The 57,671-nt window shown below is 51.0% G+C and carries 50 protein-coding genes and 2 pseudogenes (2 of these 52 only partly in view); 29 read left to right on the forward strand and 23 right to left on the reverse strand.

Annotated features, from left to right (window positions below; genetic code table 11):
• Nucleotides 1-433 carry the 5' end (the start) of a bifunctional uridylyltransferase/uridylyl-removing protein GlnD gene (gene glnD, locus AACH44_RS04695; RefSeq protein ID WP_425606631.1) on the reverse strand. It extends 2,279 nt beyond the left edge of the window, so 433 of the gene's 2,712 nt are visible here — the first part of the coding sequence; the start codon lies at nucleotides 431-433; the stop codon falls past the left edge of the window.
• Between the two features lie 112 nt (nucleotides 434-545).
• A complete protein-coding gene (gene map, locus AACH44_RS04700) occupies nucleotides 546-1,340 on the reverse strand; it encodes a type I methionyl aminopeptidase (RefSeq protein ID WP_107168763.1) in 795 nt (264 codons plus the stop codon).
• Nucleotides 1,341-1,686: 346 nt separating this feature from the next.
• On the opposite strand from map, the gene rpsB reads away from it, so the two are divergent.
• The 19 genes from rpsB (at nucleotide 1,687) to tilS (ending at nucleotide 23,165) form a co-directional block, all read left to right on the forward strand.
• The gene (gene rpsB / locus AACH44_RS04705; protein WP_261848272.1) at nucleotides 1,687-2,412 is read left to right on the forward strand and encodes a 30S ribosomal protein S2; all 726 of its coding nucleotides are present in this window, start codon (nucleotides 1,687-1,689) and stop codon (nucleotides 2,410-2,412) included.
• A gap of 134 nt (nucleotides 2,413-2,546) precedes the next feature.
• A complete protein-coding gene (gene tsf, locus AACH44_RS04710; RefSeq protein WP_261848273.1) occupies nucleotides 2,547-3,398 on the forward strand; it encodes a translation elongation factor Ts in 852 nt (283 codons plus the stop codon).
• Nucleotides 3,399-3,552: 154 nt separating this feature from the next.
• Nucleotides 3,553-4,278, forward strand: coding sequence for a UMP kinase (gene pyrH / locus AACH44_RS04715; protein WP_005975910.1), 726 nt, complete (start codon nucleotides 3,553-3,555; stop codon nucleotides 4,276-4,278).
• A 135-nt stretch (nucleotides 4,279-4,413) separates the two neighbouring features.
• The gene (gene frr, locus AACH44_RS04720) at nucleotides 4,414-4,971 is read left to right on the forward strand and encodes a ribosome recycling factor (RefSeq protein ID WP_261848274.1); all 558 of its coding nucleotides are present in this window, start codon (nucleotides 4,414-4,416) and stop codon (nucleotides 4,969-4,971) included.
• A 139-nt stretch (nucleotides 4,972-5,110) separates the two neighbouring features.
• Nucleotides 5,111-6,307, forward strand: coding sequence for a 1-deoxy-D-xylulose-5-phosphate reductoisomerase (ispC, locus tag AACH44_RS04725; protein WP_261848275.1), 1,197 nt, complete (start codon nucleotides 5,111-5,113; stop codon nucleotides 6,305-6,307).
• Between the two features lie 199 nt (nucleotides 6,308-6,506).
• Nucleotides 6,507-7,268: a (2E,6E)-farnesyl-diphosphate-specific ditrans,polycis-undecaprenyl-diphosphate synthase gene (gene ispU / locus AACH44_RS04730; protein ID WP_261848276.1), complete on the forward strand. Its 762-nt coding sequence runs from the start codon at nucleotides 6,507-6,509 to the stop codon at nucleotides 7,266-7,268.
• Nucleotides 7,269-7,277: 9 nt separating this feature from the next.
• Entirely contained in the window at nucleotides 7,278-8,114 is an 837-nt protein-coding gene (gene cdsA / locus AACH44_RS04735) for a phosphatidate cytidylyltransferase (RefSeq protein WP_261848277.1), read from the forward strand.
• Between the two features lie 21 nt (nucleotides 8,115-8,135).
• Nucleotides 8,136-9,491 carry a sigma E protease regulator RseP gene (gene rseP, locus AACH44_RS04740; protein WP_261848278.1) on the forward strand — a complete coding sequence of 452 codons (1,356 nt, stop codon included), beginning with the start codon at nucleotides 8,136-8,138 and terminating at the stop codon, nucleotides 9,489-9,491.
• A gap of 35 nt (nucleotides 9,492-9,526) precedes the next feature.
• The gene (bamA, locus tag AACH44_RS04745; RefSeq protein WP_261848279.1) at nucleotides 9,527-11,959 is read left to right on the forward strand and encodes an outer membrane protein assembly factor BamA; all 2,433 of its coding nucleotides are present in this window, start codon (nucleotides 9,527-9,529) and stop codon (nucleotides 11,957-11,959) included.
• A 143-nt stretch (nucleotides 11,960-12,102) separates the two neighbouring features.
• The gene (gene skp, locus AACH44_RS04750; RefSeq protein WP_010296419.1) at nucleotides 12,103-12,600 is read left to right on the forward strand and encodes a molecular chaperone Skp; all 498 of its coding nucleotides are present in this window, start codon (nucleotides 12,103-12,105) and stop codon (nucleotides 12,598-12,600) included.
• A gap of 3 nt (nucleotides 12,601-12,603) precedes the next feature.
• On the forward strand, nucleotides 12,604-13,626 hold the full coding sequence (gene lpxD / locus AACH44_RS04755) for a UDP-3-O-(3-hydroxymyristoyl)glucosamine N-acyltransferase (RefSeq protein ID WP_261848280.1): 1,023 nt from the start codon (nucleotides 12,604-12,606) through the stop codon (nucleotides 13,624-13,626).
• Nucleotides 13,627-13,709: 83 nt separating this feature from the next.
• On the forward strand, nucleotides 13,710-14,183 hold the full coding sequence (gene fabZ, locus AACH44_RS04760) for a 3-hydroxyacyl-ACP dehydratase FabZ (RefSeq protein ID WP_170309992.1): 474 nt from the start codon (nucleotides 13,710-13,712) through the stop codon (nucleotides 14,181-14,183).
• 4 nt (nucleotides 14,184-14,187) lie between these two features.
• Nucleotides 14,188-14,976 carry an acyl-ACP--UDP-N-acetylglucosamine O-acyltransferase gene (lpxA, locus tag AACH44_RS04765; RefSeq protein ID WP_261848281.1) on the forward strand — a complete coding sequence of 263 codons (789 nt, stop codon included), beginning with the start codon at nucleotides 14,188-14,190 and terminating at the stop codon, nucleotides 14,974-14,976.
• 3 nt (nucleotides 14,977-14,979) lie between these two features.
• Complete coding sequence (gene lpxB, locus AACH44_RS04770; protein ID WP_261848282.1) at nucleotides 14,980-16,131, forward strand: lipid-A-disaccharide synthase; 1,152 nt, start codon at nucleotides 14,980-14,982, stop codon at nucleotides 16,129-16,131.
• Between the two features lie 20 nt (nucleotides 16,132-16,151).
• On the forward strand, nucleotides 16,152-16,748 hold the full coding sequence (gene rnhB / locus AACH44_RS04775; RefSeq protein WP_261848337.1) for a ribonuclease HII: 597 nt from the start codon (nucleotides 16,152-16,154) through the stop codon (nucleotides 16,746-16,748).
• A gap of 76 nt (nucleotides 16,749-16,824) precedes the next feature.
• The gene (gene dnaE, locus AACH44_RS04780) at nucleotides 16,825-20,307 is read left to right on the forward strand and encodes a DNA polymerase III subunit alpha (protein ID WP_261848283.1); all 3,483 of its coding nucleotides are present in this window, start codon (nucleotides 16,825-16,827) and stop codon (nucleotides 20,305-20,307) included.
• A 12-nt stretch (nucleotides 20,308-20,319) separates the two neighbouring features.
• Nucleotides 20,320-21,279, forward strand: coding sequence for an acetyl-CoA carboxylase carboxyl transferase subunit alpha (gene accA, locus AACH44_RS04785; RefSeq protein ID WP_010296434.1), 960 nt, complete (start codon nucleotides 20,320-20,322; stop codon nucleotides 21,277-21,279).
• 106 nt (nucleotides 21,280-21,385) lie between these two features.
• Nucleotides 21,386-21,775: a VOC family protein gene (locus tag AACH44_RS04790; protein WP_261848284.1), complete on the forward strand. Its 390-nt coding sequence runs from the start codon at nucleotides 21,386-21,388 to the stop codon at nucleotides 21,773-21,775.
• Nucleotides 21,765-23,165 (forward strand): tRNA lysidine(34) synthetase TilS, encoded by a 1,401-nt coding sequence (gene tilS, locus AACH44_RS04795; RefSeq protein WP_261848285.1) that lies wholly within the window; start codon nucleotides 21,765-21,767, stop codon nucleotides 23,163-23,165. Before AACH44_RS04790 ends, tilS begins: the two co-directional genes overlap by 11 nt.
• 73 nt (nucleotides 23,166-23,238) lie before the next feature.
• Here tilS and rof read toward each other — a convergent pair whose 3' ends face one another.
• Complete coding sequence (rof, locus tag AACH44_RS04800; RefSeq protein ID WP_261848286.1) at nucleotides 23,239-23,499, reverse strand: Rho-binding antiterminator; 261 nt, start codon at nucleotides 23,497-23,499, stop codon at nucleotides 23,239-23,241.
• Nucleotides 23,486-23,686, reverse strand: coding sequence for a YaeP family protein (locus AACH44_RS04805; protein WP_261848287.1), 201 nt, complete (start codon nucleotides 23,684-23,686; stop codon nucleotides 23,486-23,488). The genes rof and AACH44_RS04805 overlap by 14 nt, the downstream gene beginning before the upstream one ends.
• A gap of 240 nt (nucleotides 23,687-23,926) precedes the next feature.
• On the opposite strand from AACH44_RS04805, the gene AACH44_RS04810 reads away from it, so the two are divergent.
• Nucleotides 23,927-24,481: a YaeQ family protein gene (locus tag AACH44_RS04810; RefSeq protein ID WP_261848288.1), complete on the forward strand. Its 555-nt coding sequence runs from the start codon at nucleotides 23,927-23,929 to the stop codon at nucleotides 24,479-24,481.
• Between the two features lie 68 nt (nucleotides 24,482-24,549).
• Nucleotides 24,550-25,239, forward strand: coding sequence for an envelope stress response activation lipoprotein NlpE (gene nlpE, locus AACH44_RS04815; RefSeq protein WP_261848289.1), 690 nt, complete (start codon nucleotides 24,550-24,552; stop codon nucleotides 25,237-25,239).
• A 76-nt stretch (nucleotides 25,240-25,315) separates the two neighbouring features.
• Here nlpE and mutS read toward each other — a convergent pair whose 3' ends face one another.
• Nucleotides 25,316-27,880, reverse strand: a complete 2,565-nt coding sequence (mutS, locus tag AACH44_RS04820; RefSeq protein ID WP_261848290.1) for a DNA mismatch repair protein MutS — start codon at nucleotides 27,878-27,880, stop codon at nucleotides 25,316-25,318.
• 1,127 nt (nucleotides 27,881-29,007) lie between these two features.
• Between mutS and AACH44_RS04825 the strand changes: the two genes are divergently transcribed.
• Entirely contained in the window at nucleotides 29,008-29,295 is a 288-nt protein-coding gene (locus tag AACH44_RS04825; RefSeq protein WP_261848291.1) for a hypothetical protein, read from the forward strand.
• 223 nt (nucleotides 29,296-29,518) lie between these two features.
• Nucleotides 29,519-29,701: a hypothetical protein gene (locus tag AACH44_RS04830; RefSeq protein WP_338659512.1), complete on the forward strand. Its 183-nt coding sequence runs from the start codon at nucleotides 29,519-29,521 to the stop codon at nucleotides 29,699-29,701.
• A 202-nt stretch (nucleotides 29,702-29,903) separates the two neighbouring features.
• On the opposite strand, the pseudogene AACH44_RS04835 reads toward AACH44_RS04830, so the two are convergent.
• The 4 genes and pseudogenes from AACH44_RS04835 to AACH44_RS04850 form a co-directional block, all read right to left on the reverse strand.
• Nucleotides 29,904-30,381, reverse strand: a pseudogene (locus AACH44_RS04835) (Hcp family type VI secretion system effector).
• Between the two features lie 755 nt (nucleotides 30,382-31,136).
• The gene (locus AACH44_RS04840) at nucleotides 31,137-31,724 is read right to left on the reverse strand and encodes a LysE family translocator (protein WP_261848292.1); all 588 of its coding nucleotides are present in this window, start codon (nucleotides 31,722-31,724) and stop codon (nucleotides 31,137-31,139) included.
• A complete protein-coding gene (locus AACH44_RS04845; protein ID WP_261848293.1) occupies nucleotides 31,724-32,428 on the reverse strand; it encodes an SDR family NAD(P)-dependent oxidoreductase in 705 nt (234 codons plus the stop codon). The genes AACH44_RS04840 and AACH44_RS04845 overlap by 1 nt, the downstream gene beginning before the upstream one ends.
• Complete coding sequence (locus tag AACH44_RS04850; RefSeq protein WP_261848294.1) at nucleotides 32,425-33,093, reverse strand: 2OG-Fe dioxygenase family protein; 669 nt, start codon at nucleotides 33,091-33,093, stop codon at nucleotides 32,425-32,427. Before AACH44_RS04850 ends, AACH44_RS04845 begins: the two co-directional genes overlap by 4 nt.
• Nucleotides 33,094-33,691: 598 nt before the next feature.
• Here AACH44_RS04850 and AACH44_RS21180 point away from each other — a divergent pair.
• Nucleotides 33,692-33,895 (forward strand): annotated as a pseudogene (locus tag AACH44_RS21180) (hypothetical protein); the annotation flags it as partial.
• 239 nt (nucleotides 33,896-34,134) lie between these two features.
• On the opposite strand, the gene fecE reads toward AACH44_RS21180, so the two are convergent.
• From fecE to fecI, 7 genes are all read right to left on the reverse strand, one after another.
• Entirely contained in the window at nucleotides 34,135-34,902 is a 768-nt protein-coding gene (gene fecE / locus AACH44_RS04860) for a Fe(3+) dicitrate ABC transporter ATP-binding protein FecE (protein ID WP_261848296.1), read from the reverse strand.
• Nucleotides 34,903-35,859, reverse strand: coding sequence for a Fe(3+) dicitrate ABC transporter permease subunit FecD (gene fecD / locus AACH44_RS04865; protein WP_261848297.1), 957 nt, complete (start codon nucleotides 35,857-35,859; stop codon nucleotides 34,903-34,905). It abuts the gene before it with no gap.
• Nucleotides 35,859-36,854 (reverse strand): iron-dicitrate ABC transporter permease FecC, encoded by a 996-nt coding sequence (gene fecC, locus AACH44_RS04870; RefSeq protein WP_261848298.1) that lies wholly within the window; start codon nucleotides 36,852-36,854, stop codon nucleotides 35,859-35,861. The genes fecD and fecC overlap by 1 nt, the downstream gene beginning before the upstream one ends.
• Nucleotides 36,851-37,765, reverse strand: coding sequence for a Fe(3+) dicitrate ABC transporter substrate-binding protein FecB (locus AACH44_RS04875; RefSeq protein ID WP_261848299.1), 915 nt, complete (start codon nucleotides 37,763-37,765; stop codon nucleotides 36,851-36,853). The genes fecC and AACH44_RS04875 overlap by 4 nt, the downstream gene beginning before the upstream one ends.
• 75 nt (nucleotides 37,766-37,840) lie before the next feature.
• Nucleotides 37,841-40,189, reverse strand: a complete 2,349-nt coding sequence (gene fecA, locus AACH44_RS04880; protein WP_261848300.1) for a TonB-dependent Fe(3+) dicitrate receptor FecA — start codon at nucleotides 40,187-40,189, stop codon at nucleotides 37,841-37,843.
• 90 nt (nucleotides 40,190-40,279) lie between these two features.
• The gene (gene fecR, locus AACH44_RS04885; protein ID WP_261848301.1) at nucleotides 40,280-41,236 is read right to left on the reverse strand and encodes a ferric citrate uptake sigma factor regulator FecR; all 957 of its coding nucleotides are present in this window, start codon (nucleotides 41,234-41,236) and stop codon (nucleotides 40,280-40,282) included.
• Nucleotides 41,233-41,754, reverse strand: coding sequence for a ferric citrate uptake sigma factor FecI (fecI, locus tag AACH44_RS04890; protein WP_261848338.1), 522 nt, complete (start codon nucleotides 41,752-41,754; stop codon nucleotides 41,233-41,235). Before fecI ends, fecR begins: the two co-directional genes overlap by 4 nt.
• 304 nt (nucleotides 41,755-42,058) lie before the next feature.
• On the opposite strand from fecI, the gene AACH44_RS04895 reads away from it, so the two are divergent.
• The 5 genes from AACH44_RS04895 to AACH44_RS04915 all read left to right on the forward strand — a co-directional run bounded on the left by AACH44_RS04895 (nucleotide 42,059) and on the right by AACH44_RS04915 (nucleotide 45,753).
• On the forward strand, nucleotides 42,059-42,712 hold the full coding sequence (locus AACH44_RS04895) for a CSS-motif domain-containing protein (RefSeq protein WP_261848302.1): 654 nt from the start codon (nucleotides 42,059-42,061) through the stop codon (nucleotides 42,710-42,712).
• 49 nt (nucleotides 42,713-42,761) lie between these two features.
• Nucleotides 42,762-42,992, forward strand: a complete 231-nt coding sequence (locus AACH44_RS04900; protein ID WP_261848339.1) for an EAL domain-containing protein — start codon at nucleotides 42,762-42,764, stop codon at nucleotides 42,990-42,992.
• A 120-nt stretch (nucleotides 42,993-43,112) separates the two neighbouring features.
• Nucleotides 43,113-43,454 (forward strand): zinc ribbon domain-containing protein YjdM, encoded by a 342-nt coding sequence (locus AACH44_RS04905; protein WP_261848303.1) that lies wholly within the window; start codon nucleotides 43,113-43,115, stop codon nucleotides 43,452-43,454.
• A gap of 138 nt (nucleotides 43,455-43,592) precedes the next feature.
• Nucleotides 43,593-44,678 (forward strand): lytic murein transglycosylase B, encoded by a 1,086-nt coding sequence (gene mltB, locus AACH44_RS04910; protein ID WP_338659513.1) that lies wholly within the window; start codon nucleotides 43,593-43,595, stop codon nucleotides 44,676-44,678.
• A gap of 349 nt (nucleotides 44,679-45,027) precedes the next feature.
• Complete coding sequence (locus AACH44_RS04915) at nucleotides 45,028-45,753, forward strand: sulfite exporter TauE/SafE family protein (RefSeq protein WP_261848305.1); 726 nt, start codon at nucleotides 45,028-45,030, stop codon at nucleotides 45,751-45,753.
• On the opposite strand, the gene AACH44_RS04920 is transcribed toward AACH44_RS04915, so the two are convergent.
• The 7 genes from AACH44_RS04920 to AACH44_RS04950 all read right to left on the reverse strand — a co-directional run.
• Nucleotides 45,750-46,643, reverse strand: a complete 894-nt coding sequence (locus tag AACH44_RS04920) for a LysR family transcriptional regulator (RefSeq protein ID WP_261848306.1) — start codon at nucleotides 46,641-46,643, stop codon at nucleotides 45,750-45,752. The two genes, AACH44_RS04915 and AACH44_RS04920, sit on opposite strands and share 4 nt — an antisense overlap.
• A 122-nt stretch (nucleotides 46,644-46,765) precedes the next feature.
• Complete coding sequence (locus tag AACH44_RS04925) at nucleotides 46,766-47,959, reverse strand: alpha/beta hydrolase (protein ID WP_261848307.1); 1,194 nt, start codon at nucleotides 47,957-47,959, stop codon at nucleotides 46,766-46,768.
• 236 nt (nucleotides 47,960-48,195) lie between these two features.
• Nucleotides 48,196-49,239, reverse strand: a complete 1,044-nt coding sequence (gene pelI, locus AACH44_RS04930; RefSeq protein WP_261848308.1) for a pectate lyase PelI — start codon at nucleotides 49,237-49,239, stop codon at nucleotides 48,196-48,198.
• Nucleotides 49,240-49,778: 539 nt separating this feature from the next.
• Nucleotides 49,779-50,948 (reverse strand): HlyD family type I secretion periplasmic adaptor subunit, encoded by a 1,170-nt coding sequence (locus AACH44_RS04935; RefSeq protein WP_261848309.1) that lies wholly within the window; start codon nucleotides 50,946-50,948, stop codon nucleotides 49,779-49,781.
• 11 nt (nucleotides 50,949-50,959) lie between these two features.
• Nucleotides 50,960-53,098, reverse strand: coding sequence for a type I secretion system permease/ATPase (locus tag AACH44_RS04940; protein WP_261848310.1), 2,139 nt, complete (start codon nucleotides 53,096-53,098; stop codon nucleotides 50,960-50,962).
• 39 nt (nucleotides 53,099-53,137) lie between these two features.
• Complete coding sequence (locus tag AACH44_RS04945) at nucleotides 53,138-54,565, reverse strand: TolC family outer membrane protein (protein WP_261848311.1); 1,428 nt, start codon at nucleotides 54,563-54,565, stop codon at nucleotides 53,138-53,140.
• Between the two features lie 134 nt (nucleotides 54,566-54,699).
• Nucleotides 54,700-57,671 carry the final stretch of an Ig-like domain-containing protein gene (locus tag AACH44_RS04950; protein ID WP_338659514.1) on the reverse strand. Its footprint extends 11,638 nt past the window's final position, so the window shows 2,972 of its 14,610 coding nt (coding positions 11,639-14,610); its start codon lies beyond the right edge, outside the window — the gene reads right to left on this strand; its stop codon occupies nucleotides 54,700-54,702.

The raw sequence follows: 57,671 nt of genomic DNA on the forward strand, positions 1-57,671 counted from the left end.
TTAAATCCCACAGCAGGGTAATGAATTGGCCGACGCGTTGGGCGTGTTCCTCACTCAGTTCTGTCTGGCTCAATACCAGCACGTCGATATCGGAAAGCGGATGCAGTTCACCGCGGCCATATCCTCCGACGGCGACGAGTGCGGTTTGAGCAATATTTTCAAAACCGTGGAAGTACCATAGCCGCTGCAACAGGCGATCGATGAATAACGTTCTGGCATCAATCAGCTTTTCTGCGCTGACGCCGGAACGGAATTCTGAACCGAGCCAAAACTGGAATAGCTCCAACTGCTGTTTCAACGCCTGGCGGTTCAACATGTCATCTGCGTAGGTCAGCGGTGAAGCGGGGGGCTGTGTCGCAATGGCGTTTACAGGGCTGTCTGGTGAGGAAGCGTCAGGTGGCGTATTGTCTGGCGAAAAGCGGTTATCTGTCATAGCGCAGCCCATAAAAAACGCAGAGCGCGTTTTTCAACGTCGCTTGCGACGGCCCGTAGGGGGGCGTGCTTTCTGCACACCATAAAAAAGCCGGCGACTGCCGGCTTCGTGTTTACTGTTCATGCGTGATGATGTTGGGGATGGTGTCATCCTTGCGCAACGTCATTATTTCGCAGCCGTTATCGGTTACCACAATAGTATGCTCGTACTGTGCCGACAAGCTACGATCTTTGGTTTTTACCGTCCAACCGTCTTTCATCGTACGAATGCGGTAATCACCTGCGTTAAGCATCGGTTCGATCGTAAATGCCATACCCGCCTGCAACACCACGCCGCCGTCATCTGCATCATAGTGCAGAACCTGTGGTTCTTCATGGAAGCCTTTGCCGATGCCGTGACCGCAGTACTCACGTACGACGGAGAAGTTGTTTCCTTCGGCAAACTGCTGGATCGCTTTGCCCAGGGTGCGCAGGCGAATACCAGGCTTAACCATCTTCAGCGCTAGATAGAGGCTTTCCTGTGTGATGCGGCAGAGACGTTCACCCAGAATGGTCGGTTTACCCGCGATAAACATTTTTGACGTATCGCCGTGAAAGCCGTCTTTGATCACGGTGACGTCGATGTTGACGATATCGCCGTCTTTCAGGATGCGCTCTTCGCTAGGGATGCCGTGGCATACCACTTCATTGATGGAAATGCAGACGGATTTCGGGAAACCGTGGTAGCCCAGGCAAGCGGAAATAGCCTGCTGCTTGTTGGTGATATGATCGTGACAGATTCTGTCTAATTCGGCGGTACTCACGCCAGGTACGACGTGGGGTTCGATAATTTCCAGCACTTCGGCAGCTAGACGACCAGCTACGCGCATTTTTTCGATGTCTTCAGGGGTTTTGATTGAAATTGCCATTGATAATTGTCCGCAGGTGCCTGTTAAGCACGAAAATTAAGAGCGATAACTAATAACTTATGTTACCAGCCATGCCGCTGGCTTGCCAAATTATCATTCTGATTTGTAGACCGTTGAATAACAAATGTTGGTGTCACGGGGGGATTTATGGTATAAAGCGCGCCGATGATCCGGCTGGATAGCGGTTATACGGTATTCAACCACATCGGCTAAACTCACTTTGTGTAAATAACACACACACATGTCGGCACGTTCGCCGGGGTGCTCCTGAGGTGTTTCACCGGATGGGGTCGGCGCAATGGGACATGTGGAGGCATAACCCCATACTTAATTAATAGAGGTAATCATGGCAACTGTTTCCATGCGCGATATGCTCAAGGCTGGCGTACACTTTGGTCACCAGACCCGTTACTGGAACCCGAAAATGAAGCCATTCATCTTCGGTGCACGTAACAAAGTTCACATCATCAACCTTGAAAAAACGGTACCAATGTTCAACGACGCTCTGGCTGAGCTGAGCAAAATTGCTTCTCGCAAAGGCAAAATTCTGTTCGTTGGTACGAAGCGCGCAGCAAGCGAAGCGGTAAAAGATGCAGCCAACAACTGCGATCAGTTCTTCGTGAACCATCGTTGGTTGGGCGGTATGCTGACTAACTGGAAAACCGTTCGTCAGTCTATCAAGCGTTTGAAAGATCTGGAAATCCAATCTCAAGACGGCACGTTTGACAAGCTGACCAAAAAAGAGGCGCTGATGCGCACTCGTGAACTGGACAAGCTGGAAAACAGCCTGGGCGGTATCAAAGATATGGGCGGTCTGCCAGACGCGCTGTTCGTTATCGACGCCGATCACGAGCACATCGCAATCAAAGAAGCTAACAACCTGGGTATTCCAGTATTCTCAGTGGTTGATACCAACTCCGATCCAGATGGCGTTGACTACATCATCCCTGGTAACGATGACGCAATCCGTGCAGTTAACCTGTACCTGAGCGCTGTTGCTACTGCTGTCCGCGAAGGCCGTTCTCAAGATCTGGCTGTGCAGGCAGAAGAAGGCTTAGTAGAAGCTGAATAATAAGTCTGGCTCGTTGAGCCCTTATTAACCAGGTAGTACTAGTTTGGTTAGGGGCCTTTTTATGGCCCCTTTTTCACTTTTAAAGCTGTTTGGTTGTGACGACCGGGCAGGACAAATCTTCCGAGGATTTTAGAATGGCTGAAATTACCGCATCCCTGGTAAAAGAGCTGCGTGAGCGTACCGCTGCAGGCATGATGGAATGTAAGAAAGCGCTGGTTGAAGCTAACGGCGACATCGAGCTGGCAATCGAAAACATGCGTAAATCTGGCGCGATCAAAGCAGCGAAGAAAGCAGGCAACGTTGCTGCTGATGGCGTGATTAAAACTAAGATCGACGGTCACTACGCTGTGATTCTGGAAGTTAACTGCCAGACTGATTTCGTTGCTAAAGATGGTGGTTTCCTGGCATTTGCTGACAAAGTACTGGATGCTGCGGTTGCAGGCAAAATCACTGATGTTGAGGTGCTGAAAGCGCAGTTCGAAGAAGAACGTGTTGCACTGGTTGCCAAAATCGGTGAGAACATCAACATTCGCCGTGTTTCTGCACTGGAAGGCGACGTTCTGGGTAACTACCAACACGGTGCACGCATCGGTGTTCTGGTTGCCGCTAAAGGCGCTGACGAAGAGCTGGTTAAACACTTGGCTATGCACATTGCTGCAAGCAAACCTGAATTCGTTAAGCCAGAAGATGTCTCTGCTGAAGTGGTAGATAAAGAATACCAGGTTCAGTTGGAAATCGCGATGCAGTCCGGCAAACCGAAAGAAATCGCAGAGAAAATGGTTGAAGGCCGTATGAAGAAATTCACCGGCGAAGTTTCTCTGACGGGTCAGCCTTTCGTTATGGATCCAGCCAAGTCTGTTGGTCAACTGCTGAAAGAGCATAACGCTGACGTGACTAACTTCATCCGTTTCGAAGTGGGTGAAGGTATTGAGAAAGTTGAGACTGATTTTGCTGCTGAAGTTGCAGCAATGAGTAAGCAGTCTTAATAGTAAAATAAAGAGCCGCCAGTTGGCGGTTCCTTTTTATCCAGCCCCAATAGTTTTAGTTCGCTTGGTTTCCTGTATTCAGAGAGGAGCCAAGTGGAACAGTGTTGATTTTACAACCCCCCAATACGACGACAGCCTGTAGGATAAGAACACCATGGCAACCAACGCAAAACCCGTCTATCAACGAATCCTGCTGAAACTCAGTGGCGAAGCTTTACAGGGAACTGAAGGTTTTGGTATCGATGCGAGCATTCTGGATCGCATGGCTCAGGAAGTGAAAGAACTGGTTGAGTTAGGCATTCAAGTCGGTGTGGTTATCGGTGGTGGTAACCTGTTTCGTGGCGCGGGTCTGGCTAAAGCGGGTATGAACCGCGTTGTGGGCGACCACATGGGAATGCTGGCGACCGTCATGAATGGTCTGGCAATGCGTGATGCGTTGCACCGTGCCTATGTGAACGCTCGCCTGATGTCTGCGATTCCCCTGAATGGCGTCTGTGACAACTACAGCTGGGCGGAAGCGATCAGCTTGCTGCGTAATAATCGCGTGGTGATTTTCTCTGCGGGAACCGGTAACCCATTCTTTACCACAGATTCCGCAGCTTGCCTGCGCGGTATTGAGATTGAAGCGGATGTCGTATTGAAGGCGACAAAAGTCGATGGCGTCTATTCTGCCGATCCGGTGCAAGATCCCTCTGCGACAATGTATGAAACGCTAACCTATCAAGATGTGCTAGAACGTGAACTGAAAGTGATGGATCTTGCTGCGTTCACGCTGGCTCGCGATCATAATTTGCCGATCCGCGTTTTCAACATGAACAAACCCGGCGCATTGCGTCGCGTTGTCATGGGTGAAAAAGAAGGGACGCTGATTAGTCAGTAATAACGGCTAATCCCGATTATAGGGTAATATATTCTCAGTATTGCTCTATACGCCAGCCGCGCGCTGGTATTAATTATTCACCGGGTCATGTACCGACATGGCCTGCCAGGCAACCAGTTTTCAAGGGTTCACAACGTGACTAATGAAATCAGAAAAGATGCTGAAACGCGCATGGACAAATGTGTTGAAGCGTTCAAAAATCAGATCAGCAAAATCCGTACCGGCCGTGCATCGCCTAGCATTCTCGATGGCATCCAGGTTGAATATTATGGCAGCGCAACGCCACTGCGTCAGCTTGCTAACGTTGTCGTAGAAGATTCCCGCACGCTGGCGATTTCAGTATTCGATCGTTCACTGAGCCCCGCGGTCGAGAAAGCGATCATGGCCTCCGATCTCGGCCTGAATCCGTCTTCTGCGGGGACTGTAATTCGCGTTCCGTTACCACCATTGACAGAAGAACGTCGTAAAGATCTGATCAAAGTGGTGCGTGGTGAGGCGGAGCAAGGGCGCATTTCTGTACGCAACGTGCGCCGTGATGCTAACGACAAGCTGAAAGCGCAACTGAAAGACAAAGCGATCAGTGAAGATGAAGAACGTCGTGCTCAGGACGATGTGCAGAAATTGACTGACAACTTCATCAAGAAAGTGGACGTCGCACTGGCAGAAAAAGAAGCAGAGCTGATGGAGTTCTAATCAGCCCGTTGAATATTGCGTCGCAGGAAATTTGTGGGCTTGTCCCCTTTTTCGGCGGCGCTTTATTTTTATATCATGGTAATCGTCTCAGACTCGTGTACCTTCCTGTCATCAAATCCGGTTATTCAGAGCATTTTTAATGAAGCAACTGACAATTCTTGGTTCGACTGGCTCTATTGGCGTCAGTTCTCTGGCGGTGATTAAAGCCAATCCCGATAAATTTGCCGTACGCGCGCTATCTGCGGGATACAACGTCAAGCTGATGGTAGAACAATGTCTCACTTTCCAACCTGCTTATGCCTCAATGGCTGATGAAGCCTCTGCAACGGCTCTGCGCCAACAGTTGGCGGAATACGGTTGCAAAACAGAGGTACTTGCTGGAGAGCAGGCTGCGTGTGACCTCGCTGCATTAGAGGGGGTCGATCAGGTCATGGCCGCGATTGTGGGTGCTGCTGGGCTATTGCCGACATTGGCTGCAATCCATGCGGGGAAACAGGTTTTATTGGCGAATAAAGAATCACTCGTCACCTGCGGACGCCTCTTTATGGACGCGGTGGCACAAAGTGGCGCGCAGCTTTTACCGATTGATAGTGAACATAATGCGATTTTTCAGAGTTTGCCTGAGCAAATTCAACGCCAATTAGGTTACGCTTCATTATCGCAGCATGGGGTCGAACGTATTATTTTGACCGGTTCCGGCGGTCCATTTCGTGAAACACCCGTGTCGGCGTTGGCGGATATGACGCCGGATCAGGCGTGTGCGCACCCAAACTGGTCAATGGGGCGCAAAATTTCGGTTGATTCTGCCACGATGATGAACAAGGGGCTGGAGTATATCGAAGCGCGCTGGTTGTTTAATGCTTCTGCCGAACAGATGGAAGTGATTATTCATCCACAATCGGTCATTCATTCTATGGTGCGTTACCGTGATGGCAGCGTTCTGGCGCAACTGGGTTCGCCTGATATGCGTACGCCGATTGCCCATGCAATGGCGTATCCTGAACGTGTGACGTCGGGCGTAAAATCGTTAGATTTTTGCCAAATTGGTGCGCTGACATTTTTAGCGCCGGACTATGCGCGCTATCCTTGTTTACAGCTGGCGATTGATGCCTGTCATCATGGTCAGTCGGCTACCACGACATTGAATGCTGCCAATGAAATTGCGGTAGCGGCATTTTTGCAGTCGCAGATACGCTTTACGGATATCGCGGTGGTAAATCGGCATGTTATTGAACAACTTACATTGCCAGAGCCCGAAAGTGTTGATGATGTTCTGTTCATCGACAACTGGGCGAGACAGGTTGCAACACAGACTCTGACACAGTACGCGCGATAGCCCAGATAGACCTGTGGCACGATTTGTTCATGTGCGGTTGAGGTGGTATAGTCTGCGCCACTCAATGGTTGGTTATGCGAAATGCGTTTAATCGACTGTGACGCTAAGCCGTGATCGTTCACGGCTTTTTTTGCGCTAACGGGGTCTGATGTTACGGAAGGACTGTTGTATTTCTTGCTTGAGGAAATAAGTACGCGTTATGCCGTCCGATAATCAAAAAAATACTCACGATCTACCCCCCGCCGGACCACGGCATGTTGCCATTATCATGGATGGCAATGGTCGCTGGGCGAAAAGCCGGGGAAAAATGCGAATTTTTGGCCACCAGGCTGGTGTCAAGGCTGTACGGCGTTCCGTCAGTTTCGCTGTGAGCCAAGGGCTTGACGCACTGACACTTTATGCATTTAGCAGTGAAAACTGGAACCGCCCCGCGCAGGAAGTTTCCGCACTCATGGAGTTGTTTGTTCGGGCGCTGGACAGCGAAGTGAAAAGCCTGCACAAACACAATGTTCGCCTGCGGGTGATTGGCGATATCGGCCGCTTCAGCCCGCGTTTACAAGAGCGAATCCGTCGTTCAGAGACGATGACAGAAAAGAATCAGGGGCTCACACTCAATATTGCCGCGAATTATGGCGGCCGTTGGGATATTATTCAGGGAGTACGGCAACTTGCAGAGCAGGTGCAGGAAGGTAGTCTTCGCCCTGATAGCATTAATGAAGCGTCATTATGTCAGTACATCTGTCTGAATGATCTGGCTCCGGTTGATTTGGTGATCAGAACCGGTGGAGAACACCGCATCAGTAATTTTCTTCTGTGGCAAATTGCTTATGCTGAACTTTACTTTACTGATGTCCTCTGGCCTGATTTCGATGAACAAGTCTTTGAAGGTGCGCTGAATGCTTTTGCACAACGCGAGCGCCGCTTCGGGGGAACAACACCTATCGATGCTGATGCATCCTAGGGGGAACTTTTGCTGAAGTATCGCCTGATTACTGCTTTTATTTTGATCCCGATTGTTATTGCTGCACTGTTCTTGCTGCCGCCTCTGGGGTTCACACTTGTTACGCTGGCCGTTTGTATGCTGGCGGCATGGGAATGGGGTCAGTTGGCGGGTTTTGTCTCTTATGGCCAACGCCTGTGGCTCGCGATCCTGTGTGGTTTCTTGCTGGCGCTGATGCTGTTATCGCTTCCGGCCTACCATTATTCCGTCCATATTCCGCAAATCAGTATCGCGCTCTGGTCATCATTGGTGTGGTGGGGCGTTGCGCTGTTTTTGGTTCTGTTCTATCCAGCTTCTGCCTCATTCTGGCGTCATTCGCGCACATTGCGGATCGTGTTTGGCATCATGACGATCGTGCCGTTTTTCTGGGGCATGATCGCGATCCATAAGTATATTGGTCCTTGGTGGCTGCTGTACGTCATGCTGCTGGTGTGGGGAGCAGACAGCGGTGCTTACATGTTCGGCAAACTGTTTGGTAAGCGTAAGCTCGCGCCAAAAGTCTCGCCGGGCAAAACCTGGGAAGGCTTTCTCGGTGGTTTGGCAACCTCTGCGCTAATCTCTATGCTGTTTAGCCTGTATGCGCCATTAACGGTAGCACCAGCGACGTTGTTGATTTGTTCTATCGCCGCTGCGCTGGCTTCGGTGTTGGGTGATTTGACGGAAAGTATGTTCAAACGCGAGGCGGGCATCAAAGACAGTAGCCATTTGATTCCGGGGCACGGTGGCGTGCTCGATCGTATCGACAGCCTGACAGCTGCGGTTCCTGTGTTCTCTTGCCTGATGCTGCTGCTGTTTAAAGTAGCTTAGAATAAAGCGGTAGAGCTATTTATGTTGAGTTTTTTCTGGAATCTTGCCGCGTTTATCATTGCACTGGGTGTGCTGGTCACCGTCCATGAATTTGGGCATTTCTGGGTGGCGCGCCGCTGTGGTGTGAAGGTAGAGCGCTTCTCCGTCGGTTTCGGTCGCGCACTATGGCGTCGTCGCGATCGCACGGGTACAGAATTCGTGATTGCGCTGATCCCGCTTGGTGGCTACGTCAAGATGCTGGATGAGCGTGTCGACACGGTTGCGCCAGAATTCCGTCACCAATCTTTTAACAGTAAAACGGTCTGGCAGCGTGCGGCTATCGTCAGTGCGGGTCCGATTGCCAATTTCCTGTTTGCCATTGTGGCGTACTGGCTGGTGTTCATTCTCGGTGTGCCGGGTGTGCGTCCGGTAGTCGGTGAAATACAGCCCAATTCCATCGCCGCGCAAGCGGAAATGTCGGCAGGAATGGAACTAAAGTCCGTTGATGGTATCGAAACGCCTGATTGGGATACTGCGCGTTTAGCGATGATCGGTAAAATCGGTGACAGCAATGTCGTGATTGGAACCGCACCTTTAGGTTCTGACCGTGTCGTCCAGAAAACCCTGGATTTACGTGAGTGGCAGTTTGAGCCTGATAAGCAAGACCCAGCGGCCTCGCTCGGGATTATCCCGCGCGGTCCGCAAATCGAACCGGTACTGAATCAGGTGCAGGCTGGGTCTGCGGCGGAAAAAGCAGGTTTGCAAGTCAGAGATAGGATCGTTAAAGTCGACGGGCAAGTTTTAGCGCATTGGCGTGATTTCGTCATCGCCGTGCGTGATAACCCCGGACAATCTATCTCACTGGAGGTGGAACGAAATGGCGCAATAGTGCCGTTAACGTTAACGCCAGACAGCAAATCTGTGGGAAATGGCAAAGTTGAAGGGTTGGCCGGTGTTATGCCAAGCGTGACGCCGCTGCCCGAAGAATACAGGACTGTGCGCCAGTATGGGCCGTTTAGCGCTGTCTATCAGGCAACAGATAAAACCTGGCAACTGATGAAGTTGACCGTCAGTATGTTAGGCAAACTGGTTATGGGTGATGTTAAGCTGAACAACCTGAGTGGTCCCATTTCGATTGCTCAGGGTGCAGGAATGTCAGCAGATTATGGATTGATTTATTACCTGATGTTTTTGGCCTTAATTAGCGTCAATTTAGGGATCATCAATCTGTTTCCTCTGCCGGTATTGGATGGTGGACACCTGCTCTTTCTTGCGGTTGAAAAGCTGAAGGGTAGGCCGGTTTCTGAGCGTGTGCAGGACATTAGCTATCGTATTGGCACAGTATTGCTGATGTTGTTAATGGGACTCGCACTTTTCAATGATTTCTCTCGTCTCTAGGCGCGGGATTAGGTTAGGAAAAACGCATAACAACGATGGCGATCAAAAAGTTGCTCATAGCGTCGCTGCTGTTTAGCAGCGCAACCGTATACGGTGCAGACGGGTTCGTAGTGAAGGACATTCATTTCGAGGGCCTGCAAAGGGTTGCCGTCGGGGCGGCACTACTTAGTATGCCAGTCCGCGTTGGTGATACCATCGGTGACGATGATATCGGTAACACCATCCGTGCCTTGTTTGCGACCGGAAATTTTGAAGATGTTCGCGTCCTGCGCGATGGCGAAACGCTGATTGTGCAGGTGAAAGAGCGTCCGACAATCGCTAGCGTCACGTTTTCCGGCAATAAGTCAGTCAAAGACGACATGCTGAAAGAAAACCTGGAAGCTTCGGGCGTTCGCGTTGGTGAAGCGTTAGACCGCACCGCGCTCACCAGCATCGAAAAAGGACTGGAAGATTTCTACTACAGCGTGGGTAAGTACAGTGCGTCGGTGAAAGCCGTTGTCACGCCACTGCCGCGTAACCGCGTAGACCTGAAGCTGGTCTTCACTGAAGGTGTGTCTGCCCAAATCCAACAGATTAATATTGTCGGTAACAAAGCGTTCAGTTCTGACGAATTGATCTCTCGTTTCCAACTGCGTGATGAAGTGCCGTGGTGGAACGTGGTCGGTGACCGTAAATACCAGAAACAAAAACTGTCTGGCGATCTCGAAACCCTACGGAGTTTCTATCTGGATCGCGGCTATGCACGTTTCAACATCGATTCCACTCAGGTGAGTTTGACGCCAGATAAAAAAGGTATCTATATCACCGTTAATATGACGGAAGGCGATCAGTACAAACTGTCTGGTGTCGCGGTGAAAGGTAATCTGGCTGGTCACTCTGCGGAAATCGAAGGGCTGACGAAAATCGAACCAGGTGAACTCTACAACGGGACGAAAGTAACCCGCATGGAAGAGGACATCAAGAAGCTGCTGGGTCGTTATGGTTATGCCTATCCGCGTGTGGTAACGCAGCCTGAAATTAATGACGCAGACAAGACGGTGAGATTAAACATCAACGTTGATGCGGGTAACCGTTTCTATGTGCGTCATGTGCGCTTTGACGGTAACGACACGTCTAAAGATTCTGTTCTGCGCCGTGAAATGCGCCAGATGGAAGGTGCCTGGTTAGGTAACGATCTGGTTGAGCAGGGCAAAGAGCGTCTAAACCGACTGGGATATTTTGAAAGCGTTGATGTAGAAACACAGCGCGTTCCTGGCGTGGCCGATCAGGTTGATGTGACGTATAAAGTCAAAGAGCGTAATACGGGTACATTTAACTTTGGTGTCGGTTTCGGTACGGAAAGCGGCGTGAGCTTCCAGGCGGGGGTTCAGCAGGACAACTGGCTGGGAACGGGTAACTCTGTGGGGATCAGCGGGACTAAAAACGACTACCAGACATATGTCGAGCTGTCGCTGACTGACCCATATTTTACCGTCGATGGTGTGAGTCTCGGCGGGCGTATCTTCTATAACAAATTTGAAGCGTCTGACGCCGATCTGTCTGACTACACCAACGTGAGTTATGGCCTTGGTAGCACCTTGGGCTTCCCGATTAACGAGAATAACTCACTGCGCGTCGGTTTGGATTATGTGCATAACGATCTGTCGGATATGAGACCGCAGGTAGCGATGTGGCGTTATCTGGATTCCGTGGGGGTTAATCCAGAGGTTGTTGCTGGTACTAACAACAAATCTAGTGCTGATTTCAAAGCGAACGATTTCTTCCTGAATACTGGATGGTCGTATAACAATCTGGATCGTGGTTACTTCCCAACCAAAGGAACGCGTGCGTCTGCGAATGCCAAGATTGCTGTGCCAGGTTCGGACAACGAATACTACAAACTGACGTTTGACTCCACCAGTTATTATCCGCTGACCGACAGCGGTAAATGGGTGGTAATGGGCCGTACGCGTGCAGGTTTTGCTGATGGCATCGGGAGCAAAGAAGTGCCGTTTTACGACAACTTCTACGCCGGTGGGTCGAGCACGGTGCGTGGCTTCCAGTCGAATACGATTGGGCCTAAAGCGGCGTATTACAACTGTGCTGTGGGGGCAGCGTCGTATTCCGGTTGTCCGATTGATAAAACCAATCTGGATGATGCAGTGGGCGGTAACGCGATGGCGGTGCTGAGTGCAGAGCTGATCGTGCCGACGCCGTTTATCAGCGATAAATACGCAAGCTCCGTCCGGACTTCTTTCTTTGTGGACGGCGGTACGGTATGGGATACCAACTGGAAAAATACACAGGAAACGATTGACGCAGGCGTGCCGGATTACAGCAAGGCGAGCAACTTCCGTGTTTCCAGCGGTATCGCGTTGCAATGGATGTCTCCGCTTGGGCCATTGGTCTTCTCCTATGCCCAGCCGGTTAAAAAGTACGATGGAGACAAGTCGGAACAATTCCAGTTTAACATTGGCAAAACCTGGTAGTGTGACGTCAATAGGTCGTATGCAGGGAATGTCGCATCGTTGTTCATGAGTATGAATGGTTGAACATAAACCGTTCACGCCATGGCGCGATGCCCATCATTAAAGTGTCAAGACACAAATTAGGTTAGGTTGAGGAGTTTATAGTGAAAAAGTGGTTATGTGCCGCAGGCCTCGGTTTAGCATTGGCTGCTTCAGCCAGCGTTCAGGCTGCTGATAAGATTGCCGTTGTTAACGTTTCCAGCATCTTCCAACAATTGCCGCAGCGTGAAACCGTTGGCAAACAGCTGGAAAACGAGTTCAAAGGCCGTGCTTCTGAACTGCAATCGATGGAAAACGACTTACAGACCAAGATGCAGAAGTTGCAGCGTGATGGCTCTACCATGAAAGCGAGCGATCGCAGCAAAATGGAAAAAGACGTCATGGCACAGCGCGAGCAGTTCTCTACCAAAGCGCAGGCTTTTGAGCAGGACAACCGTCGTCGTCAGACTGAGGAACGCAACAAAATCCTGAGCCGTATTCAGGATGCGGTGAAAGCCGTTGCAACCAAAGAAGGTTATGATGTTGTGATTGACGCTAACGCGGTTGCGTATGTCGCCAATGCGAAAGACATTACTGCTGACGTGCTGAAACAGGTTAAATAAACCATGTATTCAATTCGACTGGATGCGTTAGCTCAACAGTTGGATGCACAATTACACGGTGATGGCGATATCGTCATCACCGGTGTTGCTTCTATGCATTCAGCAAAAACAGGGCAAATTACGTTTCTTTCCGACAGTCGTTACCGTGAGCAACTGGCCGAGACGCAAGCGTCTGTGGTCGTGCTGACGGAAGCGGATTTACCTTACTGTCAGGTCGCGGCGCTGGTAGTGAAGAATCCCTATCTGACGTACGCTCACATGGCTCAATTGTTGGACACGACACCGCAACCAGCAACCGATATTGCGCCGAGTGCCGTCATTGCCCCCGACGCGACGTTGGGTCGGCAGGTGTCCGTTGGCGCCAATGCCGTCATCGAATCTGGTGCACAGTTGGGTGATGGCGTTGTCATCGGTCCCGGCTGTTTTATTGGTAAAGATGCCCGTATTGGTGCCGGTACGCGTTTGTGGGCAAATGTCACGATTTATCACCGCGTTGAGCTGGGTGAACAGTGCCTGATCCAGTCGGGGACGGTGATCGGTTCTGACGGCTTTGGCTATGCCAACGATCGCGGCAACTGGGTGAAGATCCCGCAGTTGGGAACGGTCAGAATTGGCGATCGAGTTGAGATTGGCGCGAGCACAACCATCGATCGTGGTGCGTTGGATGATACCGTCATTGGCAATGGTGTGATCATTGATAACCAATGTCAGATTGCGCACAACGTCGTGATTGGCGACAATACCGCGGTAGCGGGTGGCGTCATTATGGCGGGGAGCTTGAAAATTGGTCGTTATTGCATGATCGGCGGTGCTAGCGTAATTAACGGGCACATGGAGATCTGCGATAAAGTGACGGTAACAGGAATGGGGATGGTCATGCGACCAATCACTGAACCTGGGGTATACTCTTCGGGTATTCCTTTGCAACCCAATAAAGTATGGCGCAAAACCGCAGCGCTGGTGATGAATATTGATGAGATAAGCAAACGGTTAAAAGCCGTTGAACGAAAAGTCGATAACGTTTAATCACTCGCGTTTTATTTGCGGCCTGCCTGAAGACACCTAATTTAGGGTCTGCGCAGGCCGTGTTGTTGATGGCATCAGTTTTTATGGACAGGAAGAGTATTTTGACTACTGACACTCATACTCTGAATATTGAAGAGATTTTAGAATTATTACCGCACCGTTTCCCGTTTTTGCTGGTTGATCGGGTACTGGATTTTGAAGAAGGGAAGTTTCTGCGGGCGGTGAAAAACGTCTCTTTCAACGAACCCTTCTTTCAGGGGCATTTCCCGGGCAAACCGATTTTTCCCGGCGTGTTGATTCTGGAAGCCATGGCTCAGGCTACCGGTATTCTGGCGTTTAAAAGCGTAGGCAAACTGGAGCCGGGTGAGCTGTATTACTTCGCCGCTGTTGACGAAGCGCGCTTTAAGCGCCCGGTACAGCCAGGCGATCAAATGATCCTTGAAGTTGAATTCATTAAAGAGCGTCGCGGCGTTGCGCGCTTTAAAGGTGTTGCCAAAGTTGATGGCGAAGTGGCCTGTGAAGCGTCAATGATGTGTGCTCGTCGTCGGGAGTCCTGATAACGTGATTGATCAAACCGCCTTTATTCACCCTAGTTCGATTGTTGAAGACGGTGCCATTATTGGTGCTGGCGTTCATATTGGCCCGTTCTGCTACATCGGTTCTCAGGTTGAGATCGGTGAAGGGACGGTGCTGAAATCGCATGTCGTCGTCAATGGTGTCACTAAAATTGGTCGCGACAACGAAATCTATCAGTTCACGTCAATTGGTGAAGTGAATCAGGATCTCAAATATGTCGGGGAGCCGACCCGCGTTGAGATTGGCGATCGTAACCGTATCCGTGAAAGCGTCACGATTCATCGTGGCACGACGCAGGGCGGTGGGTTGACTAAAGTCGGTAGCGATAATCTGTTGATGATCAACACACATATCGCACACGACTGTGTTGTGGGCAATCGCTGTATTCTGGCGAATAACGCGACGCTGGGTGGCCATGTTTCCGTCGATGATTTTGCAATTATTGGTGGAATGACGGCGGTACACCAGTTCTGTATTATCGGTGCTCACGTTATGGTTGGTGGGTGTTCTGGTGTGGCGCAAGACGTGCCGCCGTATGTGATTGCACAGGGTAACCACGCGACGCCGTTTGGCCTGAACATTGAAGGCCTGAAACGTCGTGGATTCGAAAAAGAAACGCTGCATGCGATCCGTAACGCATACAAACTCCTCTACCGTAGCGGTAAAACGCTGGATGAGGTGAAACCGGAAATCGAAGCGCTGGCGGCTGAATATCCAGCGGTGCAGGCATTTACCGATTTCTTTGCCCGTTCTACTCGCGGCATCATTCGTTAATCCATGACATCACGTCCTTTGACTATTGGGCTAGTCGCCGGAGAAACTTCCGGCGACATCCTTGGCGCGGGCTTGATCCGGGCGCTAAAAGAACAGGTGCCTAATGCGCAGTTTGTCGGTGTAGCTGGGCCACGTATGCAGGCTGAAGGTTGTGAAGCCTGGTACGAAATGGAAGAGCTGGCCGTCATGGGGATTGTTGAAGTACTCGGACGCCTTCCTCGCCTGCTGAAGATTCGGCGGGATTTAACCCAGCGCTTTAGCGATCTCCAGCCCGATGTCTTCGTGGGCATTGATGCACCTGATTTCAATATCACGCTGGAGGGCAATCTCAAACAGCGCGGTATCAATACCATTCACTACGTCAGCCCATCCGTGTGGGCGTGGCGGCAAAAACGTGTTTTCAAAATAGGTAAAGCGACCAATCTGGTGCTGGCTTTCTTGCCTTTTGAAAAAGCGTTTTACGATCGTTTCAATGTACCTTGTCGCTTTATCGGCCATACGATGGCTGATGCGATGCCATTGCATCCTGATAAGCTGGCAGCACGCGCGACGTTGGGTATTGCGCCTGATGTGCATTGTCTGGCGCTGTTGCCGGGCAGTCGCGGTGCAGAAGTTGAAATGTTGAGCGCCGATTTTCTCAATACAGCCGTGCTGTTGCGTCAGTATTTTCCCGATCTGGAAATCGTGGTTCCGCTGGTCAACAGCAAACGGCGTGAACAGTTTGAGCGGATAAAAAGTAGTGTGGCGCCCGATCTGCGCGTGCATCTGCTGGATGGGCAAGCGCGTGAAGCTATGATTGCCAGTGATGCGGCACTATTGGCATCCGGTACGGCTGCATTGGAGTGCATGCTGGCGAAATGCCCGATGGTTGTCGGTTATCGTATGAAGCCCTTTACCTTCTGGCTGGCGCAGCGCTTGGTCAAAACGTCGTGGGTGTCGCTGCCGAATTTGTTGGCTGGGCGTGAGCTGGTGGCAGAATTGCTACAGACCGACTGTACGCCGGATAAGCTCGCTGCTGCACTGTTGCCGCTGTTTGCCGATACGGACAAAATGACTGAGCTACGCACAACATTTGTGGATTTGCATCAGCAAATCCGCTGTAACGCCGATGAGCAAGCGGCTCAGGCGGTACTGGAATTAGTAAAGCCATGTTAGTAAAACCATCTAATAAAACCATGAGTGAAATTTTTATCTATCCGCAGGCGACCTGTATCGCTGGCGTTGATGAAGTGGGCCGTGGCCCTTTGGTTGGCGCGGTCGTCACGGCGGCGGTGATTCTTGACCCGACCCGACCGATTGTCGGGCTGGCGGATTCCAAACAGCTGAGTGAAAAACGTCGACTGGCGCTCTATGATGAAATCAAAGAGAAAGCGTTGGCGTGGAGCCTCGGTCGTGCGGAACCGGAAGAGATTGATCAACTGAATATCCTGCATGCTACCATGCTGGCAATGCAGCGTGCGGTGGCTGGGTTGTCTATCGTGCCTGACTTTGTTCTCATTGACGGTAACCGCTGCCCTGCATTGCCGATGTCCGCTCAGGCGGTGGTTAAAGGGGACAGCCGCGTGGCAGAAATCAGCGCGGCTTCGATCATGGCGAAGGTCACCCGCGATCATGAGATGGTTGAATTGGATCAACGTTTCCCTGCTTATGGCTTTGCTCAACACAAAGGCTATCCAACGGCTTTTCATCTGGAGAAACTGGCTGCACTGGGTGCCACAGAGTTTCACCGTCGGAGCTTCGCGCCAGTCAAACGTGCATTAGGGCTGGCGTAAAACATCATCATTCACTCTCTGTGTTGTGATATGACTATTGCAATGCTGACTAATCGATAAATTCTGGGATCTGGGTATGGCCGAACCACGTTTTGTTCACCTGCGTGTTCACAGTGACTATTCCATGATCGATGGGCTAGCCAAAGTCGGTCCGCTGGTAAAAAAAGCGGCGGCACTTGGCATGCCAGCGCTGGCGATTACCGATTTTACCAACCTGTGTGGGCTGGTAAAATTCTATGGCGGCGCGCATGGCGCGGGAATCAAGCCCATTATCGGCGCAGATTTCTATGTCCAAAGCGACGAATTGGGTGATGAGTTGGCGCATCTCACTGTGCTAGCCATGAACAATCAAGGCTATCAGAATCTCACGCTGTTGATTTCCCACGCTTATCAACGTGGTTATGGTGCTGCCGGACCGACAATTGACCGGGATTGGCTGGTTGAGCACCAGGAAGGGCTGATTTTACTGTCTGGCGGCCGCCGGGGTGATGTCGGTCAATTTTTGCTGCGCGGTAACCAGACGCAGGCCGAACAGTGTCTGGCCTTCTATCAGGAACACTTCCCCCAGCGTTACTATCTGGAATTGATCCGCACGTCCCGCCCCGATGAAGAAAGCTATTTGCATGCCGCCGTCGAGCTGGCGACGAAGCACGGGATACCCGTGGTGGCGACTAATGAAGTGTGCTTTATCAGCACCGATGATTTTGATGCCCACGAAATCCGCGTAGCGATTCACGATGGCTACACGCTTGATGATCCCAAACGTCCACGTAATTATAGCCCGCAGCAATACATGCGTTCCGAAGAGGAAATGTGCGAGCTGTTTGCTGACATCCCCGAAGCGTTGGCGAACAGTGTTGAAATCGCCAAGCGCTGTAATGTAACGATCCGTTTGGGCGAATATTTTCTTCCGCAGTTCCCGACGGGTGAGATGAGCACCGCAGATTTTCTGGTTCAGTGTTCGAAAAAAGGGTTGGAGGATCGTCTTGAATTCCTGTTCCCTGACCCGGAAGTACGCGCTGAGCGTCGACCGGAATATGATGAACGTCTGGACATCGAACTGGGCGTCATCAACCAAATGGGGTTCCCGGGCTACTTCCTGATCGTCATGGAATTTATCCAGTGGTCGAAGGATAACGATGTGCCTGTTGGCCCAGGACGTGGCTCCGGTGCGGGTTCATTGGTCGCCTACGCGCTGAAAATCACCGATCTAGACCCGCTAGAGTTCGACCTGCTGTTTGAACGCTTCCTCAACCCTGAACGCGTCTCGATGCCTGACTTTGACGTCGATTTCTGCATGGAAAAACGCGACAAGGTTATCGATCACGTTGCGGAAATGTACGGGCGTGATGCAGTTTCTCAGATTATCACCTTTGGTACGATGGCGGCGAAAGCGGTTATTCGTGACGTAGGACGTGTACTCGGACACCCCTATGGGTTTGTCGATCGCATTTCAAAACTGGTGCCGCCCGATCCCGGTATGACGTTGGAGAAGGCGTTTGCCGCCGAACCGCAATTGCCGGAAATTTATGAAGCCGATGAGGAAGTTAAGGCTCTCATCGATATGGCACGAAAGCTCGAAGGGGTGACGCGTAACGCTGGTAAGCATGCGGGTGGGGTGGTGATATCCCCGACCAAAATAACCGATTTTGCGCCGCTGTATTGCGATTCGGAAGGGAATCACCCGGTTACCCAGTTTGATAAGAACGATGTGGAATATGCTGGTCTGGTGAAGTTCGACTTCCTTGGCTTACGTACATTGACCATCATCGACTGGGCGCTGGAGATGATCAACGCCCGCCGTGCGAAGCAAGGTCAGGAACCGATTGATATCGCCGCGATCCCACTCGACGATAAGAAAAGTTTCGACATGCTGCAACGCTCGGAAACCACCGCGGTATTCCAGCTTGAATCGCGTGGCATGAAAGATCTGATTAAGCGTCTGAAGCCCGACTGTTTTGAAGATATGATCGCACTGGTGGCCTTGTTCCGTCCCGGCCCGCTGCAATCCGGCATGGTGGATAACTTCATCGACCGTAAGCATGGGCGTGAAGCGATTTCGTACCCTGATATCGAGTGGCAGCACGAGTCGCTCAAGCCCGTGTTGGAGCCGACCTACGGTATTATCCTGTATCAGGAACAGGTGATGCAGATCGCACAGGTTCTGGCGGGCTATACGCTGGGCGGTGCGGATATGTTGCGTCGTGCGATGGGGAAAAAGAACCCAGTCGAGATGGCGAAGCAGCGCGGCGGTTTTGAAGATGGCGCTAAATCGCGCGGCGTGAACGGTGAGTTGGCGGTTAAGATTTTCGACCTGGTGGAAAAATTCGCCGGTTACGGCTTTAATAAATCTCACTCTGCGGCTTATGCGTTGGTGTCTTACCAAACGCTGTGGCTGAAAGCGCACTATCCGGCTGAATTCATGGCGGCGGTAATGACGGCCGATATGGATAACACGGATAAAGTCGTAGGGCTGGTTGATGAATGCTGGCGGATGGGGTTAAAAATCCTGCCACCGGACATCAACAGCGGTCTGTACCACTTTCACGTTAACGATGATGGCGAGATTGTTTATGGTATCGGCGCCATTAAAGGCGTAGGTGAAGGCCCGATTGAGGCGATTATCGAAGCGCGTAATCAGGGCGGCTATTTTAGGGAGCTGTTTGACCTCTGCGCCCGTACCGATATTAAAAAGCTGAACCGTCGCGTGCTGGAAAAGCTGATCATGTCCGGGGCGTTCGATCGTCTGGGGCCGCATCGCGCTGCGCTGATGAATTCATTGGCTGACGCGCTGAAGGCTGCCGATCAGCATGCGAAAGCCGAAGCCATCGGTCAGGTGGATATGTTTGGCGTGCTGGCCGATGCGCCTGAACAGGTTGAGCAATCTTACAGCACCGTACCACCGTGGCCGGAGCAGGTGGTGTTGGATGGTGAGCGGGAAACGCTGGGACTGTACCTGACCGGCCACCCGATCACGCAATATATTAAGGAAATTGAACGCTATGCCGGTGGCGTGCGTTTGAAAGATATGCACCCGACGGATCGGGGCAAAATGACCACTGCCGTTGGGCTGGTGTTAGCGGCTCGCGTCATGGTTACCAAACGGGGAAACCGTATTGGTGTCTGTACGCTGGACGATCGGTCCGGTCGGCTTGAGATCATGTTGTTTACCGATGCATTGGAAAAATATCAGCATTTACTTGAGAAAGACCGTATCCTTATCGCCAGTGGACAGGTCAGCTTTGATGACTTCAGTGGCGGGCTTAAAATGACCGTCCGAGAGTTAATGGATATCAGTGAAGCGCGGGAAAAATACGCGCGCGGGCTTGCTATCTCGCTGACTGACAGGCAAATTGATGACCAGCTATTAAACCGTCTCCGCCAATCGTTGGAACCTCATCGATCGGGGACGATCCCAGTGCATCTCTATTACCAGCGTGAAGATGCGCGTGCCCGACTACGTTTCGGCGCAGCATGGCGTGTAACGCCTGCCGATGCGCTACTGAACGAGCTGCGCACATTAGTGGGTAATGAGCAGGTGGAACTGGAATTTGACTAATATAGGAATACTATGAGTCTGAATTTTCTTGATTTTGAGCAGCCGATTGCAGAGTTGGAAGCGAAAATTGACTCGCTGACTGCAGTCAGCCGTCAAGACGAAAAATTAGATATTAATCTGGACGAAGAAGTCCAGCGCCTGCGTGAAAAGAGCGTTGAACTGACGCGCAAAATTTTCGCCGATTTGGGTGCCTGGCAGGTTGCGCAATTAGCGCGCCATCCGCAACGTCCTTATACGCTTGATTATATTAAGCATATCTTTACCGACTTTGATGAATTGGCGGGCGATCGTGCCTATGCTGATGATAAAGCCATTGTCGGCGGGATTGCCCGTTTGGATGGACGTCCGGTGATGATCATTGGTCATCAGAAAGGACGTGAAACTAAAGAAAAGATTCGCCGTAATTTCGGCATGCCTGCACCAGAAGGGTATCGCAAAGCGCTGCGCCTGATGGAAATGGCCGATCGCTTCAAGATGCCGATTATCACCTTTATCGACACGCCGGGCGCTTATCCAGGCGTTGGCGCAGAAGAGCGCGGTCAGTCTGAGGCTATCGCGCGCAACCTGCGTGAAATGTCGACGCTGCGTGTGCCAATCATCTGTACCGTTATCGGCGAGGGGGGCTCCGGTGGTGCGTTGGCTATTGGCGTGGGCGACAAGGTCAATATGTTGCAGTACAGCACCTACTCGGTCATTTCACCGGAAGGCTGTGCCTCTATCCTGTGGAAGAGCGCGGATAAAGCGCCGCTGGCAGCAGAAGCCATGGGCATCATTGCGCCGCGTCTGAAAGAGCTGAAACTGATCGATACCGTGATCCCTGAGCCGTTGGGGTCGGCACACCGTAACGTTCCAGCGATGGCAGAGTCTCTGAAAGCACAGTTGCTGGCCGACCTGCTCGACCTCGATGGCCTGACAGAAGAAGAACTGTTGAACCGCCGTTATCAGCGTTTGATGAATTACGGCTACTGTTGATAAGGTGATTGTCTGATTGATGTATTATCAATCAGTCGATTCTGGCGTTACTCTGAAAATCCGTTGTCAGAAATGACAGCGGATTTTTGCTATGAGGGTTTGAAGCATGCTGAAACTGCTCGATGTCCATCACATTGCGGTTATTGCCTCTGACTATGAACGCAGCAAGGCGTTTTATTGTGATGTGCTGGGATTTACGTTGAACAACGAGGTCTACCGTGAAGCGCGGCAGTCGTGGAAAGGGGATCTCTCGCTGAATGGACGCTATACCATTGAGCTCTTTTCTTTCCCCCATCCACCTGCGCGCGTCAGTCGGCCAGAGGCCTGTGGGCTACGCCACTTGGCTTTTGCCGTAGCTAACGTAGAACAGGCCGTCGCTTCGCTGGAACAGGCTGGCGTCATCTGTGAATCTGTCCGGATCGATCCTGAAACGCAGCAGCGCTTCACCTTTTTCTCCGATCCTGACGGCTTGCCTTTAGAACTGTATGAGATCTGATACCGTGGATTGCACCGAACCTGATGATGGATTACTCCAGACGATCGTGACGCAAACGGCCGGATGCGAGTCGATCTTGTTGGCCTACAGCGGGGGGCTGGACTCTAGCGTGCTATTGCATCTGCTGGTGGCTCTGCGTCAGCGTACAGGGATGACTATTCGCGCAGCTTATATTCATCACGGCTTAAATCCACTGGCAGATAGCTGGGCTGAACATTGTCGTCAGCAGTGTGAAGGCTGGCAGGTGCCGTTTGCCTCGCTGCCGGTGAAGGTGGTGGCGCAGAACGGCGGCATTGAAGCCGCAGCCAGGGCGGCGCGTTATCAGGCGCTGCAAGCACATCTGCAAACCGGGGAAACTCTGCTGACGGCGCAGCATCTTGATGACCAGAGCGAAACTTTTTTACTGGCGCTGAAACGCGGCAGTGGGCCTGCGGGATTGTCTGCGATGGCGGCTGACAGTATGTTGGGTCATCATCGCCTCATTCGTCCGTTGTTAGGGCTCTCTCGTCTCCAGTTGGAAGCGTATGCACAGCGGCATCAGCTTGGCTGGATTGAAGACGACAGCAATCAGGATGAACGTTTCGACCGCAATTTTCTACGCCGTCAGATCTTACCGCGATTGACGCAGCGCTGGCCGCATTTTCCCTCCGCCGTGGCACGTAGCGCCCAGCTCTGTGCCGAACAGGAACAACTGCTCGATGAGCTGCTAGAGGAATCATTGCAGGTGCTATGTCAGCCGGACGGCGCGCTGAGCATTGACGGTCTGGTGCCGCTGAGTCCAGTGCGGCGTTTTGCACTCCTGCGTCGCTGGCTGGCGCAGCAAGGGGCAACCATGCCCGCACGTGAACAATTGCAACGGCTTTGGGATGAAGTTGCGACAAGCCGGCAGGATGCGGAACCGGTATTGCAGTTAAATCAGATGCAAATCCGCCGTTTTCGCCAACATCTCTATCTGCTACCGCTGATGTCGTCGCTCAAAGACCGTATTCTGCCGTGGCAACCAACGTCATGCTCGTTATCTCTTCCTGACAACCTGGGCACGTTGTCACTGGCCGATAGCGGTGTGGCGATTCGCGCTCCGGAAAACGGTGAGGTGGTGAGTATTCGCTTTTCGACCAGTGGAGCCGTGCATATTGTTGGCAGGGCCCACGGACGGCAAATCAAAAAGCTCTGGCAGGAGCTGGACGTTCCGCCCTGGTGGCGCGATCGGACGCCATTGGTGTTCTACAACGAGCAACTGATTGCGGCGGTGGGGCGATTTGTCTCGCGAGAAGGGCAGGCGAAAGCAGATCAGCCAGTGTGGCACATTACCTGGGAAAAGAAAGCTTGGGAAAAAGAGCTTGGGAAAAGAAAGCCTGAGAAAAAGCTGAAGTTGGCAGGCCCGAAATAAAAACGGACAACCTGTGTTGTCCGTTTTGGAAGCATTGATTCAGCGTTTGCCGCTAAATGGAAGGAGAAGTCTGTCAGGATTCGCTGACGACGACCTTCCCGATTTCAGGGTGACTGAAACTGACGATGTGATCGAGACGCAGTTCGCGTGTTGTTCCGGAGGCTTCAATAACCAGATACTCAACCTGCTTACGTGAGATCATATCACTGGCTTTACCGGTCACAACTTCACCACCACGTAGTTCCAGCGTCAGCGTCAAACTCTGCTGACAAGTGGCTTCCAGGCTGTCATAATCATCACAGTTGATGGGTTGATATTCATTACTCATTGACATAATCACTCACCAATAAGTTAGCGGCGGCAAAAGCAGCCTGTTCCCTGACGGAGGATGGCAACGCCTCATTCGCGGCAATGCTATCCAGGGTTTTCAAAACACAACCCAGCGAATCGGGTATATAGCCCAGATCGCCACTGGCGATCTCTGCGTATAAGCGACGTACTAATTCACAGTATTCTTGCACTATATCCTCCCTTAAAAGCTTAGCTCGGTAGATATTCATGCATCATCACTAGCTGCGGTGCGCGATGTTGTAAGCCTACGAAGATAAACTCTATTTATCAAACCGACTATAGCATAGGCACTAACAGGATATCAGTAGTCCTTAGAGGCCTAATCTATAGGTTACATGGCAGATACCACCTTTACTGTGAGGATGGCGCTAACTCAAGTAAACTAGGAGGGAATGAAGACGAGGTCACTGATGGCATTAAAAGCAACGGTTTACAAAGCAGCAATCAATATCGCCGATATGGATCGGAATTTTTTCCACGATGCGAACCTGACGATAGCGCAACACCCCTCTGAAACTGAGCAACGTATGATGCTACGGCTTTTAGCGTGGATCTGCCACGCTGATGAAAATCTGCGCTTTACCAAAGGGCTTAGCGCAGAGGATGAACCAGAAATCTGGCGACGTAGTGATACGATGGAGCTGGAATTGTGGATTGAGTTAGGTCTGCCAGATGAAAAGCGTCTGAAGAAAGCCTGCAACCAGTCCCGTGCCGTGGTGCTGTATGCCTACAGTGAGCGTGCAGCACAAGTTTGGTGGAATGCGATATCGAGTAAGGTCTCTGGGTACAAAAATCTGGCGATCCGCTTTTTGGATGACAACCAACTGGCTCAGCTTGCTGGACTAATCCAGCGTACGATGTCATTGCAGGCAACGATCCAAGACGGCACGATCTGGTTGTCTGACGATAAGAATAGTCTTGAAATAGCATTTTCTGAGTGGAAAGCTCCTCAGACTCAGGGATGATAACGAATTGGGTTTGTTATAGCGTATCGAATAAGAACGGAAGAACAGGACAGAGGGACAGAAAAATAATGATGAAAAAACTGGCTATCGGTGTGCTGTTGATGGCAGGGATTTCTGGGTTGATCGGGTGCCATACCCGTTCACAAGTTCAGGAAGAACCCCTTACGCCCATGGCACAAAGTTATCGCGGTGTTTTACCCTGTGCGGACTGTGAAGGGATTGATACGTCACTATTTTTGGAAAAAGACGGGACGTTTATTCTGCACAAGCAATATAAGACGACCTTACCGGGAGAGACCGTTTTCGCTTCCTATGGTCAGTGGCGTCGTACGGCAGATAAGCTGGTGTTGACGGAACGCTCAGGAGAAAAACACTACTTCCGCCCCGTTAATAAAGGGCTGGAGCTGTTGGATGAACAGGGGCTGCCCATCAATTCGCCGCTTCCTCGTCAATTAACGGTGTCCGAACAACCGCTGCCCAAAACGCCGATGATGATGAAGGGGATGTACCGCTATATGGCGGATGTCGCGACGTTTTCCGATTGTGCGACGGGAAAAACCTTCGTGATGGAAGATAGCGCCGAGCTGGAAAGACAATATTTTCGCATAAGAAATACAGCCGGTCAGGCGGTACTGCTTCTTCTTCCTGCTCATTTTGCCGTCATTCCGTCGATGGAAGAGGGCAAAATGATTAAGGCCGTAGTACCTGATGGTAGCAATAAAGCCTTGATGAACGCGGAGCTAAACTGCGATTCATAGACTAACGTGATATTGAAAAGAAAAGGCACTGATTTCAGTGCCTTTTTGCTATCGATTTGTCTTGTTCTAACTCGCGTTAGAGCATTTTCTTTAGCTGATACAACCAATCCAGCGCTTGACGTGGCGTGAGTGCATCGGGATCGATAGCCTCCAGCGCTTCAATCGCCGGTGATGGCTCATCATTACTCAGTAATGCCAGCTGCGCGCCATCGATATGGCTGGATGACGCATTATTCGATAACGTTTCCAGCTCTTTCAGCTTCTGACGAGCACGTTTAATCACTTCTTTTGGTACACCCGCCAGTGCGGCGACGGCTAAACCGTAACTTTTGCTGGCTGCACCGTCCTGTACGCTGTGCATGAAGGCGATGGTATCGCCGTGCTCGCGGGCATCTAAATGGACATTCACCACGCCTTCCATTTTTTCCGGCAGAGTGGTGAGTTCAAAGTAGTGCGTGGCAAACAGCGTCATTGCTTTGATGCGATTCGCCAGATTCTCGGCACAGGCCCATGCCAACGACAGGCCGTCATAGGTTGAGGTGCCGCGTCCGATTTCGTCCATCAGTACCAGACTGTTTTCCGTGGCGTTGTGCAGGATATTCGCCGTTTCCGTCATTTCCACCATGAAGGTGGAACGGCCAGAGGCCAGATCGTCTGCGGCACCTACGCGAGTGAAAATGCGATCGACAGGGCCAATGACCGCTTGATCCGCTGGCACAAAGCAGCCGATATGCGCCATCAGCACGATGAGTGCGGCCTGACGCATATAGGTACTTTTGCCCCCCATGTTGGGGCCGGTAATGATCAGCATACGACGCTGTGGCGATAGCGACAGAGGGTTTGAAATAAACGGTTCACGAAGCACCTGTTCGACGACGGGGTGACGGCCGCCTGCGATTTTGATGCCGGGCTTATCACTCAACGTCGGGCAGACGTAATTCAGCGTATCGGCACGTTCAGCCAGATTAGTGAGGGCGTCCAGTTCGGCCAACGCGGCTGCACTTTGCTGAAGCTCGGCTAAATGAGGCAGCAGCAGATCGAAAAGCTCATCGTAAAGTGCTTTTTCCAGCGCCAGCGCTTTGCCCTTCGAGGTCAGAACTTTGTCTTCGTACTCTTTCAGCTCGGGAATGATATAGCGTTCGGCATTTTTCAGCGTCTGTCGGCGGACATAGTGGATCGGCACCAGATGGCTTTGACCACGGCTGACCTGAATGTAATAACCGTGCACACCATTGAAGCCGACTTTCAGCGTATCGAGTCCCAGCTTTTCACGTTCACGAATTTCCAGTCGGTCCAGATAATCGCTGGCACCGTCAGCCAGCGCGCGCCACTCATCCAGTTCTGCATGGTAGCCCGGTGCGATGACCCCACCGTCACGTACCAACACGGGTGGCGCTTCGACAACGGCGCGTTCCAATAAATCACGTAGCTCATCAAATTGCCCGATCAGGCTGACCAGACGACGAACGGAGTCGGTTTCCAGTGGCGCAAGCTGTTCGCGAATATCGGGAAATTGTTGGAAAGCATGGCGCATACGTGCCAGATCGCGTGGACGTGCTGTGCGCAACGCGAGTCTTGCCAGAATACGTTCCAGATCGCCGACCTGTCGCAGATAGGGTTGCAGGTCTGGTGTGATATCCTGCAACGCGCTGATAGCCTGCTGACGCTGTTTGAGCGCCTCAATATCGCGGCTGGGCATATGAATCCAGCGCTTCAGCATTCGGCTGCCCATTGCCGTTACGGTGCAGTCCAGCACGGCAGCCAGCGTATTTTCTACACTACCGGACAGGTTCTGCGTCAGTTCAAGGTTACGGCGCGTGGCCGCATCCATAATGATGCCATCCTGTTGGCGCTCCATCGTAATACCACGAATATGCGGCAGTGATGTGCGCTGAGTATCTTTCGCGTATTGCAGTAGGCATCCAGCGGATCGTAGCGCGAGTTTTGCCTGCTCTACGCCAAAACCGGTCAGATCACGAGTGCCAAATTGCAGGTTTAGCTGCTGACGCGCGGTATCGGGTTCAAATTCCCACAGCGGACGACGGCGAAGCCCATGACGATTTTCGATCAAATCCATGGACTCAAAGGATTCAGGGTAGAGTAATTCCGCTGGGTTAGTGCGCTGCAATTCGGCCGCCATGGTTTCGCGATCGGCGGGTTCACTGACGCGAAAGCGTCCTGAGCTGATATCCAGAGTGGCATAACCGAACCCCCGACTATCCTGCCAGATCGCTGCCAACAGGTTATCCTGCTTTTCCTGCAACAACGCTTCATCGCTGATGGTTCCCGGCGTAACAATGCGTACGACTTTGCGTTCTACCGGACCTTTGCTGGTGGCGGGATCGCCGATCTGTTCGCAGATAGCGACGGATTCACCCATTTGTACCAGTCTGGCAAGGTAGTTCTCGACGGCATGATGCGGAACGCCGGCCATCGGAATCGGTTCCCCTGCCGAAGCGCCGCGTTTCGTCAGCGAAATATCCAGCAGTTGAGAGGCTCGTTTGGCATCGTCATAGAACAGCTCGTAAAAATCGCCCATGCGATAAAACAGCAGGATTTCTGGATGTTCAGCCTTTAGCCTAAAGTACTGTTGCATCATCGGCGTATGGGCAGTGAAGTCCTTCTCTGTGGCTTCATTCATATTGATTTTACTCAGTCTTAACGCTTTTGTTCGCTCAGGTGTAGCGCAGAGGTGGATGGTCAACCTTACTGATGGTTCGTTACCTGAGCATTGAAATGGGATGCCAGAAGTATACTGGCTGGCAGATGAAAAACATCACCTGCGCGTGCGCTATCTTACCATTGATAGCTGTTATTTGACGTCAAAGCGACGTTACCAGACTGAGACAAGGATGCGCATCCGATTTTTCCACTATTGCTCAAGTACGCGAGGCGGTTCGCAAGTTTGCCTGAAGAGGTATAAGGTCAATAAAACGAAGATGAATACAATCTGGAAGCAATCAATGTTATTGAGCTTATAATGGGTGACATTTTTGCCTAATGCCGCAGTCAATCATAGGGTAAGATTGCAGTAGTAAAAGAACAACCAATCAAGGGAATGGATTGAATGGATAAAAGAGCACTACTCTTAAAATCAGGGAACTACTTCGCCTGAAAAATAATTATGTCTATGTCAAATGCGATGGTTTTAAATTTAATACCCCAGCGAAGAAAGCTGAATCCTTTACAGACTATGTTTTTATCGTTACTCGTTTATGCTGGAAAGCAATGTATCTTCCTGTCTTCATGAGTCTATTTTTTTTTCTATTTATGATTTTTATAAAAATGGGAATGTGGTTGCAAGTATAACAGTATTTTTTATTCTTTTTTCTATAATTTCTTTTTTCGTATTAAAGGTTGAGAGTAATTATTATAATGTACGCATGATCACGATTGTAAGGATAATTAAATTTAGATTGATGTTGTTTGTATTTTCATTATAGATAATGAATGGTTTTTATGTAATTTTCTTGACTATTAATTTAGTTGTTAACCATGAGAAAAACAGTGCTATCAATACAAGAAAGATAATTAATGAATCTAAAGATGAGTCTATTATGTGAAATGGGTTGGTTAATTTTGCAACAAATAAGTAAGTTTTTTCAGGTAAGTAATTAAATACCATTTCGAATAAAAAAATTATGTATAGAATGCTAATTATTATAAATAAAATTATTTTTTTCACGTTACCCCTTCTTCTTATTTCTATCCATGTGATGTATCATTTTAAGCAAAAGGATTTTAAAGTCAAATTTTATGAGGTGTAGGATGAACATTGCTTATCTGAAACAAAAAATGCAGGCAGACCGAATTATTGCTCTAAAAATCGAGAATGCGCTTGTGGAAATTAATCAGGATCTCAGGGAAACTGCGGACACTTTATATTCTGGCGTAGAAAGAGCAAGCTGGTATGGCTCTTGTCTTTTCGATGATTATAAAGATGTTTGTAAGCAGTTAATGACAGAAGATTACAGGATGCTTATTGCTGTTAAGCAAGTGTATCTAAGAGATGATGTTGTTCTTGATATGGTTGAGCTTTTTTTTAAAAAAAACTAAGAAGAATAAGTGAGGAAAAACAAAATAGTATTTTACAGGAAGTCGAAAAAAAATCTGCCGAATACGCCTCGGTTAAATTCAGTAAATTGTCCCTTGCCTATGTTCTGGCAAAAATAGTAAGAATGTCGAAAGATTTTAATGATTCCCATACCAAAATTATTAATAAAAGTAGTCTGGCTGTTGTGCAGGTGGGAAGTTTTATGGAAAAATACAAAAAGCAGTAATGGCAGCAAGGCGATTAAAAAACATAGAGCCAGAATATTATTGGGAATTATATAATGAAAAAATAGAGTTATTATATTTTTTAATTGATCCTGAAATGTCAAAGATAATATATATGACCAATTCAGGTTCTTATAATGAAGAAGATGTTGTTTATTTATTAAATCAGGTTTTAAGAAAATGAAATGGATTATTGAATGGCTTGGCCAGTCTTTTTTTTATCTTGTACCTATTGCTGCCATCGTTCTGGGTGGCATTTTTTTTGTTAGTTTTTTCCCAAACTATGGTTTCTACCTTACCGTTGTATGGGTATTCATTGTGATTTTTTTATATGTGAAATATTCTAAATGGTATTGATAGTATTTAGAATATTTCACGGTTAACTGTTAATATTTTACTGCTTCCCATAAAATGTATGAACTGGTTCTTGCTACCACATGTTCCCACTCTATAGATGCGAATTTGAAAGAGACACTTTCGTGAGGTTGAACCTCATTATGTGTTAATGAATTTGGATAATGAAATTGTATACCTGTGATAACCGCATCTCTCAGCACCATTTTAAAATAGAGTTCGTTACTACCGGATTGTGACGTTCTGTAAAAAGGAATTCACAGGTTAATTTTTCGTTATCGCTTAATGCCTGTCAATAAGTGGAGTAGATTTATCTATTGGCTTTCTTATTTCAACTGGATACAATGAAACATTATCTTGTCTTGTTATCTGGTTCATTAATTCATAAACAAAAATTTCGTCTTCATGGGAAACCTGATATTTATTACCAATCGAGTCTGCACTTGAACAACCTGCAGAGATCAGACCTTGTTTGATGCCGGTGAGTTTCAGATAGATTAAATTTGCCATTATTTACTCCTTAATGTTGTCCATAATCGCACCATAAATCCTTTTTCCTTATGGGAGAGGTAATTTCTGCATTTTTTAGTCAATGAGTCAATAGCGGTTATCGTGCAATGTGTATGATTTCAAATGGTTATTCGGATTATAATTATCGTAAAAATTATTGATATTTTATTTATTTTAGTGGTAGGGAAAGTCGAAAATGTATTCCATTGGTATACTAAAAACCAGTCATTAAAAATTTATCCTATATTTATCAATGAGTAATATATAAAAATCAATACTGCTGCATCATCGGCGTATGGGCAGTGAAGTCCTTCTCTGTGGCTTCATTCATATTGATTTTACTCAGTCTTAACGCTTTTGTTCGCTCAGGTGTAGCGCAGAGGTGGATGGTCAACCTTATTGATGGTTCGTTACCTGAGCATTGAAATGGGATGCCAGAAGTATACTGACTGGCAGATGAAAAACATCACCTGCGCGTGCGCTATCTTACCATTGATAGCTGTTATTTGACGTCAAAGCGACGTTACCAGACTGAGACAAGGATGCGCATCCGATTTTTCCACTATTGCTCAAGTACGCGAGGCGGTTCGCAAATTTGCCTGAAGGGTTATGTCAATAAAGCGAAGGTTGGATGTAATCGGGGATCAATCGATGCTGTTGAGCTGATCGATAGCATATATTCTTTTTTGATGGGTTGAAATAAAATGAAAAACTATCCCCCTTAGGTGTGAAGAGGGATGTATTTCCTATTTCGATTAAATCCATAAAAATACAATTGCAATTAATAGTAAAATACCAAATATTTTATCTTGGTTTTTATTTAAAAAGCTCCCACTGTTTTTTATGATAATTTCACTTGAGTAACTCCATAGAAGATGAGATAACATATTACACAACGTTATGATTATAGCTAACATTATACCATAACGATAATCTTCCGCTTGCTTGGAAAAAAGTGAGTATATCGTTATGATTATAGCAATGTTTTTAGGATTGATTGCTTGTGCAAAAACACCATGAACGAAACCACTTTTGATATTTTCTTTCTTTTTTACTGAGCTATCTGCTCTGATCATGCTTATTGCTAAGTAGAGCATATAAATACTACCAAGAATTTTTGCGAGCAAAGATAAACTCTCAAATTTACTTAACATTTCCTCTGCGCCGATTGCAATGATAAGCGAGTAAACGAAGGGTAATACCTGAAGCCCAGCAATGAACTTTAGCGTTTTCTTAAAACCTTGAACAGAGGCAATACTCAGGCAAAGGATATTTGTTGGGCCTGGAGATAAAGCTAAAGGCAAATTAACGAGTAAAGCACTGATTATGAATTTTATATCCATTATATGTCCTTAAATGCGGTCCATCCACCATCAACGAAAAGTGTACTTCCAGTTATAAATGATGCTTTGTTTGATAATAAAAACTTAATGGCTTCAGAAACCTCGCCAACTTCCCCTGTTCTTTTCATTATATGATTGTTGTTCACTTTCTCCATTAATTTATGATCTTGGTAATAATCATTGGTCAATGGTGTTTTAATAACACCAGGAGCGACTGAGTTAACCCTTATTTCTGAAGGTGAAAGCTCAATAGCTAAACATTTAGTTAAACCAATTAAGGCATGTTTGCTTGCTACATAAGCACTTCTGTTTGGCTCACCTAATACACCAGATACCGATGAGATATTTACAATGCTACTTTTTTTATTCAAGTTATACCGACATGTTTTTGCTGCTAAAAAAAAGGAATCCACATTGATACTGAACACTTTTTTCCATTCAGTATAGGATAATTCATCCAGAGAGCATATTTCCCTGACCCCTGCACAATAGACTAATCCATCAAAGATATGGTCGCTTATCTTTCTCTTAATCAGGGAGGGTATTGCTTCTGGATTACCTAGGTCAAGTTCGAAAAAATCAACTTTATCATTAGATGGTTTAATCCTATCAAAAACTAAAACAGAGAATCCTTCTATTAGTAGATCTTCGGCGACTTTTTCACCAATTCCGCTACTGCCGCCAAACACAATGAATTTCTTCATTTTTTTTGCACCTTACTTTCTAAGGTAACCAATAAAATATCTCGGTAAGACGTGCTGTTTTGTTGAGTACATCCTAATGGTGTGACAGCATGGAAAAATTCTTTTGTCAGTACAATAGTGTCCATAAATGTAGATAAACTCTTTACTATATTAATAGATTTTCCATCCTTTGATATAATGGAGTCTCCACCAACAGCGTTATCTGATTTAGATAGAAAGTGTAAAAAAACTAAATCTTCATCATCTTTATGTAACCATAACGGTGAGCTGTATGATGGGTGTTTTTCAGTTGCGACATATCTGATGGGATGCACACCTATATCAAACTGGTTCAATTTTGTTTTGTTTATAATGTAGTCTACATCAGTTAATAATGTTTTTTTAAATAGCTCATTATTAGTTATTTCATCGGGGATATCGATGAAGTCTCTGTTTTTTCCCCCATCCACATTATTAGAGTCATAAGTTTGAAAATATGTTGAGTTATTACTTTTGACTAACCCTTTTTTTGCTGTGAATGTATATCTTCTATATGCTCTTTTTCTTATTTTTTCATTTGCGTAGGGGTCAAATTCCAATTTGTCATACATTTCTCTAAATGTTTGTTCTTGAAGTGTTTTAGATGAGAATTGTGCGCCTTCAATGAAAATATTATCCAGTAACATAGAATGTCCCTATTATTTTTACCTGTTTAGTATTTTATATCCGTTATACTTAACGTTGCCTGTGCGTTGGCGGCGTTAGTAACTCGATTCATCCCATCCATAAGCCTCGCCCCGTTGGGGCGGCTGCAAGCAGCGTTCAAATCTGCTCCCAGCAGATTTTTCACCCAAATAACTTATATGAGTAAACGCACTGGGACTCTTTCTTTTGCCATCTTCCTGAAACTCGAATTATTTAGAGTATAAATTATTTAATGTAAGAGGTAATTGACTGAGAAACAAAGTTAAATGTTTTCTTGTTATATGTAAAGTATTTGTTGTTTTTTTTATTGTAATTATTCTGATGAACATCATAAATACATTGCTAATCCATTTATTGCGTGAAGCTGTAACGATATGGTGTTATTTACTAGCAAGTGAAATATTACCATGGTTATTATTTATGGAAGGGGATTAATATTCTGGTGACATTTTTTGCACTGCCTTTGGGGCCAATTTTCCGTATTCCTTCATCACTTTAGGTAACACCTTACCAAAGGCTGTTGTAAGTATCCTTGTGAGACGAAACGTTTACTTTTAGAGACTTCCAGCGGAGAACGCTATGCTAAAACTGAATTTTCGCCACAAGGGAAAGCAACGTTTGCCAGTGCGTAATTCAGCCCCGTTGGTGATACCGGAACAACTGAGTCAGAGTGAGTCAGTAGATTTTATGCATGATGTGACACTGGAATTGATTAAACCGAGCAAGCCAATGCGGAATACGTTTATCGAATGTTGTAACCGGACGTACCGAACAGAAATGCTGGCTGATGGCTGAACACGCGAGGCGGTTCGCAAGTTTGCCTGTTAAATGAGTGATGCTCCGCGTTTATTCTTTATTCTGTGTGTGATTCAATATCCTGAACTTTCTGCCAACTGGGCAGATTTTTCAGTCGCTGCGAATAGCGTTGAGTATTGGGGAAGCGCTCAGCAGGAACGAGCCGTTCCACGACGGTATTGATAACGAAACCCAGCATATCTGGTGGATAAGCACATAACCCGCGATCACCGCACCACACACATCGGCTGACCTGATACCGGCTCGGGGTGAATCTCCGCATCAATGCTGAATACCTGTTGCAGCAGCTCTGGTTTCATCACCTCGTGCGGTGGCCCTTGTGCTATCACGCGTCCACCTGCCAGCATGACCAAATGATCGCAGTAGCGGCTGGCCTGATTCAAATCGTGCAAGACGGTTACCACTGTTTTGTCGGCCTGATTCAGTTCGCGCAGCAGTTTCATTAATTCGACCTGATGATTGATGTCGAGATAGGTGGTGGGTTCATCGAGCAGTACGACGGGGGTATCCTGCGCCACCAGCATTGCCAGAAACGCGCGCTGGCGCTGTCCGCCGGACAAGTCGGTTAACCGTCTTTCTGCCAGATCGACAATGTGTGTTTTCTCCATCGCGAGCTGCACGCGCTGACGATCGTCCTGTGATAACCGTCCCCATAGCGATAGCCAAGGGCTGCGCCCGTAGGCCACCATGTCACGTACGGTGATCCCCTCTGGCGTGAGGTGATGCTGTGGTAACAAGGCCAGATGGAGCGAGAGTTGGCGGGCGGAGAATGTAGAGAGCCGTTTGCCATCGAGCAGAATAGTGCCGGACTCTGGAGTAAGCAGCTTGGCGAAACACTTGAGCAGCGTTGACTTACCGCACCCGTTAGGGCCGATCAGGGCGGTGATTTTTCCGCTAGGCAGTGATAACGACAGGCTATCAAGAATACGCTTGTCGCCATAGCCTGCCGTCAGATTTTGTGTTGTCAGTTCCATTTAGCGCATTCTCATAAGAAACCAGAAAAACCAAGGTGCACCGATAATCGCGGTGAGCACCCCAGCGGGTAATTCCATCGGCGGGTTCAGCGTGCGTGCCAGCAGATCGGCAAGGAGTAGCACCAGCGCACCGGCAACGGCAGAAGTAGGAAGAAGCCAGCGGTGCTGTCCTCCCACCAGATAGCGGATCAGATGCGGTACAACGAGGCTGATAAAGCCAATGGGTCCGCAGACGGCTACGCTGGTCGCGGCGAGTGCCACGGCGAGCGCCAATCCCCAGAATTGAATACGCCTGATATTGACGCCCAGCGTGCTGGCGCGGTCGTCGCCCAATGCTAATAAATCCAGATCGCGGCAAAAGCGCAAGCTGAGCGGAATCAGTATACAGAGAACAGGCAGTGCGACCATGACGAATGACCAGTCGCGTCCCCATAGGCTACCCGTCAGCCACAGCAGCGCATTGTTGATATCCTGCGGCCGGGAGAGGATCAGATAGTCAGTGATGCTTGCCCAGGTGGCGGACAGCGCCACGCCGATGAGCGCGAGCCGCATCGGGGATGATGCTCCCGCGATAAGCCGAAGCAGCAGTCCGGCGAGGCCGCCGATGAACGCGAGAAGCGGTAACCAGAGCACAGGCAGCGCTGGCACCAGCATCAGCGCACCGACGGTCGTCAGACTTGCCGCATGGTTCACGCCGAGAATATCCGGTGAGGCCAGCGGGTTACGCACAATCCCTTGTACCAGTACGCCGGAAATTGCGAGTGCTGCACCGACGAACAGCGCCAGCAGCACGCGAGGTAAGCGATACTGTGTCAGCACATAATGATGTTCATTGGCGTTGTGCCAGCCGTTTATCAATGCTGACCACGGTAGCGGAATCGCGCCCATACGTAGTGACAGAATGCTGGTGGTGAGTAACATCAGCGTGATCGAAATAAATACCGTGATGGGGCGCATTATCCTCGTTTCCTTGCCAGCCAGACAAAACAGGGCGCACCGATGAGCGCCAGCACGGCACCAGCAGGGAGTTCACCCGGCCAGGCAAGCGCACGGGCAAGCAGATCGGCCAATAGCATAAATGCCGCCCCCATCAACATACTCATCGGGAGCATCTTTCTTTGGTCGTAACCGATCCAGAAACGCGCCAGATGCGGTATTAACAGGCCGATAAACGCCACCGGACCCGCTACGCTCACGCAGGCTCCCACCAGTATCAGTACCGCCAGATTGAGGATCAGACGCAGACGGCCTAAGTTGACGCCCAGCGTATGGGCACTCGCGTCACCGATGTTCAGCAGGTTAAGCTGGTTCGCCATCATCAGCACAACGGGGCAGACGATGATGACAAACGGGAAGAGTTGCCAGAATTCCACCCAGCGCGCGTGGGAGACACCACCCGCCAGCCAGTAAAAAATGCCATAGGCGTGATCTTCCGCCAGCAGGAGCGTAATCCGCGTTAAGGCCATGCACAAGGCAGATAGCGCGACGCCAGCCAGAATCAGTCGATTGCGGTCAAGCGTTTGTCGCCAGCCACCGCCCGCTGCCATCACCATTAGCCAGCAGAGTCCGCCGCCGATAGCGGCAACAAACGCAATGGGGTAGCCGGAGAGTGAAGACGTGAAGGCGCTGGTCAGCGCCATCGCCAGCGCTGCACCGCTGTTGATGCCGAGCAGGGAAGGAGAAGCTAGCGGATTATGGGTCAGGGTCTGAAGCAGAGCGCCGGACAGCGCCAAACTAGCGCCGATCAATACGGCAACCAGACTGCGTGGCAGGCGCAGATTGAGCACTAATGCCTCTGGGAGTGAAGACGGCGATCCTGTAATCAGCGCCTTGATGGCACTGAGTGCGGGAATGGGAATGGCGGAATAACAGAACAGGCTGAGCCAGAATACGCCCAGCAGTGCCGCTATCGGCAATCCCCAATGCCAGAGCGGGTAGAAATTTCCCCTCATTGCTCGCTGTTGATGCTAACGGGCTGATGTTTAAAAATTTTCACCGTATCGCTGCCAATGCGCTCCGCTGCAAAGATACCGCGCATCCGCGCCCAGGCGTTACTGTCGACGGCGGCAATCTGCTGTTTTTGCTGTGCTTCCAGCATGTTCCAGAGCGCATCCTGCTGCCAGCGTTTCACAATACTTTCTTCGCGATAGTGCGTCACAATCAGCCACTGTGGGCTAATCGCCAGCAGTTGTTCCAGATTGATGGAGGCCATGGGGGCATTGTTGATGGGTTTCGGCACGCTCAGGCCGAGGGCAGCCAGCACGCTGCCGGTGTAAGCCTCGTTGGAATACAGGTTAAACTGCTGTTCGCGCGAGGTACCAAAAGCGACGCTTGTGCCTTTGGGAAGCTGATCGGCGTAGGCTTTCATTGTCTCGCGATGCTGGGCGAGGCGGGTCTGCATCGCACTGTCTTTCCCCAGCACCTTGCCGATGATCTCCGCCGAATGCAGGTTCTCTTCATAGGTTTCGTTACGTGATTTCAGCAGCAGTACTGGCGCGATCGCCTTCAGCGCCGTGTAAATACCGCTATGGCGGCTGCTGTCGGCGATAATCAAATCAGGCTTCAGTGCGCTGAGGGCTTCTAGACTCGGCTGCGCGCGTGTTCCCACGGAGTGCCAGGGTTTTAGGTGTTCACGGACTTCCGCCAAAATCCGCTCAGGATCGTTGTCATCGGCGATACCGACTGGGCTGACGTCTATCGCGGCCAGCGCATCGGCAAAAGAAAGTTCCAGCACGACAATGCGCTGAGGCGGCGTGTCGAGTGTAAAGGAACCCTGTTCATCCTGCACCGTTACGGCATGGGCGCGACCCAGTCCGAACAGACAAAGTGTGGTAATCAGTACAACGCGAAGTAGAGCAAACATAGTGTAACTCCGTTAGTGGTCGTGAATATTCAATAGCCAGGCCGGGCATCTGCCCGGCGAGAGATAACGTGACAGTCAGAATTTCAGCGAGCCCTGCATGTAGAGGGTGCGCGGCTGGCCAGCATAAATACCCTTGTTGTTGTCATCGCTGTTCGAGCGCGTGTAGTAATCATGGTCGAACAGGTTTTTCACACCAAAGGCCAGATTGAGATCGGAGAACTGTGGGCCAAAATCATAGGCTGCGCGAGCGCCCCACAGCATAAAGCCGGGGATACGTCCGGCGCTGCCATCGGCGCTTTCGGCAATGGTGTTAGCGTTATTGGCGAACTGGCTGGACTGGAACTCACTGTTCAGGTTGAACGTCCAGTTGCCCGATTGGTAATCGACGCCAAATCCGCCCCGATGTTTTGAAGAGAAGGGCACCTGATTACCGTAGGTATCACCCGCTTCGCGAATTTCCGCATTCACGTAGGTATAGCGTGCATAAACCGACACCGCCTCTAAGCGGGGCGACAGCTCGGCGAGGTTATAGCGAGCCTGTGTTTCCAGCCCAGAATGGCGGGTTTTTCCCCGTGTGGTGACGGTGTTGTTGGTCTGATTGGAGTCATACTGGTTATTAAAGTTAACCAGGAAGACGCCCATTTCTGCGGTCAGCGCGCCATCGTCGTAGCGGGTGCCCACTTCCCAGGTACGTGCTTTTTCTGGCTCCACTTTGCCGCTTTGAGCCGCCTTGCCAATTCGGCTGTACTGTACGGTGCCGAATGATCCTTCCGTGTTCGCATAAAGATTCCAGCTTTCGTTAACGTGGTAGAGCACGTTCAGGGCAGGCAGCGGCGCGTTGTAGCTGACCGCTTCGCCTGTGCCTTTCAGCGTGTTGTCCTGATAGGATTTGATGTGCTCAACGCGCATTCCCGGCGTAATTGTCCAGTTGCCGATATCAACGCGATCGTCGATGTACCAGGCGTGTGCTTCTGTACCCGCACGGGTTTCGCGGTCGATGGGGCTGTTGGCACTGGGTAGCGTCTTGCTGGCGGTATTGGTGAAGTAACGCACCTCATGGGTAGATTCGCTGACATAGCGGTAGCCGACGCCGACTTCATGTGCGGAGGAGCCGAGGGTAAAGCTTTGGCTATAGCGAGGTTCGATGCCGCGCACCCAATATTCGCGTGGCGACAGCGTGAGAATCGCGTTCTGTTCCAGATAGCCGCTGCGCAGTGTGCGCGTGTAGAAGCCCTGAATATTGAATTTGTGCTGCTGATCCGGCTGATATTGGTAGCCTAAACTAGCCAACTGACGACGCCCCCAGAAGCGATCGTACGGACGTGTTGACTGCCAGCGGTCGGCATTATAATCGGCGCGTGACAGGCCTCCTGGCATATCGGCGCTGCCATCATAATATTGCAGCAGGCTGTTAAAGGAGTGTACGTCGTTTGGCGCGTAGCGGCTTTTCAGCATGACATCATCAATACGTGTCGCGCTGTGTTCGCGCCAGTCGCTGCCACGCGTGCCGGAATAGATCAGTGCCGAACCGAAACCGTTATCTGCTGTGCCGCCAACCAACAGGTTGTGGGTTTCTTTCGGGTTGTGCTGTGAAGACGTTGGGCTGTGTTGGCCTTCTACGCCAGCGCTGATGCCAAACTCTTTGGGGATTGCCCGGGTGACGAAGTTTACGACGCCGCCGACGCTCTGTGGTCCGTAGCGTACTGCACCGCCACCGCGCACGACGTCAACGGCATCCATATTGCCCAGAGAGATGGGGGCGAGGGAAAGCTGCGGCTGGCCGTAAGGCGCAAAGGGGACTGGAATGCCGTCCATCAGTACGGTGGAGCGGCTGGCCAGACGCGGGCTGAGACCGCGAATACCGAAATTCATCGCTAGATCGTGACTACCCGTACCGTTATTTTCCGGTGCATACACGCCCGGCATGCGATTTAAGACATCGCGCATCGTGGTGGCACCGGTCTTAGCGAAGTCCTCACGGCGGATCACATCGCGTGCGCCTGCGTGCTCAAAGACGTCATTTTCACGCGCTTCACCCAGCCAGTCGCCGACGACCGTCAGCGTTTCTTCCGCTGCTGTCGGGATCGGCTCCAGCGTCCACGCGTTATCGCCCAGCGCTTTTAGTTGCAGGCCGCTACCTGCAAGCAGGGCTTTCAAACCGCCGTCAACGGTGTAGTCGCCGTGCAGGCCGTTGCTGCGTTTTCCCTGCGTCAGGCTGGCATCTACCGACAGCGTAATCCCGCTGCGGGCGGCGTAGTGGTTGAGTGCTTTATCTAACTCGCCAGCCGCAATATCGTAGCGTGCGGTGGCGGGCGTGGCAGCAGCATAGGCCATCCCTGTCGTGATAGCGGCTGTCGATAGCAGGCTGAGCTGTATCGCCATCGCTAAAGGGGTTGCTTTACGAAAGGCGCGTAAGAGCGTCATAACGTCTCCATCATCATTTTTGTTGTATACCTAAGTCGAACGAGAAGGAGAAAAAGGACAATCAAGAATGATAATTTTTTTCATTATCGTTTAGTTTGCGGGAAGAATATTGACCCAGTAACGCGTAATGTACTGAATTTTAACCGGAAGGGTTTTCTCGATGACCTGTAGCACCATGTCAGTATTTTTCAGCGGGAAGGTGCCGCTTAAGCGTAACGTCGCGACCTCCGGGCTACAGCGCAGCGCGCCGTGACGATAGCGCGAGAGGGTCGCTATCACGTCGCCGAGCGGCTTATTGCTGAAACTGAGGATACCCTGCGTCCAGTTGTTATCTTCTTCATCTGCGGATTGGATTTCACCCAGTTCCTGTGCGCTGAAGCGCAGGCTTTCGCCCTGACGCACGATGCGTGCTTGAACCGGATTATCTGCCAGCACCACTTTCACCGCATGGTGTTGCACGCTCAGTACTGTACTGCCTTCTTCCTGACGTACCGTAAATTCGGTGCCCAGTGCGGTCAATTGCCCCTGTCGTGTTTGCACGTAGAAAGGGCGGTTGCTGGCATCCTGTCCGGTGGCGATCGCGATTTCGCCATACCAGAGCTGAATACGCCGCTGCTGTGAATCGAAGCGAACATTGACGGCACTGTCGGTGTTAAGCGAGAGCAGCGTGCCGTCTTCCAGACGCTGCTGGCGGATTGCGCCTTTAGCGGTGGTGTAGTCTGCCCGCAAGCTGGTTCCTGTGTCGGAACGCCAAAGCTGCCAGCCGCCGCCCACGCCTAACAGCAGCAATAGACCTTTCATCACGCGGCGACGGGTGTGCTGGGTATCCTGAAGGGCGCGGTGGGCGACGTTGCCGGGTACGGTGTTCATCTGGCTGCGCAGGCTTTCGACCTGCAACCAGGCCCATTGGTGGTCCTGATTTTGTTCATACCACAGTTGCCATTTCTCGGTTTGCTGCGGGCTCACGCGTTCGTCGCTCAGCACTGCATACCAATGCGAGGCAGAGCGCAGCGCCTGACGTTGAGAATCGGTCAGCGGAAGACTCACAGCCCGTGCTCCAGACGAAACAGCAGGCAATGCTCCGTGGCTTTGGCAACGTACTTTTTGACTGAACTGACGGAAACATTCAATTGCGCGGCAATCTCACCGTAGGCCATACCGTCAAGCTGGGACAGCAGAAATGCCTGCCGCGCCTTATGGTTAAGGCCATCGAGCATAAGATCTACCTGCTGGAGCGTCTCAAGCTGCTGTTGCTGGATGTCTGGCGAGGGTACCAGCGCCTCCGGCAACTGTGCCAGCCTATCCAGATAGGCTTTTTCCAGCGCATTGCGACGAAACAGATCGACCATCACGCGCTTGGCAACGGTACACAGGAAGGATTTTGGATCGCGGATTGCGCTCAGCGACTCGCCGTTCATCACACGCAGGAAGGTGTCCTGGGCAATATCGTCGGCCTCAAAAGAGGATTGGAGCTTGCCCGTCAGCCAGCGCTTCAGCCAGCCGTGATGCGAACCATAGAGCGATTCGAGCGTCAGTTCAGCAGAGGGGGGAGCGTGGTCAGACATCATGGTCAGAAGTAGAAACGCGTATCGACGGTAAATAATAGCCGCTATATTAATATGATAATAGTTCTCATTACAATTAAATCGCGATGAGATATCGACACGATAAGCGAAGTAGAAAGCAACTGGCTGTTTTTTAAAGTAAATAGAAAAGCAAATAAGTTTGTCGCTCTCACGCCGTGGAGACGCGCCGAGTTAGACGGTTATCAAGACCCTGAAATCCTAATTATTTAGGCTATCCATACATTGTGGGGAAGGGTTGTGTGCTATGTTGGATTTCTCGTGATGATGATACGTCTCCCTCCCTATGAGAAAAAACCTGTTAGCTTATTTTCAAACGCTCTATTTTAAGAAAGGTTTTTTCTTATTATCTGCCAGCCTATTTTTTATTCTGGCTTCGCTTTTTGCGTTGGTACTTGAGATCCATTCGACTTTCACCCTTAAACAGTTTGAAGAGGATGTGGATACGTTTTCTATCCTCACGCTTGAACATGCTGGCGAAATAATGGTGCAGGCGACCTCCGCGCTGGATAAGTTAGAAGAATATCCTTTGCCTTATTGCGATACTCCTCACCTGAATGCGCTCCGCAAGGTGGCTTACGATAATGACTATATCCAGGATATCGTTTATATCGACGGGAATCGGCCCCGCTGTTCTTCGATGCTGAACGACATTAATACGATGTTTCTCTCTGCTCCCGATTTTGTTTATAAAAACGCCTATAGGGGGTGGTATAACGTTGAAAGCCCACTGAGCCGCAATAAGCGAATGATTTATGTTGGCGCAGCACATCATCTTGTGGTGTTAAATCCGCGTTCATTTCTGGATGTTCCCTCCTACAGCCATAATATCCAGTGTGCATTGCTGGAGAGAAAAAAACAGGATGGGCAGGTTATCCTGTCGGATTCGAGCAGTGACGGTGTTTTTTCTCGCCTGATCACGGGAGAAAATCGAACTTGAACGGGTCAACGCTAATACGCTCAAAATCGATAAGTCTTTTGTCTGGAATATTAATAACCATTCCCCCACCGACATTGTGTTGTCCCATATTGTCAGCATGGCACATTGTCTTAACCAACACATTGTTGCCGAAGGCGTCGAAACTCTGGTTCAGGAAGCCTACCTGAAAAGTCTTGGTGTTGCCTATGTGCAGGGCTGGCTGTATTCCAAAGCGCTCACGCAAGAGGCGTTAATCGCGTTTCTGGCGACAAGGCGAAAAACTACGTCAGATGGGCAGTAAAGTCACAATAAACGCGGCTTCACTATCAAAAATGTGCATGAAAAGGTAAAATATCGAAAATAGGGTAGTTAACTAATGATATTTATTGCTTTTTTATTGTGAATTTTTCAGGAGTTTATCATGCAACAGTTACCTCATTGTCCAAAATGCAGTTCTGAATACACCTGGCAAGAAGGCGAAAGGCTTAACTGCCCTGAATGTGGAAATGAGTGGTCGGCGGTGGGTGATGCGGAGGCGCAGGATGACGTCTTAGTGGTAAAAGATGCCAACGGCAACCTGCTGGCGGATGGTGATACGGTGACGGTCATTAAAGACCTGAAAGTTAAAGGCAGTTCGACGCCATTGAAGATGGGCACCCGCGTGAAAGGGATTCGCTTGGTGGAAGGCGATCACAATATTGATTGTAAAATCGACGGTTTTGGCCCGATGAAGCTGAAATCTGAGTTTGTGAAGAAAAACTGATCCTGACGTGATGACGCGCGCGGCAGTCTCTTCTCTGGCTGGCGCGCCGCACTTTTTCACCTCCGGCTGGTTTTTTCACATCAGACAATCCTTTACCATAGCTGATATTGATTTCTTACCTGGCTATACGGATATCTGATGCGTCATCTGGCTCGTTTTCTCCCTCTGCTCGTTTTGCTCTCGGCCTGTAGCAGTCAGCCGGCTCCCCCTCCGACAGAAGCGCCTTCGGGTAATCCTTTTAAAGGCGGCTTCCTGCTTGAACCTACGCACAATGTGCATCCGCTCGGTGGCGATTTTGCGACCAATCCGGCTACTGCGCGGTTTGTTGATAAAATGGTGCTGGAGCACGGTTTTAATCGCCAGCAATTGCATGATGTGCTGGTTCAGGCGAAAAGTCTGGATTGGGTAATCCGTCTGATGGATAAGCAAGCGCCGACATCGCGTCCCCCTTCAGGGCCGAACGGTGCCTGGAACCGTTACCGTAATCAGTTTATTACGCCAGACAACGTGCAGAACGGTGTTGCGTTCTGGAATCAATATCAGGATGCACTACAGCGCGCCCAGAATATTTACGGCGTTCCGCCTGAGATCATCGTCGGCATTATTGGCGTTGAAACTCGCTGGGGCCGGGTAATGGGCAAAACGCGCATCATTGATGCCTTGGCGACGTTGGCGTTTGATTACCCGCGACGTGCCGATTACTTTGCGGGCGAACTGGAAACCTTCCTGCTGATGGCGCGTAAAGAAGGCAACGATCCACTCAGCCTGCGCGGTTCTTATGCTGGCGCAATGGGCTACGGGCAGTTTATGCCTTCATCCTTCAAGAATTATGCCGTGGATTTTGATGGCAATGGACATACCAATTTGTGGGACCCGGTGGACGCAATTGGCAGCGTAGCCAATTACTTCAAAGCACACGGTTGGGTGAAAGGCGCACCTGTCGCGGTGCAGGCAAATGGTCAGGCACCGCTGCTTACGAACGGCTTTAATACCCGCTACTCGCTCACGGAACTTCAGGCTGCGGGGTTAACGCCACAACATTCGCTGGCGGGATACAGTGAAGCCAGCCTGCTGCGGCTGGATATCGGGACGGGTTATCAATACTGGTACGGATTACCAAACTTCTACGCCATCACGCGCTACAACCACAGCACGCACTACGCGATGGCTGTATGGCAGCTAGGCGAAGCTGTAGGTCGCGCACGGCAGAACCAGAATTACTAAGATATCTGCTGCTTGGTGTTGGCAGCCCTATTCACAAAATGCGAACGGTGATAGTGGGATAGAAGAGTAAAGCGTTTGCGCCATGGATGGCGCAACTCGAGCGTACAGGGACGTATTCACAGCGTCTTTACGATCTACCCACTATCACCGCTCTGTAGGCCTCACTGTTATGTGAGGGTATATTTTCCCACACTATCTCTCCTGGCGATCTTCCACCCATCGCATCATTTTCCCTACTTCCAATTTTCCTTGAATCACCCTCAATACAATCCGCATCGACACAAACAGCCACCTCATTGGAATATTCCTGCATAGGGTTCTTCCTATGTGCAGCAAACCGAGGCGATGAATGACGACGATGATAGTGGTGTTCCTGCTGGCTGGTGTGGTGAAAGGTGTGATTGGTCTGGGATTGCCGACAATCGCCATGGGCTTGTTAACGCTGGTGATGCCAGCAGCCAGCGCGGCGGGGCTATTGATTGTTCCGTCGCTGGTGACCAACGTCTGGCAACTCGCCTGTGGCCCCGCCTTTCTTAGCTTGATTAGGCGGTTTTGGACGCTATTTGTCGGCATTATTATTGGTACGTTATGGAACGGGCTACCTGCACTGACGTCATCATCGTCATGGACGAACGCGGCGCTCGGCGGCATTTTGGTGGTTTACGGCCTATGGGGAATGGGGGCGACGACCTTACCGCAGCCCGGTCGCCATGAAATCTGGCTATCGCCGCTGGTGGGCTACATCACCGGGGCTATCACGGCGGCAACAGGCGTCTTTGTGATTCCCGCCGTGCCTTACCTGCAATGCCTACGGCTCAATAAAAACGATTTGGTCCAGGCGTTGGGACTGGCGTTTACCGTCTCGACGCTGGGGCTGGCGCTACAACTTATGCAGGGGAGCGGGCTACAGGGCATTAATCTCTGGCAGTCGGTGCTGGCATTGATTCCCGCACTGCTGGGCATGATGATTGGGCAACGCCTGCGCCACGCGATTAGCGAATCGGTTTTCCGACGCTGCTTCTTTATCGGGCTGATTGCGCTGGGTGGATACATGGCGGCGCGTGGGCTGCTCTAATCCGCAGGTGCTTCGGTAATGAACGCCACAAAATCCTGAACATAGCCGGGCAGCGCAGAAAACTGGCGAGCGCAGATGACCAGATTGCGCGTCGTCCAGTCGTCTGCGAGCGGAATGGTATGAATCGCCAGCCGCACCTGCATGCGCTGTGCGGCATGTCGCGGAACAATACCAATGCCAATCCCGCTGTGAATGACCTGCGTGACGGCATCGAAACTGGCAAGACGCACGCGATAATTCAGGCGTTTCCCTAGTTTTCTGGCATGTTCATCAATGTGTTCCTGCAACGCTGCACCTTCGCTAAGTCCGATAAATTCGGCGTCAGCGATGTCAGAAAGGCTTAGCGGTTTCTCCCCAACCCAGTCGCTATTTTTCGGAACGACCACCACCAGTTCATCTCTGCGGAACGCTCGGGTTTCTAGCCCGTCGAGTACAACGGAATCGGCGACAATGCCGAGGTCGGCGGTGTGGTTGCGGATGGCATCGACGATATCACGGCTGAGTTTTTCATTCACCGCGACGGATATGTGCGGGCAGGCCACCAGATATTGCCCCAGCAAAGCTGGCAAGTACTCGTTCAGTGCCGCAGAGTTGCACAACAAGGGGATATGACCGCGTAGCCCTTTGCCGTATTGATGTAACTCGCTGCGCATATGTTCGACCTGATGCAGGATGATGTGGGCATGGTGCGCCAACGAAAATCCCGCGTCGGTGAGCGAAACGCCAGCCTTTGAACGCAGCAATAGCGGTACGCCAAGTTCCTCTTCCATCCCCCGGATTCGCTCGCTGGCGGCTTGCACAGTCAGGTTGGACGCCGCAGCGCCACCGGTAATGCTGCCTGCTTTCTGAATATTGAGAAACAGTCGGAGATCGGTTAAGTCGAATCGCATAGGGAACCTGTCTCGGGTGAGCTGATACCCACTATTATGATCGTGAGCCAGAGCGACGGCAATCGCTCAGCCTGCGACTTACTGAGATTCCACTCTGTTTCTTCCTTCTGTTCTCGGCAAGGTTATTGCGTGTGCAGGACGTTGGCCATGATCTGATTTTGCCAGTCGAAATACGGGTTAAAGGTCAGGCGTACATGGGTTTTGCCGTTTTCCACGTATCCCCAGTCGGAATACCACAGCGTACTGCGATCCGCGCAGGCTGTCAGGTCGTTATTGGTTTGTCCGTTGGCGCAAATAATGATTGAGCCTGTTTTGCCGTATTCCGTATTTTCTGGTGAAAAGAGGAGCGACATATGTGAGAGTTGGCTGATACGCCATTCGGGCAGTGAGCCAGTACGCACTAACACGCGTGAGGAATGGATACCCGCAGGGCGATCGCCATACCAGATGAGACGACTGCGCGGGTTGGTAAACTGGGTATCGAACAGGTTGGCAATATAAGTCGTATCGACGACGGAATCATGCTCCGCCAGCACGATTAACACTGGCTTGTCATACGGTTTTTTGGCGAGCTGTGAACGAACACCGCGGCTGGAATAGTAATATTGGGCGAGTCCGTTAGTCGGCACGCGCATATAGCGAGTTGCCAACTGCTGTGGGTAACCAGGACGCGGTGGCATCAGCCAGTCGGTAAACACGGACAGCAGCGGCGTCATGAAATCGTATTTTTCGTTGGATTTAATCGCGGGTGAAAACAGCACCAGCCCTTTGATTTCAGGGTGTTGTGACGCGTATTCCAGCACCAAATTGCCGCCAGTGGAAAAACCACCCAGATAGACTTCATCGACCTCTTTACTGAGAATAGCCGCTTGCTCGGCAACGACGTTGCGCCAGTCATCAACGGTGACGTGCAGTAGATCGGAGGGGCGGGTGCCGTGTCCCGGCAGCAAAACGGTTCTGACCAGAAATCCCAATTCGACCAATTTCGGCGTGATGTCAATGAACGAACCGGGAGAGTCCCCCAGCCCGTGTACCAGTAAAATCGCTTTATGCGGTTGACCCGTAGGGCGCACTTCACTCGGCGTGTTCCAGCGTAATTCCCGTTTTTTATCTGTGGTTTGGAAGGCGCGATGTTGCTCTACCCAGCGCGTGGTGTCTTGCTGATAGCGCTCGAATGACGGTTGTCCTAATGGTGTAATCTCACGTGGATTGCTGTTGCATCCCACCATGAAAAGCACGCCCGTGAGAGCGAATAAGCTGACCATTACCCGTTTCCAGATTGGCCACGAAACGAACCGGAATGCGTTTATTGTCATTTATGCTCCTTGCTTACTGGCAACATCAACCCGATCGTTAACGGGATATGGCGATTCGGCAACACTATATCTGAAATTATTTGGCAACCATGGCGCTCAACGTGCGGCGCTGTTTACCGAATTACAGCAAGGCTGATACAATGAAACAGACCGTGCATCGAGCACGGTCTGTTGAAGAGAGATGCGTCAGAACCCCAGAGGGAATATTACGTTAGGTGTGAATTCTGCTGGCAGAATTATAGGGCTTTAACGTTTGAACGGCTGACTTTGCAGTTCTTGGTATCCCATTGTTCACCGTGTTTAGGGGATTCACCCTGACCTTTTTGTACGCCAGTAAACTCTTCGCAAATCGAGGGTTTACCCGCTTTGTAACCTTTAATACGCAGATCGCGAATTTCAGCGACATCGCCAAAGTTACGGTTTACACCCGCGATGCTGTCGATGGTGCCGTTAACGGTAGCGCTGATGATGGTGAGGTTACGCGGGCCGCCATTGTTGGTGCAGTTCCCACATGAACGCCACAGTTTGCCGTGTTGCCCCGTCAGGGTGAAGTTGCCCTGTACGATAGTGTGGCTGTTTTTGGAATTCTGTTGCAGTACTTTGTCCGGCTTGCCGCCAGGGCCATTGGTGGTGTTATGTGCCACACCGCCGACGATGGTCATGGTTTTGCCGTTGTTGGTCGCTGCATCTTCACAGATGTCTTCCCAGATCACGTTTTCAATACGGCAGTCTCCGCTGGCACAGTGAATGCCGTCAGAACCGCCTTTTGCTGAGATGCGCAGGTTCTTAACGGTGGCATTTTCCAGTGTGATAACGGGAGGTTGCTTATCACTGTCGCCGCTACAGCTCAGACCCAAAGTGATACCGCCGCAGTCGACGGATTTATTTTTGATCACCGCCCCTGCTTTACATTCTGAACTGGCTGCCTTTAGCGGAGCAGCGCGCAGTGGTGCAGGAGCTGTCTGTGCTGCGTTAGATTTCAGGACGCTATTATTGCCACTCACGGTATCCACCCAATACCAATAATCTGACGTCGGATTAGCCGTTAAGTCGGTAAAGGTTCTGTCGGTGGAATTGAGTTCTGCGATTTTTTCGCTGCCAGCCTGATTATTATTGGTGCTGCGATACACATCCTGGCGAACAACATTGCCTGCATCGGTAGACCAGCTTAAATAGGTGGCATTGTCTTTTTTCAGCAGCATCAACATGGTGTCATTCGCCTGAGCCTGAAAAGAAAAAGCAGCCGTACATAAAAATATCGGTGTTAAATACTTAAACATGTGTTTTTCCTTGTAAATTAAACGGATATTTTTTCCCTTTATTTGTTCTAAATAAAGAGGGAGTCCTAGCGCATCGAGGGGATTATATAGCAGAGAATATGAAATGAATAATAATTCGTAGAAATTGTTTGGATTAATTAGATTGTTTAATTTGTTTTGTTATTATTTTGTATTTAATTATTTATTTTGTATTTAATAAATACTCGGAGGGTTCTATTTGGCAATAAGGAAACGGAATGTTGTGAAGCGATGGAAACCTTACCACCCGTCTACTACTGTGCGTGACGGGATTCGATTTTTTTCCACGTTTCGTTGATACGCTATTTACGTTTCTGGTGATAATTTAATCGTTAGTAGAATCGAATGCTTTGATTAATAAGCATTGAAGATTTCTTATGTAAATGAAATTTTATTAATCTACATATTCATGTGCGACAATTTTTAGTTTCTATAAAGGTGTTTTATTTTTCTTATTAATAAAAAAGAAAATGAAATTCTTTGTTATTTATTAAATGACAGCGTGCATTGAGTGTGCTGGCTTAGCGTTCACGTAGTGCTTCATTGACCTTGTTCAGCGGTTTAATCAGATAATCCAGCACGCTTTTCTGACCCGTTCTTATCTCCACGCTGGCGACCATACCGGGCACGATAGGGAATTTTTCCCCGGTTTTGTTGGTCAACTCCGCCTGCGTGGTACGCACATAGACCCGATAATAAAACTGGTCGCGCCTGACTTCGTCCTGAAGGGTATCCGGCGATACGCTTTCGACTTCTCCCGTTAAGTTGCCGTAGATGGACGAATCATAGGCGGTAATTTTTACCGTGGCGGGTAAACCCGGCCGGATATAGGCGATATCGCGCGGGTTGATGCGTGTTTCGATTAGCAACTGATCTTCCAGCGGTACGATCTCCATCAGCTTGCCGCCCGGTTGCAGCACGCCACCAACGGTCGTGACCTGAATGTCTTTCACAATCCCTCGCACCGGTGACGTGATGGTGGCGCGCTTGAGCTGATCGGCTTTTCCGCTGACCACTTCCGTCTGCGCTTCCAGATCGGCGTTGTTTTTGACTTGTTCTTCCCGCGCCCGCACCGCGTATTGGTTGTTGGCTTCGTCGATTTTGCCACGGATCTCGCTAATCTGGCGGCGTAACCGGATCACCTCGACGGCACTGGCGGCACCGCGCTGCACCAGCGGCTCCGTCATGCGCAGCTCCTGCTCGACCAGCCGCATAGACTGTCGCAGGTTGGCGATGGTTTCATCACGATTACGCAGACGTGATTCATAGAGCTGACGTTCACGCGCCGCCAGCGCAGGCTCCTTCATGGTTTCCGCGCTGAACTTGAGCGGTGCGCCGCTCAGCTCGGCGTGCAGACGTTCGGCAGAGGCACGCAGCGTCTGTACGCGGGAGAAGGCTTCGCCGTAAACGGACTGAAAACGGTTGATATCCAGTTGCGCCAGCACCTGCCCCTTTTCGACAACGTTGCCCTGTTGTACATACAGTTGACCGATGATCCCGCCATCCAGACTTTCAATCACCTGAGCGCGGGTCGAGGGCGTTACCTTACCGGTCCCGACTGACACTTCATCCAGCACGGCGAAGGTGGCCCAGACAAAAAAGACGACCAGCCCCAGCAGGCTGAGCCAGATAATGACGGAGACGTGTCGACCCTGGCGTTTCAGGTCATCATGGAGGGTGATGCTGCTCATTGTGTTTCTCCTTACGCCACGCTTTGTGCGGTTTCTGCCGGTTTACTGATGGCTTTCAAAATCTGGTCACGCGGGCCATCTGCCACGATGCGTCCGCCATCCATAACGATCACGCGGTCAACCAGCCTGAGCAGCGCTGGGCGGTGCGTCACCAGCACCAGCGTGCGACCCGTCAGCCAACTGCTTAATTGGTGAATAACGTGACCTTCCAACTGCTCGTCCATGGATGCGGTAGGTTCATCAAGCAGCACAATCTGAGGATTGCGTAGCAGCATCCGGCTGAGCAGGATCATCTGTCGTTGACCACCGGATAAACCGCGCCCGCCTTCATGAATGATGCGGTCCAGACTGGCGGCGTCCTGTTGGATCAGGCTGAGCGCGCCGCTAATGCGCAGCGCCTGCAACAGCTCCTGTTCGGTAGCATGGGGGTTGCCGAGCATCAGGTTTTGCCGCAGGCTGCCGAAGAACAGACGTGAGTCCTGTGACAGAAAACCCAACTGGCGGCGAACGTCTGCCGGATCGATCTGGCTGATGTCGACGCCATCAATGATGACCTTGCCGCGTGTCGCGGTCGCCTGACTGGCAAGCAGCTTGAGCAGGGTGGATTTACCCGCACCGACCTTACCCAGCAGCGCCACTTTTTCACCCGGCTTGATCTCCAGCTTCCCGATCTGCAAGGCGGTATCGCCCTGTTCAGGATCGTAGCTGTACTGCATGTTGTGGAGTTGGAAATGCCCTTGAAGGATTGGGCAGTGCGCCATTTTTCCGTCTTCTGGCCGATCCAACGGTTTTTGCAGGATGTCATTCAGCCCGGTCATGGCGGTTTTGGCGTGCTGCCAGCGGGAAAAAACCATCGTAAGCTGCATGAGCGGGGCGATGGTACGAGAAGACAGCAGGCTACAGGCTACCAGCGTACCTGTAGTGATATCGCCTGCCAGCACCAGATAGCTTCCGAATACCAGCATCCCGGCATAGGTTAACTGCTGGACGGTTGACGCCCAGCCGCTGAGCCGTGCACCCCAGACGCGTTGCTTCATCCCGATAGCCGCGCTGACGTCGTGTGTCTGCTCCCACTGGCGCTGGAAGTAGGGCTCAGCCTGTAACGCTTTGATATCCTCAATGCCTTCAATGGACTCGACCAGCACCGCGTTACGCAAGGCGCTTTCGCGCATACCTTCTTTGGCGAGCTTCGCCATTGGCCATTGCAACATCAGGCCGGGGATCACGATCAGCGGGATCGCCAGCATGGGAATAAATACCAGCGGGCCGCCGATCATCGCCATGATGCCGAGAAACAGAAAGACAAACGGCATGTCGGCGGCAGCCCCGACGGTCGTTGAGGTCAGCAATTCACGCACCTGATCGATTTCCCGCAACTGCGAAATAAATGAGCCAGTGGATTTCGGTCTGGCCTCATTTTTGATCGCCAGCGCGCGGGCAAACAGCATCCCCGATACGTGCAGATCGATACTCTTGCCCATTAAATCGGAGACGACGGTGCGTGACAAACGGATCGCATATTCTAATGCGGCAGCCAGCAACACACCGAAAAACAGCACCCACAGCGTGGGGATCGACTGTGCCGGAATGACGCGGTCGTACACCTGCATGGAGAACAAAATTCCCGCCAGTGCCAGAACATTACCCACGATAGACGCGAGAGAAATTTCTCCGATCTGTCGTTTTGCGTCACGAAAATGTTGCCAGAACCAGTGTTTGCGGTATGGTTTGACGAAATCATCAATGCGGGTATCGCGGCCACGCTCGGCGATGCCGACCAGCACGATAATGCCCTGGCTGTGTTTGATGAGTTCAGCCAGTTCGGCTTCACGCTGAAGGTCACCGGCGTCATTCAGCCAATAGGTCGCGACGCCTTCATCAGTCAATGATTCGATGACGATCACGCCGCCATCGTCAGTTTCCGCCAGTACCGGTAATATCTTGTTGCGCCAGCGAATCTTCTCCGTGTGTCTCAGACTGATGCTCAACCCCATCAGGTGGCTGATTTGTTCTAGCTGGCGCGCGATGGGCTGCTGTTCGTACCAGCCCATTTGCTGGCGTACCGATTGGATATCGACCACCTGTCCATAGTGGGCGGCGGCGCGTGCCATGGCGGCAATCCAGACTTCAGTTTGGGTAACTTGTGTCATTGATATTCCTGCATATTCTTATCCGACAGGCGAACCGGCTTACAGCGACGGTAGCGTCTCGCCACTGGCTTGATAACGTTCAATACCCAGCATATCCAGCAGATTATCGACGGCCGCGGCGTAGTTAACCGCCGCCTCCCAGCCGTCGTATAACGCGCCGATGCGTGAGGTTTCGGCCTGCAACACATCTTGTTCAACGCTGAGCAGGTCGTTCAGGCTACGTTTGCTGAGCTTGTATTCATCCTGATAAACGTTGCGGGTGTAGGTCGCGCTGGTAATTTGCTGCTGGCTGGCTTTTTCACGCCGCTGCGCACCGATGAGATCGGCGTAAGCCGTTGCCGCTTTCTGATTCATATCCAGTTTTGCCGCTTCGACTTCGGCCTGTGCGGCTTCTCGCGTGCCTGACGCGGCATCAACGCGTGCGCTAACGGCACCGCCCTGATAAAGCGGAGCTTCAACAACCAGCTGTAGCTGGTCATCCCAGTAATTACGTCGGTCAGTTTCATAGCGGGTACGACCTGCCTGCACGGCGATAGTGGGAAAGTGTTGCGCTTCAGCCTGACGAATACGGTGGCGCGAGGCTTCCTGTTTGGACTGAGCGCTCAGCACCGTATTACTCTGCTGATAGGGGAGCGCTTTGAGGGTAATCTTTTGTTGCAGCAACGCCCGTGGTAGATCGGGCAAGGTGGCGGGGATCACGCCGGTCAACACGCTAAGCTGTGCCAGCGAGGAACGCTCCAGCGCACGATATTGTTCCAGCGTCGCCCTCATGCCCGCGATACGGGTTTCCGCTTGCAGAATGTCGGATTGCGTACTGAGACCCGCTTCAGAACGGAGCGTCGCAATATCTTTTACCTGACTGAGTGACGTGATATTGCGCTCTGCCGCCTGATTCAGTTCCTGATAGCGTTTGATTTTCAGGTAGGTAAGCAGGGTTTGCTGGCCGACCGTGGTCATGACACCGTAGAGCTGGTAGCGATAGGCATCGGACAGGCTGTGCTGCTCATCAATACTGCCGCCCGTTTTGCCGAAATCATACAGAAGCTGCTTCAGCGTGATGCCCGCCGTGGAGTTGTTACTCATCGTGCCGCCGCTATCACTTTGATCTGAGCGGCCGACATTGCCGCTCAGGCCGATTTGCGGGAACCAGGCGCTTTGCGCCACGCGCAGATCGGCGTCGCCGACGCGAATCTGTGCCGAGGCCTGCGCAATTTGCGGGTTGCGGGCAAAGGCACGGAGAATGGCCTGTTTGAGATCCAGACTGTTGACCTGTTGTTCTGTCGGTGCGGCGGACCAGTCAAACGCGACGACTTGAGCAAGCGTCGGTAGGGAGTAGACGGTTGCGAGGCTACCGCAGACCAGCCCGAGCGCCAGCATATAGCGCGGTGTTTGATCGCGTAATGTGTGAGTCAGAAAAGTACGGTGGCGCAGAAAAAGCCTATCCCTGATAAACAATGGTTTGTGCATCAATGACCCCTGTTTTCGTTACTCTTTGTTTTCGTTCCTTTCAAAGGGCGGTCAGCCTGTTGGTAACAGTAGTTTTCCCTAACTGACCTCCTTTCAACATCTCCCCCCTTAGCAGGGGGAAGGTGTTAACACCGTTACACCATATTGACGAGCAGGCCTTGCTGCACCAGTACATCTCCCAGGCTGTTGGCGCTATCCAGCGATGAATGGTGGTAGACATCGAAGTGTTGACCATCAATGTCGCGCTGTCCTACCGTGCTCCAGGCACCGTCGCCTGGGATCAGGTTCACCTTGCTGCCTTCTCCCCCGACGATCAGCAGGTCATCTTCTGGTCGGTCAGTGACGTTCAGAGCACGGTCAAGATCGAATGTGATGCTGTTGGTGCCGTTTGGGCCTAAATCGAAGATCTCCACGTTGTCGATTTTCAGCCCCAGCGCGGTGAGATCCAGGTTGAGTGAGGTGCCATCGAGATGCAGGGTATCGATGCCGTCACCGCCGTCGATGTGTGTGAAATCGAGGCTTGAGAGGGTGATAAGGTCATCGCCCTCGCTGCCTGTGATCGCTGTCCCCGTCTGCACGCTACCGTCGGCCAGATTGATGACAACGCCGCCGATGGCATACACGCTGTTCTCAACTTCAGTGCTGGCGTGATTGTCGATGGTCCGTGTCTCGCTGAGTGCAGCTGGCGCGAATGTCGAACTGACAGTAAGCGGTTGCACATTGGCACTTTCCCCAGTGTCGAGTGGTTCACGGGACAGCGAAGCGAGCTGTGCGATGCTGCTATCGTCAACGTCCAGTGCCATCGCACTCATGAACGGTAATCCAATGACGACGCCAGATGTTAATCCCGCGGAAACCCCAGTGAAGTTACCTGCCTGATCGGTGACAGAGGCTTCAACCGCCGTTCCCAACAGCGCGGTCAAAATTGTGCCTACGTTTAAAGCGTTGATACCCAGTAGCGAACTGCTGAAATGCGCGTTCCACTTGCCATCGGCACCGACAGTACCCTGTAGCGTTTGGCCGAGCAGGGTGACGGTCACCTTGGCACCTTGTTGCACATAGCGCGATGTCCCGCTGATGGTCACGCCGTTCGACAGCAGCCCAATAGTGTTGCCAATTAGCGATCCCACCGCATCAATGCCCAATTGCGGTAGCTGGTGGGTTTTCACGATCACATTGCTGCTGGCGTTATTCGTGTTGCCATAACGGTCTGTGACGGTGATACCGACGGACAAGTTGCCATCAGCGATGTTGAGCAGGTTAGCGCTTGGTACACTGATGCTCCAGGTGCCGTTGCTGGCGATAGTGGCGCTGAGCGTGAGTCCACCCACGGTTAGCGTGACGTTACCGCCTGCCGCATTGGTCGTGGTCCCGCTGATGAGCTGGTTTATGCCCGCTTCGGCCAGATTCAGGTAACCGTCGCCGCCAAACAGGGAACCGAGGCTGACTGTCGGCAGCGCGTGAACGCCTACACCGATCGAAGCCCCCGCGCTGGTCGTTTTGCCTGCTGAGTTGGTTAGAGAGGCACTGAGAGATAGCGTGCCGTCAGTCAGATTGTTGAGATCGAGTGACGGCAGGTTGACCGACCAGGTTCCGTTGTTTTGCACCACAGCAGAGTAAGTCTTCGTACCCAGAGAAACCTGAATAGTGGAGCCTATCGCGTTGGTACTGGTGCCGCTGATAACCTGACCCGCTGCGGCTTCGACCGCATTCAGCAGACCGTCACCGCCAAACAGTGGGTTAATCGCAATGGTTGGCAACGCGTTGATAATGACATTCAAGGCGCTGCTGGCTTCTCCTACGTTACCCGCCGCATCAACCAGACGAACGCCGACGTGAGTGACGCCATCCACAAGGGCTTTCAGGTCGAGGTTTGGTACTGGCAGGCTCCAACTGCCGTTTGCACCAACCGTTGCGGTGTAGGTTTTGCTGCCCAGCGTGATGTTGATCGCCGTGCCTGCCGCCACATTGGTCGTGGTTCCGCTGATGGTTTGTGCACTCAACAGGCTGGAGAGATCCAGCACACCGCCGTTGAACAATGGGTTAAGGGTGATGGTCGGTGGCAGGATGGAAACGTTGAGACCCGCGCTGATGCTATTACTGTTGCCTGCCGGATCGGTCACCGTCGCGCTGACGGTGAGATTGCCATTAGCCAGACCGGACAGTTGCAGCGGCGTGACGCTGGCGCTCCACGAGCCATCATTACCGACGGTGGCGTTTAACGTCAGCGTACCGATGCGTATGACGATGGCCGATCCCGCGGCGGCATTGGTGGTGGTGCCGCTAATCGTTTGTGTCAGCGCCGCTTCTGCGGCATTGAGGAAGCCATCGCCGCCAAACAGTGAACCAAGGCCAATTGTCGGCAGGGTTTTGGCAATGATGTTGATCGCGTTACTCACCGTGCTCGTGTTGCCGGAAGCATTAGTGATGGAAACACCGAGCGTCGCACTGCCATCGACCAACGCACTGAGGTCGGACGGTTGCAGCGTCAGGCTGAACGCGCCATTGGCTCCAACGGTTGACTGGAACGTTTTACTGCCGAGAGTCACGGTGACCGGCGATCCTACTGCGGTATTCGTGACGACACCGCTAATGGTCTGCGCGACCAACGCTTCTGCCGCGTTGAGGAAACCATCGCCACCAAATATCGGATTCAATGTAATCACTGGCTGGGCGAAATCGAACTTGATGCCAGCACTGCCAGTGGTGCTATTGCCTACCGTATCTGTCGCAGTAGCGCTCACGGTGAAATCACCGCTGCCCAGCCCTTGCAGAATACCTAATACACTTGGGGTGACGGCCGCACTCCATTTGCCATCTACGCCGACGGTGGCCGTGGCGATTTGTGAACCAGAAATGCTGAGCGTAATGGTTCTGCCTGCCAGACCGGTGGCGGTGCCGCTGAGCGTTTGATTGACCAGCAGGTCGCCCAGATTCAGCAGGCTATCACCAAAGGCTGGGTTGAGCGTAATGCTTGGCAGATTCTTGATGATGGTTGGAACATTGACGATCTGGCTGGCGGTGTTGCCTGCGTGATCGGTCACTGCAACGCCCAGCGCCAGCGTGCCATCCTGCAAGGCTTGCAAATCAAGGGCAGGAACGGACA

The sequence above is a fragment of the Pectobacterium araliae genome, from assembly GCF_037076465.1.
GTDB classification, from domain to species: Bacteria; Pseudomonadota; Gammaproteobacteria; order Enterobacterales; family Enterobacteriaceae; genus Pectobacterium; species Pectobacterium araliae.

Coding starts and splice junctions, on each gene's coding strand:
- pyrH (WP_005975910.1), top strand. CDS start 3,553: ATGGCAACCAACGCAAAACCCGTCTATCAACGAATCCTGCTGAAACTC.
- mltB (WP_338659513.1), top strand. CDS start 43,593: ATGCGTCATCTGGCTCGTTTTCTCCCTCTGCTCGTTTTGCTCTCGGCC.
- AACH44_RS04830 (WP_338659512.1), top strand. CDS start 29,519: ATGGCAGCAAGGCGATTAAAAAACATAGAGCCAGAATATTATTGGGAA.
- map (WP_107168763.1), bottom strand. CDS start 1,340: ATGGCAATTTCAATCAAAACCCCTGAAGACATCGAAAAAATGCGCGTA.
- tilS (WP_261848285.1), top strand. CDS start 21,765: ATGAGATCTGATACCGTGGATTGCACCGAACCTGATGATGGATTACTC.
- AACH44_RS04920 (WP_261848306.1), bottom strand. CDS start 46,643: ATGCGATTCGACTTAACCGATCTCCGACTGTTTCTCAATATTCAGAAA.
- ispC (WP_261848275.1), top strand. CDS start 5,111: ATGAAGCAACTGACAATTCTTGGTTCGACTGGCTCTATTGGCGTCAGT.
- fecE (WP_261848296.1), bottom strand. CDS start 34,902: ATGGAACTGACAACACAAAATCTGACGGCAGGCTATGGCGACAAGCGT.
- AACH44_RS04850 (WP_261848294.1), bottom strand. CDS start 33,093: ATGTTACTGGATAATATTTTCATTGAAGGCGCACAATTCTCATCTAAA.
- rpsB (WP_261848272.1), top strand. CDS start 1,687: ATGGCAACTGTTTCCATGCGCGATATGCTCAAGGCTGGCGTACACTTT.
- AACH44_RS04925 (WP_261848307.1), bottom strand. CDS start 47,959: ATGACAATAAACGCATTCCGGTTCGTTTCGTGGCCAATCTGGAAACGG.
- fecI (WP_261848338.1), bottom strand. CDS start 41,754: ATGTCTGACCACGCTCCCCCCTCTGCTGAACTGACGCTCGAATCGCTC.
- fecD (WP_261848297.1), bottom strand. CDS start 35,859: ATGCGCCCCATCACGGTATTTATTTCGATCACGCTGATGTTACTCACC.
- AACH44_RS04845 (WP_261848293.1), bottom strand. CDS start 32,428: ATGAAGAAATTCATTGTGTTTGGCGGCAGTAGCGGAATTGGTGAAAAA.
- AACH44_RS04875 (WP_261848299.1), bottom strand. CDS start 37,765: ATGTTTGCTCTACTTCGCGTTGTACTGATTACCACACTTTGTCTGTTC.
- lpxB (WP_261848282.1), top strand. CDS start 14,980: ATGACATCACGTCCTTTGACTATTGGGCTAGTCGCCGGAGAAACTTCC.
- fecC (WP_261848298.1), bottom strand. CDS start 36,854: ATGAGGGGAAATTTCTACCCGCTCTGGCATTGGGGATTGCCGATAGCG.
- AACH44_RS04790 (WP_261848284.1), top strand. CDS start 21,386: ATGCTGAAACTGCTCGATGTCCATCACATTGCGGTTATTGCCTCTGAC.
- AACH44_RS04810 (WP_261848288.1), top strand. CDS start 23,927: ATGGCATTAAAAGCAACGGTTTACAAAGCAGCAATCAATATCGCCGAT.
- AACH44_RS04825 (WP_261848291.1), top strand. CDS start 29,008: ATGAACATTGCTTATCTGAAACAAAAAATGCAGGCAGACCGAATTATT.
- nlpE (WP_261848289.1), top strand. CDS start 24,550: ATGATGAAAAAACTGGCTATCGGTGTGCTGTTGATGGCAGGGATTTCT.
- rseP (WP_261848278.1), top strand. CDS start 8,136: ATGTTGAGTTTTTTCTGGAATCTTGCCGCGTTTATCATTGCACTGGGT.
- AACH44_RS04945 (WP_261848311.1), bottom strand. CDS start 54,565: ATGCACAAACCATTGTTTATCAGGGATAGGCTTTTTCTGCGCCACCGT.
- AACH44_RS04915 (WP_261848305.1), top strand. CDS start 45,028: ATGACGACGATGATAGTGGTGTTCCTGCTGGCTGGTGTGGTGAAAGGT.
- rof (WP_261848286.1), bottom strand. CDS start 23,499: ATGTCAATGAGTAATGAATATCAACCCATCAACTGTGATGATTATGAC.
- AACH44_RS04905 (WP_261848303.1), top strand. CDS start 43,113: ATGCAACAGTTACCTCATTGTCCAAAATGCAGTTCTGAATACACCTGG.
- AACH44_RS04840 (WP_261848292.1), bottom strand. CDS start 31,724: ATGGATATAAAATTCATAATCAGTGCTTTACTCGTTAATTTGCCTTTA.
- accA (WP_010296434.1), top strand. CDS start 20,320: ATGAGTCTGAATTTTCTTGATTTTGAGCAGCCGATTGCAGAGTTGGAA.
- ispU (WP_261848276.1), top strand. CDS start 6,507: ATGCCGTCCGATAATCAAAAAAATACTCACGATCTACCCCCCGCCGGA.
- AACH44_RS04895 (WP_261848302.1), top strand. CDS start 42,059: ATGAGAAAAAACCTGTTAGCTTATTTTCAAACGCTCTATTTTAAGAAA.
- mutS (WP_261848290.1), bottom strand. CDS start 27,880: ATGAATGAAGCCACAGAGAAGGACTTCACTGCCCATACGCCGATGATG.
- bamA (WP_261848279.1), top strand. CDS start 9,527: ATGGCGATCAAAAAGTTGCTCATAGCGTCGCTGCTGTTTAGCAGCGCA.
- fecA (WP_261848300.1), bottom strand. CDS start 40,189: ATGACGCTCTTACGCGCCTTTCGTAAAGCAACCCCTTTAGCGATGGCG.
- fabZ (WP_170309992.1), top strand. CDS start 13,710: ATGGACAGGAAGAGTATTTTGACTACTGACACTCATACTCTGAATATT.
- tsf (WP_261848273.1), top strand. CDS start 2,547: ATGGCTGAAATTACCGCATCCCTGGTAAAAGAGCTGCGTGAGCGTACC.
- AACH44_RS04940 (WP_261848310.1), bottom strand. CDS start 53,098: ATGACACAAGTTACCCAAACTGAAGTCTGGATTGCCGCCATGGCACGC.
- pelI (WP_261848308.1), bottom strand. CDS start 49,239: ATGTTTAAGTATTTAACACCGATATTTTTATGTACGGCTGCTTTTTCT.
- lpxD (WP_261848280.1), top strand. CDS start 12,604: ATGTATTCAATTCGACTGGATGCGTTAGCTCAACAGTTGGATGCACAA.
- dnaE (WP_261848283.1), top strand. CDS start 16,825: ATGGCCGAACCACGTTTTGTTCACCTGCGTGTTCACAGTGACTATTCC.
- AACH44_RS04935 (WP_261848309.1), bottom strand. CDS start 50,948: ATGAGCAGCATCACCCTCCATGATGACCTGAAACGCCAGGGTCGACAC.
- rnhB (WP_261848337.1), top strand. CDS start 16,152: ATGAGTGAAATTTTTATCTATCCGCAGGCGACCTGTATCGCTGGCGTT.